We start from the raw sequence: 57,671 nt of genomic DNA, 5'->3' as shown, positions 1-57,671 counted from the left end.
GGCTTGAGCTGCGCGAGCGCGCCCGCATACAGATGGATCAGCAGGAGCTGGAACTGCTCCATCACCTGTTGCTGCTGCGCGGGCGTCGCCTGACGCCAGTGCGGCCCCATCGCGAGCTGCGTGGTGCGGCGGAAATCGACGTAAGGCAGGATGTCGCGATCGACGATGGCGCGAATGCGGGCGATATCGTCGGGCGCGATGGACTGCGCGCGCACTTCGTCGAGCACCTGCTGGGTCGCCGTCTTGATGAGCGCCTGCGGGTCCGACTGGTCGACCTCCTGCGCGGCGCGCGCGGCCGGGACGAAGCCCGTCACGAAGCTGGTGAACAGCGCGGCAAGCAAAAAGAGCCTCTTCATTCGATATCTCGTCCGTCTCGATCGTGGGGAAGCGGGCCGGCGCGCGACGCTGCGCGGGCGCGGGGCGGATGGGCGGCGCGAGGACCGCTGACGACCAGTCTAAAGCGTCGCCGCCAGCGCGGCCGCGATGCGGGCAGCGGGCCGGTGCGCGGCGGGTGCCGGGCGGACTGAAAACTGGCTGAAACTGGCTGAAATCGCGGCGGCGATCGCGCAGTGACTGCGGCCCGTGACGGAGTCCGCGTCGCGGTTCGACGTCGCCCGAAGTCGACCGGAAGTGCGCAAGCGTAACGCAACGCCGGGCTGCGCCCGAGGCGCGCTGTTACGTTACGTTACATATGAAGAAACCTGGTTACAGATGTTTCCCGGTGACGGCCAGCATCTGTCGGCGCATGACTTGAGGATGACTTCGGGATGACAGATGTGCCGCAAATGCGCCGCAGAGGCGTGGAAATTCAGATCGCTAAAATGTGACGGCCGGCACGGCTTGCGCCGCACCGGCCCTGATTGCGCGCTTATGAACAGCTCAATCGCGCTTCCTCCCTACACTACCCTGCCTGTTAGCCATCTGCCAGCCGGCCTGGGCCGTGGGCTCGGCGAAGAACGCCTCCAGCCCGAACAGCCAGGCGACGCACCACGACAAGCGTGACAGCACGTCGCCGCCTAAAACACTCCCTGCATCCTGCTCGTCCCCGGATTGCGCGTCCGGCAAGCCCGGCGACGCGGTGAACACGGCCCCTGCCGTTCCGCTCGCAAGACTGCCCGGCGTCGATTCCTGTCGTGAAACGGGATCGATCTTCATGTGGCACCCCTCTCCTCGTTTTTGTGTGTGGCGGGCTAACTGGAGCAAGCTCCGTACCAGCCGCGTTTTCGGCCTGCAAGCCGACTTCTTCCCCGCTGCGTGCGTTGCCGCACCAAGGCCGCGCGGTGCGTGCGCGCCCTGCTTCGCGCGCCCGCATCGCCTCGACTCTGTAAAAACTACAAGCACGCCATGAAAAGGCGAAAAGCCCCGTGATTACAGCAGGATTGGCGGGCCGCGAAGGTGCGCTCAGGCACGTATCGGCCGTCTTCATGTTCGCGAACCTTTTCCGTGTGAGTAATAGCTTCAATCGGGTGGATGGTGTAAGGTTCAGCGGTTCGTCTCGAAAAAGAGACCGCCGACACGGAGAGGAGGTCGCATGACTACACCCGACCGGGCCCGCCTCGCGGACGTCCTGAATCAGCACCGCGACGCCCTGCTGGCCGACTGGATCCGCCTGCATCTGCCGATCGCGCTGCGCCGCGGCCTGGCGATGGAAGCCGAAATCCGCGAACAGTTCTCCGCCTTTCTGAACACCTTTCTCGACACGCTCGCGCGCGCCGAGACCTTCGACGCCTTGCGTCCCGAATGGGAGCCGGTGCGCGCCTTCCTCGCCGACATGTCCGCGCACCGCGCGCGCCAGGGCTACACGCCGGTCGAGACGGCCACCTTCGTGTTCTCGCTCAAGCAGCCGCTCTACGCGCGCCTGCGCGAAGCGTTCGCGAGCGACGCCGCCCAACTCGCCGACCTGAGCTGGTCGGTCAATCTGCTGCTCGACGGCCTCGGCCTCTACACGACCGAAGCGTTCCAGAAAAGCCGCGAGGCGATCATCACGCGCCAGCAGGAAGAACTGCTCGAACTGTCCACGCCGGTCGTGCAGCTCTGGGAAGGCATCCTCGCGCTGCCGCTGATCGGCACGCTCGACTCGGCGCGCACCCAGGTCGTGATGGAAAGCCTGCTCCAGAAGATCGTCGATACCGGCGCGAGCCTCGCGATCATCGACATCACCGGCGTGCCGACCGTCGACACGCTGGTCGCCCAGCATCTGCTCAAGACCGTGGCCGCCGCGCGCCTGATGGGCGCGGACTGCATCATCAGCGGCATCCGTCCGCAGATCGCGCAGACCATCGTGCATCTGGGCGTCGATCTGACCAACGTCACCACCAAATCCACGCTCGCCGACGCCTTCACGGTCGCGCTGAAACGCACCGGCTCGACCATCGTCACGCCGAAGGCCGCGTCTTGAACGGCGCGAGCGACCGGGCGACGTGAACGACGGCGCACGGATACACGACGAAGGAGGACGCGCAATGGACCGCATTCCGATTCTGCGCATGGGCGACTGCCTGATCGTCACGATTCAGGTGGACATGCACGACCGTCTCGCGATGGCGCTACAGGACGACCTCACGGCGCGCATCGTCAAGGAGTCGGCCAAGGGCGTGCTGATCGACATATCCACGCTCGACGTGGTCGATTCCTTCATCGGCCGCATGATCAGCAACACCGCCGCGATGGCGATGGTGCTCGATGCGCAGACCGTGGTGGTCGGCATGCAGCCTTCGGTGGCGATCACGCTGGTCGAACTCGGGCTCACGCTCGACGGCGTGCGCACCGCCCTGAACGTCGACAAGGGCATGGCGCTGCTCAAGCAGCGTCGCGCCTAGCATGGCGTTTGCTTTCGACATGAACGGCACCGGCGCGAGCGCACAGACCGTGGCTGAGGTGAGCCTGCGCTCGGACGAGGAGATCGTCCGGCTGCGCCAGATCGTGCGCGACCAGGCCATCGCCCAGGGCTTTTCGCTGATCGAGCAGACCAAGTTCGTGACGGCGGCCAGCGAACTCGCGCGCAACACGCTCCAGCACGGCGGCGGCGGCGACGCGCGCGTCGAGGTGCTGACGTCCGGCGTGCGCGTGGGCTTGCGCCTGACGTTCATCGACGGCGGCCCCGGCATCGCCGATATCGAACGCGCGCTGCGGGACGGTTTCACGAGCGGCAACGGCCTCGGGCTCGGGCTCGGCGGTTCGCGCCGCCTGTGCGACGAATTCTCGATCGACTCGACGCCCGGCAACGGCACCACCGTGACCATCACGAAATGGAAAGTACGCTAGACGGCGCCTCCGGCATGGCCGGCGGCACGCATCGCTCCTTTGAGATCGGCGACGCGAGCGGCGTGGCATTCGCGCGGCGCGGCGCGGCGCAGGCCGCGCATCTGGCCGGTCTCGACGAGACGCGCGCCGGGCGGCTCGCGATCGTGCTCACGGAGGCGGCCACCAATATCCTCAAGCACGCGGGGCACGGCGAACTGCTGGTGCGCGCGCTCGACCATGGCGTGGAGCTGATCGCGCTCGACCGTGGCCCCGGCATGAGCGACGTGCACGCCGCGCTCGCCGACGGCCACTCGACCGCGGGCACGCCGGGCACCGGGCTCGGCGCGATCCGGCGGCTCTCGGACCAGTTCTCGCTGTGGTCGCAGCCGGGTCACGGCACGGTGCTGCGCGTGCTGGTCGCGCAAGGCGATGCCGCCACCGGCGCGCAGGCCGCGTCGCGCGCGGCGCTGTCCGGGCCCGAGATCGGCGGCGTCTGCGTGCCGTATCCGGGCGAGGAAGTCTGCGGCGACGGCTGGCGCGCGCAGGCCGACCAGAACGGCTTCACGGTCGCGGTCGCCGACGGCCTCGGCCACGGCGCCGAAGCGCACGTGGCCGCGACCGCCGCGCTCGACACCTTGCGCCGCCGCGCCGGACTCGCGCCCGCCGCGCTCATGACGCTCACCGACGCCGCCTTGCGCCCGACGCGCGGCGCCGCGCTCGCGCTCGCGCGCTTCGACCTCGCGCGCTCGACCGTGAGCTTTTGCGGCACCGGCAATATCGCGGCGGCGGCGTTCGGCACCGACAAGCCCGTGATGAGCGGACCGGGCGCGCCAGGCGGCATGAGCGCCTCAAGCAGCGGCCGCGCCTGGACGCGCGGCACGGAAACTGCTGTCACGGCCGCCGGCTCGGGATTGGCGAGCGCGGCGCGCGACAGTTATCAGCTCGTCTCGCGCAACGGCATCGTCGGCCATACGATGCGCGGCACCCAGGAATTCGAGTTCGCATGGCGCGCCAGCGGCATGCTGATCCTGCATTCGGACGGCGTGGGCACGCGCTGGGATCTCGCCGCCTGGCCGGGCCTCGCGCATCAGCCCGCCGTGGTGATCGCCGCCGTGCTGTATCGCGATTTCTCGCGACGACGCGACGACGCGACCGTCGTCGTCGTCAAGGCGCAGCCGGGAGTACAGTTGAATCATGAATACGCCACTGTTGCGCATCCGGCTTGAGGCCGCCCAGGACGTCGTCGCCGCGCGCCGGCGCGCGCGCGAACTGGCGGCGGGCTTCGGCTTTTCGCCGCTCGACCAGACGCGCATCGCGAGCGCCGTCTCGGAGATCGCGCGCAACGCCGTCGACTACGCGGGCGGCGGCGAGGCGCTGTTCGCCTTCGACAGCGCCTGCGCGCCGCAAGCCTTCGAGATCGTCGTGCGCGATCGCGGCCACGGCGTGCGCGAACTCGAGTCCGTGCTCGACGGCACATATCGATCGCCGGGCGGCATGGGGCTCGGCATCACGGGCAGCCGCCGCCTGATGGACCGCTTCGAGATCGACTCGACGCCGCAAGGCACGACCGTGACGATGGCGCGCCAGTTGCCGCCCGAGCGTCCCGCGCTGCGCGGCGACGAACTCGAACGCATCGTGCGCGGCGTGAGCGCGGGCGAGCCGCAGGCGCTGGAATCCGACTCGCTCGAAGAGATGCGCCAGCAGAACCGCGAACTCGTCGCCACGCTCGACGAACTGCGCGAGCGCCAGGACGAACTCGCGCGGCTCACGCAGGAACTGGAGGCGACCAATCGCGGCGTGGTCGCGCTCTACGCGGAACTCGACGAGCGCGCCGAGGAACTGCGCCGCGCCGACATGATGAAGACGCGTTTTCTGTCGAACATGAGCCACGAATTGCGCACGCCGCTCAGCTCGATCCGCGCGCTCGCCAACCTGCTGCTGAACCGGCTCGACGGCGATCTGAGCGACGAGCAGGACCGCCAGGTCCAGCTGATTCTTTCGTCGGCGGAAACGCTCGGCGAAACCGTCGACGACCTGCTCGATCTCGCCAAGATCGAGGCGGGCAAAACCGAGGTGTCGCCTGCGTGGTTCGATCCCGCCGATCTGTTCGGCGCGCTGCGCACCATGCTCATGCCGCTGCTCACCACGCCGCACGTCACGCTCGAATTCGCCTCGACCGCGCATCTGCCGCGCCTCTACACCGACGAGCCGAAGCTCACGCAGATCCTGCGCAACTTCGTCTCGAACGCGCTCAAGTACACCGAGCGCGGCCAGATCCGCGTGGGCGCACGCGTGGAGGCGGACGGCGCGCGCATCGCGTTCTTCGTCGCGGATACGGGCATCGGCATCGCGGCCGAACATCATCAGATCGTCTTCGAGGAATTCGGCCAGGTGCAGAACCGCCTGCAACAGCACGTCAAGGGCACGGGCCTCGGCTTGCCGCTGTGCCGCAAGCTCGCCGCGCTGCTGGGCGGCGAAGTGGGCGTGGAAAGCGAACCGGGCGTGGGCTCGACGTTTTACCTGAGCGTGCCGGTGCGGCTCGAAACCGGCGAGGCACACGACGCGATACACGACGCGACACTCGACGAGCCACGCGCATCCCACAACACCGCGCCCGCCGAGCGCGCCACATCTGGAGACGGCGCATCATGACGCCCGCCGCCACCCTGATCCTCAACGTCGACGACAACGAAGGCGCGCGTTACGTGAAATCGCGCGTGCTGCGCCACGTGGGTTTCGACGTGATCGAAGCCGCCACGGGCCAGGCCGCGCTCGACGCCGTGCGCGAGCACGCGCCCGCGCTCGTGCTGCTCGACGTGAAGCTGCCCGACATCAGCGGCATCGAAGTCTGCCGCCTGATCAAGAGCGATCCGCAGACGAACTCCACGCTCGTGCTGCAAACGTCCGCTGCGGCCGTGCAGGCGCGCGACAAGATCCGCGCGCTCGACGGCGGCGCGGACAGCTATCTGACCGAGCCGGTCGAGCCCGCCGAACTGGTCGCGAACGTGCGCGCGCTGCTGCGCCTGTACGCCGCCGAAAAAGCGCTGCGCGACGCCGACCGACGCAAGGACCGCTTCCTCGCCACGCTCGCGCACGAACTGCGCAACCCGCTCGCGCCGATCCGCAACGCGATCGAACTGCTCGATCCTCGTCACGGCGCGAGCGACGCCGGACGCGCCGATGCGCGTCTGATCGCGAGCCGCCAGGTCGAGCATCTGGGCCGTCTCGTCGACGATCTGCTCGACGTCTCGCGCATTTCGCACGGCAAGATCGCCTTGCAGATGAGCACGCTCGATCTGCGCCAGATCGTCGAAATAGCCGTGGAAACGAGCCGCCCGTTCCTCGACGCGAAACAGCAGCGCCTCAGTGTCGAGATGACGCCGGGGCCGATCCATATCGTCGGCGACGGCATCCGCGTCGCGCAGATCATCAGCAATCTGCTGTCGAATTCGGCGAAGTACACGGCCGAGGGCGGCGAGATCGGTCTGCGGCTCGATGTGAGCGCGCGCGACGTGGCGATCCGCGTGCGCGATAATGGCATCGGCATCGCGCCCGACGAACTCCCTTATGTCTTCGAACTTTTCATGCAATCACGCGAAGCCCTCAAACGCGCCGACGGCGGACTCGGCATCGGTCTCGCGCTCGTGCGCGAACTGGCGGAACTGCACGGCGGCTCGGTCGCCGCGCATTCGCAAGGCGTCGGCCATGGCTCCGAATTCGAAGTGCGCCTGCCGCTGAGTGTCGCGCCGGACGTGGACACGCCGCCCGCCAGCGCCATTCCTTCGGATATCGAAACATCGACGCCGAAACGCCGCGTGCTGATCGCCGACGACAACGTCGATTCCGCCACCTCGCTGCTGATGCTGCTCGAACTCGAAGGCCACGACGTGCGCGTGGCCCACGACGGCCCGACCGCACTCGCGATCGCGCAGAGCTTCCTGCCGCACGTGGCGATTCTCGATATCGGCCTGCCGGGCATGGACGGCCACGCGCTCGCCAAGGCGCTGCGCGCGCAGCCCGCGACGGCGCACGCGCAACTGATCGCGCTGACCGGCTACGGCCAGGAGCGCGACCGCCAGGCGACCAGCGAAGCGGGCTTCGACCGCCATCTGGTGAAGCCCGCGCCGTTCGACGAGATCCTGCGCGAAATCGAAGGCAGCAAGGCGCCATGACGGGACAGTCTGCGTTGCCCGCGCTGCCTGCGCTCGCCGTGCGTCCGCTCGACGCCAACGATCTCGAACACGTCTGCCGCCATCGCGAAGCGATGTTCCTGGAGGCCGGACGCGATCCCGCCACCTTGCAGACGATGACCGCGCACTTCCGCGCGTGGCTCGCGCCGCGTCTCGCCGACGGGCGTTACTTCGGCTTCATGCTCTGCGCGACCGACGGCGCAGTGGACGACACAGCGGACGGCGCGCCCGTGGCCGGCATCGGCCTGATGGAAATCGACTGGCCGCCCCACCCCGCGCATCCCGACCAGGACCGGCGCGGCTATGTGCTCAACGTCTACGTCGAGCCCGCAATGCGGCGGCGCGGCCTCGCGCGCGAACTGATGCGCCTCGCCGACGCCGAATTCGCGCGGCGCGGCATCCGCTACACGATCCTCCACGCGACCGAGCAGGGCCGCGATCTCTATCGCGACCTCGGCTGGAGCGCGACGACGGAAATGGCGAAGACGCTCGGCGCGTGAGGCGCGGCGGCTTCGTCATCCGCATCGGCATCGTCGCTTCATCGCTGCGCCTTCATCCAACGCGATCGCGCCCTCAAGACACCGCTCAAAGCTGCCGTTAACCGGATGAGCTTTCAACCATCCATCACGGAGCCACGCTTGAACGGGAAAACGCGCGCCCTCACTGCCTTCCCCCACCTCGGCCGCCTCGCCGCGCTCGCGCCCATCGTGCCGCTCGCGGGTGCGCTGCTGCTGAGCGGCTGCGTCGCCGACACGCGCGTGGCCGCGACGCCCGCCCGGCCCGTGGCCGTTGTCGCGCCGCCGCCCGCGCCCGTCGTGGTGGCCGCGCCGGTCTACGTGCCGGAACCGCACGACGCCTACGTCTCCATCGCGGCCGACCGCGACGTGGTGTACGCCAGCGGCGCGACCTATATCTGGTTCGTCGGCTCCGACGGCCATCGTCATCGTCACTATTACGGACGCGGCGATCTGCGCGGCGAGGTCATGCACCGCCGCGCCGAACTGCGCAACGTGATGGCGCATCACGACGGCCATCTGCCGATGCAAACCGCTTTCGTGCCGCCGCCGCCCACGCGTGGCGGGCCGCCCGTGCATCGCGTGCGCGTGGAGATGACGCCGCGCGCACGGCCGATGGCGCGTCAGGCTGCGTATCAGCCGCATCCGCCCGCGCATGGGCCGCAGCACGCCGAGCATCGCCCGAACGCACCGGCCCAGCCGAATCGCAACGCCTCGCATCACGCGCCCGCGCAGAACCGCCAGGCCGGCGATCATGGTCATCGTCCGCAGAACGGCCATCCGGGCAATCCGCCGCCGATGGCTTCGGCGCAGCGTCCCGCCGCCTGATCGTCCGCGCGGCGGCACGCACCGCCACACGCAAAAAACGCCGGCGCGCTCAGTGCGCGCCGGCGTTTTTTTATGGACTGATTCATTCGAATACCTAATTATTTCGCACGACTTCAAGCGACGTCCTTTCCTCTAACGAATCCCGATCCGCCTGTCCAGAGGGGAAAATTCGGGCGTCACCATATATATCACGTTGCGATATAATCGCCGACTTCCCAAAGCACGTGTCCGCCTGGACGCGCCGTTCCGCCCCTCGATCGCCATGACGACCGTGTTTCGCTACAGATTGCTCCGCTGGCTGGCGCGCTTCGCGCCCAACCCCGTCACGCTCCGCTGGCGCGAACGCCTGCGCTCGGGCGTCGGCGCGCTGATCGGCATCGCGTTCACGGGCGCGCTTTCGCATCATCTGCTCGGCAACGCGTCGAGCATTCCGTATCTGATCGCGCCGATGGGCGCGTCCGCCGTGCTGCTGTTCGGCGTGCCCGCCAGCCCGCTCGCGCAGCCGTGGTCGATCATCGGCGGCAATCTCGTCTCGGCCACCGTGGGCGTGACCGCCGCGCTGCTGATCTCCGATCCCGTGATCGCCGCCGCCGTCGCGGTGGGCGTGGCGATCTGCGCGATGTTCACGCTGCGCTGCGTGCACCCGCCTTCGGGCGCCGTCGCGCTTACGGCCGTGCTCGGCGGCCCCGCCGTGCATGCGCTCGGCTACGAATTCGTGTTCGAGCCGGTCGCGCTGCAATCCTTCATGCTGCTCGCGGCCGCGCTCGTTTATCACGCCGCCACGGGCCATCGCTATCCGCACGCCGCGCCTGCCGCTGCCGCCGCGAAAGCGGCGCAGCCCGCCGTCGCCGGCAACGTAGCGGGCAGCTTCGCGCGCGCCGATCTCGAAGCCGTGCTGCGCGAGCGTAACGAACTGCTCGACATCGACACCGACGATCTCGAAGCGCTGCTGCGCGAAACCGAAATCCGCGCCTATGCGCGCAGCTTCGGCGAACTCACCTGCGCCGACGTCATGTCGAGCAACGTGGTGAGCATCACGCCCGCGACGACCGTCGAAACCGCGCGCGCACTGCTCAAGCAGCACGACGTGAAAGCGCTGCCCGTGGTCGATGCGCAGCAGCACGTGAAGGGCATCGTCACGCGCGCCGACCTCGCCGACGACGGCGCCGAACTGCATCCGCTGCGCGTGCTGCTCTACGCGATCCTGCCCACGCTGCGCCCGCACGCGAACAGCCTCGAAGTCGTCATGCTGATGTCGACGCACGTGCGCACCGTGGCGGCCAGCACGCCGATCGTCGAACTGCTCGGCCTGTTCGCGGGGCGCGGACACCATCACGTTCCCGTGGTCGACGGCGAGCGGCGGCTCGTCGGCATCATCACGCAGGCCGACCTGATTTCCGGCCTGCATCGTCAGACCAGTCCGCTGCAACGGCAAAGCGCCTGACCCCGCGAGAAGAATCGCACCAGCAGATTCACGCGAGGCCTTGTTTCAGGGCCTCGTCCGGCCATAAATATCATGTTGTGATATATTCGCCTATCGAAACGTCATCACACGGATACCCGATGAAGCACCGTACCCGCGACCTCGCCAAAACCGATTTCGAGCAGCTTTCCGAATTCCGCTACCAGATGCGCCGCTTCGAGCGCTTCTCGGAGCAGGCCGCCCAGGGCGAGGGCATCACGCCGCTGCAATATCTGCTGCTGCTGCACATCAAGGGCTATCCCGGCCGCGAATGGGCGACCATCGGCGAGCTGGCCGAGCGTCTGCAGGCGCAGCATCACGGCGTGGTCGCGCTGGTTTCGCGCTGCGAGGCGATCGATCTGGTCGAGCGGCGCGTGAGCGAGCGCGACCGCCGCCAGGTGGAAGTGCATCTGCTGCCAGCAGGCGAAGCACTGCTCTTGCGCCTCGCCGAACTTCATCGCGCCGAACTGCGTACGCTCGACGGCCGATTCACCATCCCGCAAATCGATCTCTGACGACCATGCATTCCGACGACTCCCACAAGCGCGACTTTTCGACGAACGCGCGGCTGCCCGGCATCAGCGCGCTCGCCGCCGTGATCGGCGCGCTGGCCACGCTCGCGGCCTTCGTGCTGCTGAGCCTGATCCACGGGTTCACGAACCTGTTCTTCTTCGGCCAGCTTTCGTTCGCCGACCGCTCGCCCGCGCTCAACACGCTCGGCGCGTGGGTGATCGTCGTGCCGGTGGTGGGCGGGCTGATCGTCGGGATGATGGCGCGCTTCGGCTCGGAAAAGATTCGCGGCCACGGCATTCCCGAAGCCATCGAGGCGATCCTGTTCGGCAAGAGCCGCATGTCGCCGAAAGTGGCCGTGCTCAAGCCGCTGTCGTCGGGCATCGTGATCGGCAGCGGCGGCCCGTTCGGCGCGGAAGGCCCGATCATCATGACGGGCGGCGCGCTCGGCTCGCTCGTCGCGCAGTGCGTGCGCGTCACGTCCGCCGAACGCAAGACGCTGCTCGTAGCGGGCGCGGCGGCGGGCATGACGGCCGTGTTCGGCACGCCGGTCGCCGCTGTGCTGCTCGCGGTCGAACTGCTGCTGTTCGAATGGCGTCCGCGCAGCTTCCTGCCGGTCGCGCTCGCGTGCGCCGTGGCCGGCTTCACGCGCGCCGTGTTCTTCGGCACCGAACCTTTGTTCGCACTCCAGACGAGTCCGCCGCAGGCCGTCGCGCTGTTTTCGTGCGTGATCGCGGGCTTGCTGTCGGGCGCACTGGCTTCGGGGCTGTCCGCCGCGCTCTACAAGGTCGAGGATCTGTTCGGCCGCCTGCCGCTGCACTGGTCGTGGTGGCCCGCGATCGGCGGCCTCGTCGTCGGCATCGGCGGCTTTATCGAGCCGCGCGCGCTCGGCGTGGGTTACGACGTGATCGGCGACCTGCTGCATCAGCACATCGTCGTGCAGGTGGCCGTGGCGCTGCTGGCCGTCAAGGCCGTGATGTGGGTGGTCGCACTGGGCTCGGGCACCTCGGGCGGCGTGCTCGCGCCGCTGCTGATGCTCGGCGCGGGGCTGGGCACGGTGCTCGGCCACGTGCTGCCCGGCAACGACCCGGCGCTGTGGCCGCTCGTGTGCATGGCCGCGACGCTGGGCGCCACGCTCGGCGCACCGCTCACGGCCATCGTGTTCGCCTTCGGCCTCACGCACGACGCCAACGCGCTGCTGCCGCTGCTCGCGGCCACGCTGGTCGCGCACGGCTTCGCGACCGTGGTGATGAAGCGCTCGATCATGACGGAGAAGATCGCGCGGCGCGGGTATCACATCTATCGCGAGTACGGCGTCGATCCGCTCGAACGACATTACGCCGACGAAGTGATGACGCGCGACGTCGACACGATCGACGCGAGCCTCAGCGTGCGCGAGGCGCTCGCGCAGTATTTCGGCCCGACGCAGAAGCGCCGCGCGTGGCCCGTGGTGCGTGACGGCGCGGTGCTCGGCGTCGTGGATCGCGCGACGCTCGAAGCGGTGCGCGCCAGCGAGGCGGGCGAGGCGCTTGATCAGCCGCTCGATCAGCCGCTCGGCAAGCTGCTCGCGCAGCGGCGGCCCGATGTGGCGCTGCCCGAGGAAACCTGCCGCCAGATCGCGACGCGCCTGGCCGTGCATGGGCTCGAACGGATGGCCGTGGTGAGCGATCGCGAGTCGATGCGGCTTGTGGGCATCGTCTCGCGCAGCGATTTCGTGAAGCTCTCGCTTTCGCACTTCGAAGAGGAAACGAAGAAGGAGCGCTTCCGGCGAATCGCGATCCGCAACGGGAAGCGGCGGTTTCCGCCGGTGCGGAAGGCGGGTTGAAGGTGACGACGTGACGGACACGTTAGACGTGTTTGACGCGCGATCGCGCAGGTGAAGTGAACGCGAAGAAGCGGCGCCGAAGTTGGGCGCCGCTTTTTTATTGCGGTGAGAGAAAGCGCGCACGGACGGACGCGAATGCTGCTCGCAAATGCCATCGGTGCTGCAACTTTCATCGATGCCATTGATGCCATCGATACCGCGAATACCGCTGCCGCCCCACCACCGCTTTCGCTCGCCGACGCCGCCCCGGCTTGGCTGTTAGTTGCGATTGCGCGCCGCACCCGATGCCACACCCTGCGCCACATCAGTGCAGCCACGGCGCAGACGCACTGCTGCGGTGCACCACCCCATGCAGCGCGATGGCTCACGGGCCGCGCCGCACGCGTTACGCCCCCACCTTGTGCACCGCAGCGCAACTGGCACGCACCTTGCTGAAACAAAGGCGAATCCCCATGACGCGCGAAGCCGCCTCGAAGCGGCCAGCCAGACAAAAACCCACCAGCGTCGACCCCAACATGCCGACGACCCACGAAACACCATGCTGCGCGTCCTGCTCGTAACCGATACCGACAAGCCGATTGGCGATCTGCGCGACGCGCTCGCGCGGCTCGGCTACGACATGCTCGCCGAACCCGCGACGCCGCACGCGCTGCATCGCGTGGTCGAGCGCGAGCGGCCCGACGTCATCATCATCGACACGGAATCGCCCTCGCGCGACACGCTCGAACAGCTCGCCGTGATGAACGCCACCGCGCCGCGCCCCGTGCTGATGTTCAGCAACGACGCGAACCAGCAGTTGATCCGCTCGGCCGTGAACGCGGGCGTGACTGCCTATCTCGTCGAAGGTCTCGCGGGCGAGCGCATCGCGCCGATCCTCGAAGTCGCGCTCGCGCGATTCGCGCAGGAAGCGCAGCTGCGCGAACGTCTCACGCAGGCCGAAAACGAACTGGCCGAACGCAAGCTGATCGACCGCGCGAAACGCATCCTGATGGAACAACAGAAGCTGACCGAGCCCGCCGCGTATGCGTCGCTGCGCAAGCGGGCGATGAACCAGAGCCTGAAGCTCGCCGAGGTCGCGCGCCAGATCGTGGCCGCCGCCGAGTCGCACGATTGAAGCGCCGAACGTCATGAACGAATCCACCCGCCCGGCCGCGCCGCCCGAAAAAACCCATCTGAAGATCGGCTTCGTGCCGCTCGCCGACGCCGCGCCCGTCGTCGCCGCCAAGCTGCTCGAATTCGGCCACGCGCACGGGCTCACGCTCGAACTGTCGCGCCAGCCCTCGTGGGCCGCGCTGCGCGACAAGCTGCTCGCCGGCGAACTCGACGCCGCCCACTCGCTCTACGGCCTCGTCTACGGCGTGCAGCTCGGCATCGGCGGCCCGCAGACCGACATGGCCACGCTGATGGTGCTCAACCGCAACGGCCAGGCGATCTCGCTGTCGAACCGTCTCGCCGACGCGCTCGCCGAACACGGCACGCTGCCGCGCGCGCTCGCCACGCTCGGCCGCAAGCCGGTGTTCGCGCAGACCTTCCCGACCGGCACGCATGCGATGTGGCTGTATTACTGGCTCGCGTCGCAAGGCGTGCATCCGCTCCAGGACATCGAGAGCGTGGTGATTCCGCCGCCGCAAATGGTGGCGGCGCTCGCGGAGGAGCGCCTCGATGGTTTCTGCGCGGGCGAGCCGTGGCCTTCGCTCGCGCAGCGGCGCGGCATGGGACGCACGGTGATCGGCAGCGGCGAGATCTGGCCCGAGCATCCCGAGAAAGTGCTGGCTTGCCGGCGCGATTTCGTCACGCGTTATCCGAACACGGCGCGCGCGCTCGTCAGCACGATGCTCGAAGCCTGCCGATGGCTCGACGGCGCGGGACATCGCAAGGAAATCGCGCAATGGCTCGCGCGGCCCGAGATGCTGGGCGTGGATGCGGCGCTGATCGCGGAACGGCTCGAAGGCGAAGGCCTGCCGGAGTCGGTGCGCATGAAGTTCTTCGCCGACGGCACGGTGAACATTCCTTTGGAATCCGAAGGAATGTGGTTCTTCACACAATTCGAGCGCTGGGGCATGATGGCGCGGCGCGACGATTACCGTCAGCTTGCGGGCGCGATCAATCAGACGGCGTTATATCGGGAAGCGGCGGCCGCGATTGGCGTAGCCGTGCCTGAGACCTTCGACGCGCCGGTTTTCGTCGATGGACGCCAGTGGAATAGCGCCGATCCGGCGGGCTATGTGGACGGCTTCGACATCAAGGCCTGATGAAACATTGCAAGCGCGGCGAGCTTGACGCCGGCCGCGCGCGCACGCTCAGGCCTTACTTCACAACCACTTCCGTGTGGCCCACGACCGGCGGCTTTTCGAAGAACGGGCCAACCAGACGGCGCCATTCCTGGAAGTCGGCGGACTCGCGAAAGTGGACCATGTGGTCCTCGATGGTGTCCCACTGCACGACCAGCACATACTGGTTCGGTTCTTCCACGCCGCGCTGAAGCTCGACCGCACGGCAGCCACGCGCGCGATGAAAGAGCGGCAGCGCCTGCGCCACGCCTGCTTCGAATTCGGCGTTCTTGCCCGCCTGCACCGTGATGTGCGCCATTTCGTAGACCACGTTTCGCTCCTTACTGTTCTCTTGCTGTTATGAGGGCGCGCGCGCCGCGCATTCGCGCCTGAAGCCCGCTCGCGGCTCACGCGCCCGACACGTTATCACGCCTGCGCGCCGAGCCGCACGATCACTTCGTCGGCGATGGCGAGCGAGGCCGTCAGTCCCGGCGACTCGATGCCGTACAGATTGACGAGCCCGCGCACGCCATGCACGTCCGCGCCCTGAATCACGAAATCGCCACCGTGCGCCCCATCTGCGAGCTTCGGCCGGATGCCCGCATAACCGGGCTGCAGCGCGCCATCGGCGAGCGCGGGCCAGTAGGTGCGGATCGCCGCGTAGAAACTCGCCGAGCGGCGCGGATCGACGGTGTAATCGATGCTGTCGATCCATTCGACGTCCGGGCCGAAACGGGCCTGATGACCGAGGTCGATGGTCAGATGCACGCCGAGTCCGCCCGCTTCGGGAATCGGATAAATGAGCCGCGAAAACGGTGCCGCGCCCGCCAGCGAATAGTAATTGCCCTTCGCATAGCGGCCCGCCGGAATCGATTCGGGCGGCACGCCGTCAATCGCGGACGCGACGTGTTGCGCGTACAGCCCCGCGCAATTGATCACGCGTTTCGCGAGCAATTCCATCGGCTCGTCGCCGCCCACTTTCAGCAGGATGGGCTCGCCCGCCTTCGCCACGCCGCCCGCGAGCGGCGAGCAGAACGCGAGCATGCCGCCCGCAGCCTCGAAGTCGCCTTGCAGCGCGAGCATCAGCGCGTGGCTGTCGACGATGCCCGTCGACGGCGATTCGAGCGCCGCCACGCAGTTGAGCGCCGGTTCCTTCGCGAGCGCTTCGTCGCGTTCGAGCCAGCGCAGATCGTCCACGCCGTTGGCGGCCGCCGCCGCGCGGATCGCGCGCAAGGCATCGAGTTGCCCTTCGTGCGTGGCGACGATGAACTTGCCGCAGCGCTCGAACGGCACGCCCTTTTCCTCGCAATACGCGTAGAGCTGCTGCTTGCCGCGCACGCAGAGCCGTGCCTTCAGCGAGCCTTGCGGATAATAGATGCCCGCGTGAATCACCTCGCTGTTGCGCGAGCTGGTGCCGGTGCCGATGGCGTTTTCCGCCTCGACGAGGATGGTCTCCCAGCCCTGCTGCGCGCATGCGCGCGCGACCGCGAGGCCGACCACGCCCGCACCGATCACGACGCAATCGACCGTGTCAGTCATCGAACTTCCTTTCTCGTTACGCGAGTTGTCCCCGATGCCGGTATTGTGCCGCGTTCGCGCGCGGCGCGTGCTTCGTGGCGCCACGTAAGCCGTTTTCACCGACGTGGCACGCGCGCGCGCAACTGCCCGGCTATCGGTGGAATACGGTCGATATCGGTGAATATCGGTGAATATCGGTGGATATCGGTCGAAGGAAGAGAGGGTGAGCGCGCCGCAACGCGATGGCGTCAAACGGGCTGCACGTAGACGTTGAGTTGCAGATCGACGATACGGTAGCCCTCTTGCGCCACAAGCTCATCGAGCCGCGCGAGCAGCATCGGATCGCTAAGCTCGACGATCTCGCCGCCGTTCACATCGACGATATGAAAATGGCGGCCCGTATTCGCCAGCTCGAAGCGCGCCTTGCCGTTGCCGATCTGCACGCGCTTGATGATGCCGTGCGATTCGAGGTCCGCCAGCACGCGATACACCGTGGCGATGCCGATGGCGTTGCCGCTGCGCTGAAACTCCAGATATAGCTCGGCGGCGGTGACGTGCGCACGATTGTCCGCGCGAAACGCACGCAGGATTTCCATGCGCGGCAGCGTGGGTTTGAGGCCCGCGCTGCGCAACTGCTGTTCGAGCGTGCTCGCGTGCGTACTCGTATGCGTATGCGTGTTCGTATGCGTGCGGGTGTCTTTCATGCGTGGCGGGTTCTCCATCGGCGTGGGTGGTCGCTCAATCATCGAGCGTTTCGTGCACGCCGGTCGCGCCGCGCTTCCAGTAGCTCGAAGCGCGAATGCGCGACTTGTGGATCGCGCGATCTTCCGCGAGATGCTGGCGCACCGCGCGCATGACCGCCGATTCGCCCGCCGCCCACACATAGCCCTGGCCTTGCGGCAGACGCGTCGCGCGCACGGCGTCGAGCAGCGCGTTCGCGCCGTGCTCGCTCGCGTAGCACCAGTGCTCCTGCACGTCCGCGCGCGTGTCGAATGCCATGCGCGCCTGCGCGTCGCGGCCTTCGATCGTCACCACGACCTGCACGCCCGCAGGCAGTTCTTCGAGACGGCGCGCGATGGCGGGCAGCGCGCTTTCGTCGCCGATCAGCCAGTACCAGTCGAAACCGTCGGGAATCACGAACGAGCCGCGCGGACCGCCCACGGCCAGATACTGGCCCGGCTGCGCCTGGGCGGCCCATTCGGTGGCCGGCCCCGCTTCGTGAATCACGAAGTCGATCGCGAGTTCGCGCGCCTGCGTATCGAAACGGCGCGGCGTGTAATCGCGCATCGTCGGGCGCGGCTCGCCGGGTGCGGGCGGCGTGCCGGGACCGCCTTCGGACAGCACCGGACGATCCGCGCCGGGCTCGGGAAAGAACACCTTCACGTGATCGTCGAAACCGGCCGAGACGAAGTCGTGCAGATCGTCGCCCGTAAGCGTCACGCGCTTCAGATGCGGCGTGAGCATGTCGACGCGCGCCACCTGCAGCAGACGGCGCTTGAGCGCATGGCGCACGCGTTCGGGCGTGCGTTCGGCGGGGACGCTGTTGACGTTGTTGCTGTCGTTGCCGCTCGGATTGTTGTGATCGGTCATCGGAGTTTCTCCGGTTGGGCGGCGCGGCGCGCTCGTGGCGCCGCGCACGCGGGTTTCTGTTCGGTGTGCCGGGTGAACGCTTGCTTGCGCGTCGAACTCGCGCGCCCGCGATGGCCCACTGAGGTCCGCTAAAGGCGCATAAAGAGCGCCCGCTTCCGCGCGCGGCGCGCTTCGCTCACTGCGGACACCCGGCCGGATTCGGCGGCGGCGTTGCGGCTACCTCGCACGCCTTCGTTCGCGTTCTCGCCTTCCTCCGCGCTCGCGCTCGCCTGCGCGGTTTCTTCGAGATCCCTGCGCGCCGATACGCCTTTTCCGCCGCGACATGTATCGTAAGATATATATCTTACGATAATCAGTCAAGCGCTATCGTGAGGGTCGAATCGCGCCGATGCCGCGCCGCCCGGCTAAAAACCGGCGTAAAACGCCCGCGAAAAACGCGCGAGCGCAAGGCGGCGCGGGGCGACGGTCCGGCCGTGCGCCCGCGTTCGATTGGGGATGGGGGATGCGCTAGTTGTAGCCGGGAATGGCGACGCGGTCGGTCCCTGCGCCATCGGCCGCGAGGAGATCGCGACCTTGACCGCGACGCTTGCGCGATGCGTCGCGGATACGGGCGTCGCGCCGGCGTGCGCGCCAGCCTCGACATGAACCCCATGATTCATGAGAACGCTTCGATGCGGGGGAAAGACCCGTCTATCGGCAGGGGCTTAGCGCGCGATTCGATCAGGATGCCGAACAATATTCGGGTGATGAGCGTGCACATCCGGTTCGATGATGTGAAAACGGGAAGCACTCAAGCGGCGCTTCCCGTTTTTTATTCCAGCGTGATATCCATGCGCAATCGCGTCAGCGGGGCATATTCTTCCACTTTCCCTCGTGCGGATACCAGAAGGTGCGGAACATATCGATCCCATACGACTTGCCGTCGTATTTGAATATCCGCCGCACCGTTCGCGTTCCCAGGTCCGCGTCCTTTGCGTCCGTCATTCGACTCCGCGCGATGTGCGCCGTGAGCGCCAGATCGGCAAATCCGTGGCTCGCGGTTTTCTCGATGGCGACGGTCATATGCGCCGACTCGCTGCGCGAGCCTTCCATGCCGCTGCCGCACGAATCCTCGTCGATGCTGATCCAGCCGTCGAGGTTCGTGCCGAACACCGGACGCAACTCGCTTCCCTCGCGCACCCACAGCGTCAATTCATTCTCCGTAACGGCGTCGGGGCAACTGGGTCCGCGCGCGGCGCTGTCGAACACGGTGCCGAACGCACGCACGTCGGGCGCGAGCTGATAGCGCGCGGTATCGACATGGAAATAGCCCACTTGCGTGGCCGCATCCTCCTCGATCACCGAACGATGGGCCGCCACAACTTTATCGCCCTCAACCAGCGCGACGACCTGGTCGAGTTTCCCGTCGTCGCTGTTCTTCCCGACATGATGTGTGTCGAAGGCGACAATCGCGATCGTCGTGCCGGGCGCATCCGGCATGGCCTTGCAGGCGGTCGCGGCAATCAGGCCATTGTCCTCGCGCCACGACGCGAGCTTGCCCGTGATGCCCGCCCATTGCGCGAGCGCCGCGACGGTCGGCCCGCTGCATGGCTGTTCGTCGTCGGCATACGCCGGAGCACTCGACACCATAGCGGCGGCGATCGGCACGGCGGCCCACAGAAGCTTGCGCATGAATCCAGATCCTCTTTGCAGATGGCGATGGCGGGCACATCAGGGTCCGCCCGCGACGCGCGACTCTAGCACAGGCCCACCCGCCGCCACTCGTCACACGCCCATGAAAAAAGCCGCGCCTCCTTTCGGAAGACGCGGCCTTCAAGCGTGGCTGGATCGCTACGTTTAGAACTTCGTATGCAGACCCACGCGCGCGACAGCCTGGGTCTGGCCGCTCGATGCACCGTCCGAGCTATTCATGCCGTTGATCTGCGCGAAGCCGCCCGAGCTGGCGCGCTGATACACGCCGAGCACGTAGACGCTCGTGCGCTTCGAGAGCGCGTAGTCGACGATCGCGGCGACCTGATGCGCGTGGTTGTTGTCCACGACATCGTTGCCCTTCATGTACATATACGCCGCGCCCGCGCTCAGCGCCGGCGTGAAGTAGTAATGCGCGCCGACCGAGCCTTCGTAGACCGAGCCGCCGTTGTACGAGTTGTGGACCGTCGTGAACAGCGCGTTCGTGATCCAGTTGCCGAAGCGGTAGTGGCCGCCGACACCCCAGTTGCGCACGCTCACATCGCCTTCGCCCGACACCACGTACTTGAGGTTCGTGTACGCGGCATTCACGCCCCAGTTCTTCTGCGCGTAGTTCAGCGCGAAGCTCTGGCCGTTGCCCGTGCCGATCGAACCCGCCACGTTGCCGAAGCTGTACATCGCGCCCGCGCTGAAGCCGTTGAAGACCGGCGACGTGTACTTGACCGAGTTGTTGACCGTCTCGCCCGCCATGCGGTCCCAGTCGAACGCGCCGGTCGCGTTGTTCGGCAGCGCGAGCTTCGTGAACGGACCCGCGCGGAAGTCGTAGAAGTGGCCCGAGAGTTCGGCCGGATCGTCGCCCGAGAAGTAGAGCGCGTCCGTCATGAAGTCGTACTGGTTACCGAGCGAGAGCTTGCCGAAGCGCTCGTCGCTCAGACCCACGATCGACGTGCGGCTGAACAGGCTCTTGTTCGGCATGAAGCTGCCGTTGTCCACCTGGAACTGGTTGGTCAGCTGGAAGAACGCCTTCAGACCGCCGCCCAGGTCCTCGGTGCCTTGCAGGCCCCAGAGGTTCGGGCCGTTCACGCCGTCGTCCATCTTGAGGTTGTGATGGCCGCCCTGGTTGCTCACGTAGGTGATACCGGTGTCCATCATGCCGTACAGCGTGACGCTGCTCTGTGCGAGCGCCGATCCGGCGCACGCCAGCCCCGCCAGCGCGATCACGATTTTTTTGTACTGCTTATTGTTTGCCATTCTCCAAGCCTCCTGATTGAACGTCGTGTGTTGTTCAGCGTTTGTCGATGTTGTATCCGCCAGCCGCCCCGTTTGATGGCCGGTCGGTGGGTGCGGCCTTGCGGCCGCAATCTTTCTAATGTGTGCGAGAAGCGACGTCTTTGTTGTTATGTGCGGCGATGAGCAGTGCTCAGGCGTCCGCGACCGGCGTGCTGATGAAGCGCAGCGCGAGCCGGTTGAGCAGGATCGCAACGGCCGCGATCAGTGCGGGCACGGCGAGCACCGAGAACACCGCGGCGAAGCTGAAGCCGAGCGAGAGCAGCACGCCGCCCACGAACGAGCCCAGAATGCCGCCGAGCCGCCCGAAGCCCAGCATCCAGCTCACACCGGTGGCGCGGGCGCGGGTCGGATAGCACGACGGTGCGAGCGCGTTCAGACCGGTCTGCGCGCCGCTCATGAAGAAGCCCGCGCAGGTGACCAGCAGCGTGAGCATGCTCGATTGCAGGCTGCCCATGCCGAGCGCGAAGATGAACACGCCGCCCAGCAGATAAGCCGCGCCGATCACCACGTTGCGGTCCATGCGGTCCATCGCGAAGCCCACGACGATCGCGCCCACCGTGCCGCCGAGCTGGAACATGCCGGTGATCGCCGCTGCGCGCTCGACGGGCAGGCCCGCGTCCTTGATCAGCGTGGGCAGCCAGCCGGTCAGCAGATAGATGATCAGGAGTCCCATGAAGTAGGTGACCCACAGCATCAGCGTGCTCATGGCGTAGCCGTCCGAGAACAGCATGCGCACGGGCGCCTTGGCGATCACGGCCGGTTCGGGCGAGGTGAAGCGCGTGCCTTGTGCGAAGCGATGGCCGCAGACACGCGAGAGCGTGGCCGCGATACGTTCGGCTGCGACGCGGCGCACGAGCAGGAAGCGCGCCGATTCGGGCAGCAGCAGCATGAGCACCGGCACGAACAGGATCGGCAGCACGCCGCCGAACACGAACACGCCGCGCCAGCCGAAGTGCGGCATCAGCGCGGCCGCGATGAAGCCGCCGCCGCCCGAGCCGAAATTGAAGCCGGTGAACATGATGGTGAGCAGCAGCGAGCGGCTTTTCGACGGCACGTACTCGGAGAGCAGCGTGGTCGAGTTGGGCATCGCGGCGCCGAGGCCGAGACCCGTGAGAAAGCGCAGCGCGACGAGTTCAGTCGGCGTCTGGGCGAACGCGCAGAGCAGGCTGAAGAGGCCGAAGCAGCCGACCGAGCCGATCAGCACTTTCTTGCGGCCGATGCGGTCGGCGAACGGGCCCGCCACCAGCGCGCCGATTGCGAGGCCGACCATCGCGGCGCTCATCACCGGTCCGAAGGCGGCGCGCGAGATGCCCCACTCTTTCATGACCACGGGCGCGACGAAGCCCATCACGGCCGTATCGAGGCCGTCGAGCGTCACGATCAGGAAGCAGAGCGCGAGTACGAGCCATTGCCAGCCCGACATGCGCCGTCCGTCGATGAAGCCCTTGATATCCACTGCGTCGGCAGAATTCATGCGTGTCTCCGAGATAAACATTCCCCCGCTCGCGCACTTCGTCGGTACGTGAGTTGTGCTGCGAAGCAGATTCAGCGGCGCGCCGTGGGGGCGGCGCGCGCCGTGCGGAGATCAGACGGCGTCCGGCACCTGGCGCGTTTTCAGGAACGCTTCGAGCGTTTCGCCGCGCATGCATGCGTACATGCCCAGGTTCGTGATCTTCACCACGCGCGCGAACTTCTCCAGCACGAAGAAGCACACGCCGTATTGCACGAGTCCGAGCCAGTCGGTGTTGTCGACGAGCGTGCGTTCCTGTTCCGTGAGCGCCGCCGCGTCATACGCGGCCTGGCGGTCGTTCAGCCACAGTTCGCGCGCGGCGGGCGTGCGCATCATCCAGAAGAAGCGGTTCAGGCGCATCGCCTTCATGCTCTGGCGGATGTCGAACGGGTAGGTGCCCGTCAGTTCCTCGATGCCGATCAGTTGCGGATTCATTGCGCGGCTCCGCTTTTGTCTTCGCTGGTTTCCACGCTCGATTCCACGTTCTCGTAGATCGTCACGGCCATCGCCGTGCTGGTCGCCAGATAGTAGTTGCGATGCACCTCGCGGATCGTCGGCGCAAGCGCGCCGCGCATCGCGAGCCACATGATCGTCTCGACGCTTTCCGCGCCGCCGAGCCGCACGTAATCGACGTGCTTCATGCGCGCGAGCCGCTCGGGATCGTTGACGATCAGGTCGAGAAACTCCATGTCCCACTCGGTGTTATTGAAGCCGCTGCGCTCGCCGTGCACCTGATGCGAGAGGCCGCCCGTGCCGACCACCACCACGTCGAGATCCTGATCGAACGATTCGATCGCGCGGCGCAGCGCCTGGCCGAGCCGGTAGCAGCGGTTCGCCGTCGGCAGCGGATACTGCAGCACGTTGACTTCGAACGGCACCAGCGCCGTGGGCCAGCCGCCCGCGTGCGGCAGCATCAGCGAGAGCGGCGAATTGCAGCCGTGATCGAGCGGCTTGTCCTGGAACACCGTGAGGTCGAACTCGTCGTTGACCAACTGCTCGGCGATATGGATCGCGAGATCGGGATGCCCGGCGATATCGGGCAGCGGACGCTTGCCCGCGCCTTCGTCGGCAAATTCGTGCTGCGCCGACACGCCCAGCGCGAAGGTCGGATAGCTGTCGAAGAAGAAGCTGTTGGCGTGATCGTTATAGAACATCACCAGCGCGTCGGGCTTGCGCTGCGCAAGCCATTCGGCCACGGGTTCGTACCCCTTGAAGAGTGGCGCCCAGGCAGGCTCGTTCTGCTTGCCCTTGTCGTACGCCAAGCCGATCGTCGGCACGTGCGAAGTCCCGATGCCGCCCACAATCCTTGCCATGCTGTTGTTCCTCGATTACCGCAGTTCACGCTCTCGCCTTCGCGGGAGCCCATCAATTGGGATACGAAATTACAGAACGCGGGTTCCGGCGGTAAGTCAGGGTTATCCACTATTTTGATGTCATTACGCATGAAAAAAGGGGTTTTCTGCGTTTTCGCCCGCGTGGCGCCACGCCGAAACCCGCGCGCCATAACGCTTTTTGGTATCCTGAACCGACCTCGGGATACCGTGCCCGAGCGCCACGGCGCAAGCCCGCCATAAACGAAACAGATACCAAAAGAACAAACTCGCAAGGCCGCGCCCCATGCCGGGGCGCCCGGCCTCGCGCAAGATAGCGACATGAACGAGACAACCCAGCAAACCATCGTGCAGGCGCTGCGCACGCGCATTCTGTCCGGCGAACTCGCGCCGGGGCAGCGGCTCGTCGAGGCGCAGCTCGCCGAACGGCTCGGCATTTCCCGCACGCCGCTGCGCTACGCGCTGAGCGTGCTCGCCACCGAAGGCCTCGTCGAGCGCTCGGGCGCGCGCGGCTATACGGTGCGCCGCTTCAGCGTGGCCGACGTGCTCAACGCCATCGACGTGCGCGGCGTGCTCGAAGGACTCGCCGCGCGGCGCGTGGCCGAACGCGGCGTCGATCCGGCGCTCGCGCGCGCCTTGCAGGACTGCCTGCACGAAGGCGACGAGATCATCCGCCCCGGCGCGCTCGACAACACGACCGAAACCCGTTACGCCGAGATGAACGGCCGCTTTCACGCGCTGATCGTGGCCGCCGCCGAGAGTCACGCGATCAGCGCCGCGCTCGGCCTGAACGAGAAAATTCCGTTCGTCTCGCCCTGCACGGTGGTCTTCGACGACGCCGCGCGCCAGCAGCAATACATGATGCTCGCCTACGCGCACCGCCAGCATCACGCCATCGTCGGCGCCTTGCTGAACGGCGAGGGCGCGCGCGTGGAAGCGCTCATGAAGGAGCACACGCATATCTCGAAGGAGAGCCTCAATCTCTCGGTCGAACATCTGCATCTGATCGCGGGGGCCGCATGAACGCGCCCGAATTGCTCAATCTCGCGCATCTGCGCGCGTTCCGCCTGGTCGCCGACACCGGCAGCGCCACACGCGCGGCCGCCGCGCTCTATCGCGCGCAATCGGCGGTCACGCGCTCGGTGCAGGAACTCGAAACCGCGCTGGGCGAACCGCTGTTCGAGCGCAAGCCCTCGGGCATGCTGCCCACGGCCGTCGGGCGCGTCGTGCTCGACCGCTGCGCGCGGATCTTCGGCGAACTCGAAGAACTCGCGCACTGGTGCGCCGCGCGGCAGACGCGCCGCCGCGCGCTCGGCGAAGGCACGCTGCCCGCCTATCTGCTCAACACGCGCCGCCTGCAATTGTTCGTCGCGCTCGCGCGCCACCGGCATATGCCGAGCACGGCCAGCGCGTTCGGCATCAGCCAGCCCGCCGTGAGCAGCGCGATGCGCGTGCTCGAAAGCGGCTCGGGCGTCACGCTGTTTCACCGCAGCCCGCGCGGCGTGCAGCTCACGGCCGAAGGCGAAACCTTCCTGCTGCACGTGCGCCGCGCGCTCAACGAACTGCGCCACGTGCCCGACGACATCGCCGCCTTGCACGGCAGCATTCAGGGTTCGGTCACGGTGGGCGCGCTGCCGCTCGGGCGCACGCTGATCCTGCCCGCCGCGATTGCGCGCATGAGCGCCCAGCATCCGGGCGTGCGCGTGGTCACCGACGAAAGCGCGTACGAGTTGCTGGTGGCGGGCCTGCGCGCGGGCGACGTCGATTTCGTACTCGGCGCATTGCGCGAGAACGACGCCGCGAGCGGCCTCACGAACGAGCGCCTGATGGCCGAGGACATGGTCGTGCTCGCGCGGCACGGCCATCCGCTCGCGCAGCAGAGTGCGCTGAACGTCAGCGATCTGCGCAACGCGCAATGGATTCTGTCGCGCGTGCATTCGCCCGCGCGCGGGCTGTTCGAAGCGCAGTTCAAGCGCCTCAAACTGAAGCCCCCGATGCCGACTGTCGAGACCGCCGACCTCGCCGTGATTCGCGGCCTGCTGATGGGTACGGACATGATCGCCGCGCTTTCGGCGCAGCAGTTGCACTATGAAATCGAGTCGGGGCAACTCGTGGTGCTCGACGTGCCGCTGCACAACACGCGGCGCGAAATCGGCCTGACCTTGCGGGCGCAGAGCGCGCCCTCGCCGGCCGCGCGCGCGCTGATCGACGCGATCCGTCTGGCGGTCGCCGACGCCGCGCCGGCGGTGCGGGTGATCGAAGGGAGAATGGCGGGTCAGGCGCGTTAGCGCCTGCGCGAAAACGGCAGAGTGAACTACAGTCGATCGAACAAAGCGCGCCAGTCGAACGGCGCGTCGAGATCCTCATAGGCGATGCCGCGCGCCTGCATGGCGTCGACGAAACCGTCCTGCAAGCGCGCACACGCCTCGCTCATGAACGGCTCCACGCCCGCGTCGCGCAGCGTTTGCGCGACTTCACGCATCTCGCCCGCGCGACGGCGGCCATGCTCGGCCACGCGGCTGACGAGATAACCCGCGAGATCGTGATCGCGCTGCATCTTCGAAAATGTTTCGGATAGCGAAGCAAGCACCACGGCTTCCGCGTCGTAGCTGCGCGCCGCGCGCAGACATTCGACAGTCAGCGCCTCGATGCCCTTGATCATGACGCTGCGGCACATCTTCGCCGCCGAGGCCACGCCGATGCGTTCCGCCACCGCCTCGGTCCTGAAGCCGCTCGCGTTCAGCCGTGCGCACACCTCGCGCGCGAGCGCGCCGCCAAGCAGCATCGGCACCGCGAGACCGTAGGGCGGCACCGGCGCCATCACCGCGGCTTCGACGTAATGCGCGCCGCGCGCTTCGATGCACGCCTGCGCGTGCTGCTTCGTCTGCGGCGAGACCGAATTGATGTCGAGCACGATCTGGCCCGGTGCGAGATGCGCCGCGAGCGCCTGCGCGACCTCGACATCGGCCTGCGCCGTCACCGCCGATATCACGAGTTGCGCGCCGTCGATGGCCTCGCCGAGCGTGGCCGCAGCACGCACGTGCGCCGCCTGCGCCTTCTCGCGCAAGGCGTCGAGCCGCAGGTCGTACATCGAGACGCTCGCGCCGCGCGCGGCCAGCGCCGCGCCGAGCAAACCGCCCGCCTCGCCGAAACCGACAAAAGCGATGTGTTCGAAAGCGGCGGGCGTCTCGCTCATGGTCAGGCGCTCCAGACCGAGGACGGCACGCCCACCACGCCGTCGAACAGCCAGCGCGCCGTGCGCAGCAGCGCCGCGCCCGTCACGTCGGTCGCGCCGTTCTCGTGCGCGAGCGTCAGTTCGACCGTGAATTCGCCGGTCGGATGCTCGACCGCGAGGCGCTTCACGTCGCTCTCGTCGCCGAGTTCGGCGATGCCGTCGCAGACCGTGCCCGGCAGCACCGCCGCCGTCGCCACGCTCACCGCGCCGAGCACGCCGATCGACGCATGGCAGCGATGCGGAATGAAGCTGCGCGTGCTGATCGCGCCACCCGCGCGCGGCGGCGCGATCAGGCACATCTTCGGCACCGTGCGCGCGCTGACGTCGCCGAGATTCATGCGCGGACCCACGGCGAGGCGAATCGCTTCAACGCGCGCCTTGAGCGCTTCGTCGGCGTCGAGTTCGTCGCGCGTTTCGTAGCCGGTGCGATCGAGATCGCGCGCGCGGATCAGCACGAGCGGCATGCCGTTGTCGATGCAGGTGACTTCCACGCCTTCGACCGTGTCCGTGAGATTGCCCGTGGGCAGCAGCGCGCCGCAGGTCGAACCGGCCGTGTCGCGAAACGCGAGCGGAATCGCGGCCGCCGTGCCGGGCACGCCGTCGATGCGCGCGTCGCCGTCGTACTGCACCTCGCGCCCGGGCGTCTGCACGCTCGCCACGGCGATCTGCCCCGTGTTCAACATATGGATGGCGACGGCCGTGGTGCCGTCGCGCGCATCGACGAGTCCGCGCTCGATCGCGAACGGGCCCACGCCCGCGAGAATATTGCCGCAGTTCTGGCCGTAGTCGACGCGCGCTTCGTCCACCACGACCTGGGCGAACAGATAGTCGACGTCGGCGTCGGCGCGCGTGGAGGGCGAGACGATCGCCACCTTGCTCGTGAGCGGATCGGCGCCGCCGATGCCGTCGATCTGGCGCGGATCGGGCGAGCCCATCACGGCGAGCAGCACGCGGTCGCGCGCGGCCGGATCGGCGGGCAGATCGGAGGCGAGAAAGTACGCGCCCTTCGAGGTGCCGCCGCGCATCTGCATGCAGCGGATGCGCGTCTGGCCGACGCCCTTCGCGGCCTGCGTCCCGTGTTCCGTCCCGCTTGCCGTCCCGCTTGCCGTGCCCTGTTGCTGACTGCCTGCTGCGCTCGTTGCCACCGCCCCTCCTTGTCTCGTCGATGTCGTCTGCCGCCGCGCGATGCGCGGCGCGCTTCGTCCCATTTTAGGGAGCGCGGGCACGCGCGCACTAACGAAACTGGCGGCGAATGCCATCGAATCTGTTTATGGGTCGTGTTCGCGGCGGCAAGCGCGAGCTAACGCGGATGCCGCCGTTAGCGCGCAATCCGTGTCGGCGCACGGTGTCGAACGCGCCCGAAATCGCCCTTTTTGACCAACGCAGCGAAAGCCAGACAAGCGGATCGCGGCCGCCCACCCCACACCCAGCACGCGCCGCCGATTCGGCCCTTAAACGTTTCCAGACATTTTTGTTGCGCCTACAACCACTGAAATTCATTGTCAGTGTTGTGTAAACGCTGAATAAGCGGGTTGACAGTGTAATTTCAAATAACAATCGTTCTCATTCACATATACAATCCGCATACTTTTTGACGGCCACGCGTCCGGGCTTCCGCGCGGCGGCGTGCGCACGTCAAACCAAAGCACCGCACCGGATGCCGGCTCTCTCGACCGGCGTCACGGCGCGGCAATAACGAATACACCGTTTCGAACTTTCTTATGTCCGTACCCCGTTTGGCTTCGCCTCGCCTCGTTGCGCCCTCCCGTCCTTCCAGCCGTCACGCCATCCTCGCCGCCATCGCCGTGGCCTTCGCCCTGCCCGCCGCCGCCTTCGCGCAGACGAGCGGCAGCGCCGACGCCAGCGATGCAACCGGCACCGCCAGCGCCGCCAGCAAGAGCAACGCCACGCTGCCCACCGTCAAAGTGCAGGCCGCGAAAGAAGCGCTGCCCGGCGACCTCGCGCCCACCTACGGCGGCGGTCAGGTCGCGCGCGGCGGCAACTTCGGCATGCTCGGCCAGCAGAAGAACATCGACGTGCCGTTCAGCATGACGACGTACACGGCCAAGGCAATCCAGGACAAGCAGGCGCGCACCGTCGCCGACGTGCTCTCGAACGATCCGGCCGTGCGCACCGCCTACGGCTACGGCAACTTCCAGGAGGTCTACGTCATCCGTGGCTTCCAGCTCGACAGCGACGACGTCTCGCTCAACGGCCTCTACGGCATCACGCCGCGCCAGATGGTGGAGACGCCCGCCATCGAACGCGTGGACGTGTTCAAGGGCGCGAGCGCGTTCCTGAACGGCGCGTCGCCGAACGGCAGCTCGATCGGCGGCAGCGTGAACCTGCAACTCAAGCGCGCCGACGACAAGCCGATCACCGAAGTCACGCTCGACGGCAGCGCCTCGGGCGAGTTCGGCGCGCGCGTCGACGTCGGCCGCCGCTTCGGCGATCAGGACCAGTTCGGCATTCGCGTGAACCAGTCGGGCCGCGACGGCGAAACGAGCATCGACGGCGAGCATCGACGCAACAGCCAGACGGCCGTCGCGCTCGACTATCGCGGCGACAAGCTGCGTCTCGAAGGCGACCTGCTGTATCAGCGCCAGCACGTGTCGGACGGCCGTCCGGTCGTCTACGTGGCGGGCTCGGAAGTCCCGGCCGTGCCGTCGGCGACGCACAACTACGGTCAGACGTGGGCGTTCAGCTCGACCGAGGACACGGTCGGCATCCTGCGCGCCGAGTACGACTTCCAGCCGGGCTGGACCGCCTACGTCGCGGGCGGCCTGCGTCACACCGATGAGTACGGCCAGTACGCGTCGCCGCACTACACGGACCCCAGCACCACCACCGCCTCGCGCATGTACGTGCCGCGCAAGGAAGACGCGGCATCGGCGGAAGCGGGCGTGCGCGGCCACTTCAACACCGGTCCGGTGAGCCACTTCGTGACGGCCGGCGCGTCGATCGTGAGCGTGCACACGGAGTCGGCGTGGAATATGTCGGGCAGCTTCAACACCGATCTCTACAACACGCCGCAAGTGGCGTCGCCGCCCTCGAAGTACTACTCGCAGGGTCTCGACGGCAATCCGCCGCTCACGGCGACGAGCCTGATGCGCAGCATCGCGGCGTCGGACACGCTCGGCTTCTTCCACGACCGCGTGCTGTTCACGGTCGGCGTGCGTCATCAGGAAATTGTCTCGAACGCGTATTCGTCGTCGACGCTGCTGCAGACCGAGGCCTATAACGACTCGATCACCACGCCGCTGTTCGGCATCGTGTTCAAGCCGACCCAGAACTTCTCGATCTACGCGAACCGCAGCGAGTCGCTGTCGGCGGGCGAACAGGCGCCGTCCACGGCGATCAACAACGGCGCGCTGCTCGCGCCGGAGCGCACCAAGCAATATGAAGTGGGCGCGAAGTACGACTCGGGCAAGTTCGGCGCGCAACTGGCGCTCTATCAGCTTGAGAAGCCGCAGAGCTACACCAACTCGTCGGGCTATTTCGTCGCCGACGGCAACGAGCGTCATCGCGGCGTCGAAGCCTCGGTGTTCGGCGAGGTCTACAAGGGCGTGCGCCTGATGGCGGGCGCCACCTACATCAACGCGGTGCAGCTCGACACGGGCAGCAACGACGGCAATCGTCCGGTCGGCGTGCCGAGCTTCATGTTCAACCTGGGCGCGGAATACGATCTGCCGTGGGTGCAGGGTCTGACGTTCTCGGCGCGCTACACGCACACGGGGCCGCAGTATCTGAACGCCGCGAACACGCTGTCGATCAAGGCCTGGGACACCGTCGATCTGGGCGCGCGCTACAAGACCAGCGTGTTCGGCCGCCCGACCACGTTCCGCGCCGACGTCTACAACCTGACGAACAAGGCGTACTGGAGCTCGGCCACCGGCGGCTATCTGACGATGGGCGCGCCGCGCACCGTCCTGTTCTCGATGACGACGGACTTCTAGGACTCGCGTCGGGCGCTCTTCGCCTGTGCATGAAAAACGCCGGTGCTGCGTGCGCAGCCCGGCGTTTTTTTATGGCGCGACGGCTTCGTTACGCGCCGACGATCGTGATCGCGAATCCGTCCCAGCCCTTGCTGCCGACCGTTTGCACCGCCGTGGTGTCGAGCCGTTCGTCCGCGGCCGCTTTCTCGAAGTAGCGGCGCAGGCCCGCGACGTCGGCTTCGTGATCGGCGTCGTCGGCGATGCGGCCGCTGCGCACCACGTTGTCGGCGACGATCACCGTGCCCGGACGCGACAGCTTCAGCACGCGGTCGAGGTAATGCGCATTGTTGCTCTTGTCCGCGTCGATGAAAACGAAATCGAACGGCGGCGTGGGTTCCGCGAGCATCGCGTCGAGCAAATCGAGCGCGAGGCCCGTGACGATCGTCACGCGTTCGGCGAGACCCGCATGCGCGATGTTCGCGCGCGCGACCGCTGCGTTTTCCGGGCTGTATTCGAGCGACACGAGCTGGCCGTCGGGCGGCAGCGCGCGCGCAAGCCAGATCGCGCTATAGCCGCCGAGCGTGCCGATTTCGAGGATGCGTTTCGCGCCCTGGATACGCGCGAGCAGATGCAGGAACTTGCCCTGATTCGGCGCGACGTTGATGGACCGCAGCCCGGCTTTCGCGCTCGCGGCCAAAGCGTTGTCGAGGGCGTCGTCGGCGCCGATCAGGCGTTCGGTGAACCAGTCGTCGACGGCGTGCCAGGTCTGCTCGTTCATTGCTGCGCTCCTCGGATCGGATGAACGCGGCAAGCTTAGCGCAGTCGTTGCGAGGCACGCAGTTTCGCGAGCGGCGCGATCTCGTCGTCAGGGCTCGCGCGGCGCGCGGTTATCCCGGTAATTTTTCCATGCTCGCGTTCTATCTGAATGCTTTCCAGATTGCGCGCGAATCCGAGCCGCAATAATTGCCGATTTGTTACCGCTTTTTTGCCGGTTCGTCGCCGAATTCCGTTTTGATTCGCTGCGCTTTATCGCTAATCGACATTCGATTGAACACTCGCGCATGGCGTCATTCGCCGTCTGTGAATTCACGTCGTGCGCGCATTGCGCCTTACATTATCTTTCATAAAGAATTGCAAGACGTTTTCATCCGTTCAATGCGGCATCTTTGATAGTATTCACGCGTTCACTCTCCGCTGCCCTGTAACGCCGGCGCGCTGCGCATCGTCGTGGTGCATAGGCGTCGTTCGCTGCGCAGTACGAAGCGTGCGGAGAACCTCGTTCCATCATCAAGGTGCCCTTTGGATACGGATACCACTATGCCCGCCGAAGCTCCCCCCGTTGCACGCGGCAGGGGAAGGCCGGTAACGATCACGCGCGAGGCGCGCCGCGAGCAGATCCTCAAGGCGGCCGAGAGCCTGTTCAAGCAGTCGGGTTATGCCGCGACCAGCATGGCCGATATCGCGCGCGTCTGCGAGACCTCGAAGCGCACGATCTACGAACTCTTTCCCACCAAGGAAGAACTGTTTCGCGCGCTGGTCGCCGACGCGGAATCGTTCCCCGACGTGGAGCACGAGATCGACGACACGCTCTCGCCTCAAGCCGTGCTCGAAGCCACGCTCGCCGAAATGGCCCATTACGTGCTCAACGAACGGCACGTGACCGTGACCCGTCTCGTGATCGCGGAATCGAACGCCTTTCCCGAGATTCGCCGCCACTACTACGATCAGGGCATTCACCGCAGCAAGCAGTTGCTGGAGTCGCGGCTCACGCTGCTGATCGAACGCGGACGCATCGCGTCCGTGAACGTCGACCGCATGGCCGACATGCTGTTCGGCGCGGTGATCGGCACGCATCTGATCGCGGCCATCAGCTATCGGCAGACGCCGGATATGAACGACGTCGCCGCGCGCGCGCGCGAATCCATCGCGGGGCTGATCAAGCCGATCGATTGACGGCAGGCAGCGCAAAGTCGAACGCCAAGTTTCTTGCGAACCTTGGCGTTTTTTTATTGCGGTGCGAATGGGTGGCATTCGGCGGGAATCCGGTTGGCGCTGAAATCGGTGTGACTCAAACACGTTTCAGCTTTCCTTCTTCACCGATCAGGATCGCTAATTAATCAAAACAGAAACGCAAATTTCAAACTCGATTCGTTGGTCGAGCGAATGCGGCACGCGGCGCTGATCGAACGCACCGATGCGGCGCGCGACCCAATCGCGTTCGACGGACTCGCGGCATGAATCGAACCATGAATCAAACTGCGCGCCGCGAGTTCGCGCACGCTGAGGCCTGGCGCATCAGGCAAGCACCTCGGCGAAAAGCGGCGCATGGCCGCGCATACGCACCGATCGCGGATGACTTGCTTCGTTACAGGCAATCGTTTGCGGCAGGTCGACCCGCCCAGCATCGCTGCCGCGACGCATCCACATCAGGCTGACGCGCAATCGTTTGGCACGCCGCGTGCTACAGCGGCTTCGTGCTGCGGTGCACCGTATCGACATAAGTCGCCAGGCGCCACGACACCCGGGAAATATCGACAACGTTTTAAATCGCATTGGCCAATGTTCGTTGCGCAAAAACGACTCTTTTACCCGCCATGACGTTCTTTAACAATTCAAGTTGAATAAACGGTGCTCAATCCCATGTCGCTACTGAGCATAGTCAGATAAACTCCGACGAATCTCAGAATAAAGCGTTGGCGCTGATCCCGGATAAGGCGGGTATTGCGAGACCGCCAACATCACTAGACGGCTGGCTGAGCAAATTGGGGGCAGCCGTCGCGAATAAGACAAAGGGCCGTTTGCGATGCGAGTTTCCGTTCATGTCCGCCTGGGCGCGTTGATTGCCGGGCTGTTGGTGGGATCGAGTTTGCTCGCAGCCGACAAGCCGGCGGCCGTGGCGCCTGCGAGCAAAGGCGCAACCTCAAGCGCAGCGTCGGTTGCGTCCGCAAGTACGGCATCAGGCACGGCAAATGCTCAACCCCTCGCCGCCGCTTCCGCTGCGAGCGCAACGAACGCCGCAACGAACGCCGCCGCGTCGCAAAGCGCCGGTCCCGCCGTGATCCAGACCGAGCCCGGCACGCTCGCGATGCCGAACGACAACGCCAATCCGGCACCGCTCGGCCCGCCGCGCACGCATGAGTTTTCGCTGCGCGACATGGGCGTCTACGGCCCGATGGAATTGCGCGGCCTCGATCCGACCGGCTACATGAACGTCGACGTGCGCACCGACGAAGTCGTGACGAGCGCGAAGCTGCGTCTCATGTATACGTACTCGCCGTCGCTGATTTATCCGCTGTCGCATCTGAAAGTCTTCGTCAACGGCGAAGTGGTCGCGACGATTCCGCTCGTCAAGGAAACCGCCGGTCAGCTCGTGACGAGCGAGATCAATCTCGATCCGCGCCTGTTCACCGACTACAACCGCATCAGCGTGCAGATGATCGCGCACTACACGCTCGATCATTGCGAAGACCCGTATCACACCACGCTGTGGACGGACGTCGCGCCGCAGACCACGCTCACGCTGAACACGGCGGGCATCACGCTGCCGAACAGCCTCGGGCTGCTGCCGGTGCCGTTCTTCGACCGCCACGACAACCGCCTGCTGCGCGTGCCGTTCGTGCTCGCCGCCAACGCGGGCGTGCCGACGCTGCGCGCGGCCGGCGTGGTGTCGTCGTGGCTCGGCGCTCTCGCGAGCTATCGCGGCGCGCGCTTCCCGGTCACGCGCACGGCGCCCGCCGACGCCAACGCCGTCGTGCTCGCACTGCCTGGCCAGATGCCTGAAGGTCTGTCGCTGCCCGAGATCAAGGGGCCGACGATCAGCGTGATGACCAACCCGGCCGCCGATCCGCAGTCGGGCCGCAAGCTGCTGGTGCTCGCGGGCCGCACGCCCGAGGAACTGGAGAAGGCCGCCGACGCGCTGGTGCTCGGCCAGGCCGGCATGGCGGGCAGCAGCGTGATCGTGCAGTCGGTCGATCTCGGTCCGGCGCGCAAGCCCTACGACGCGCCGAACTGGGTGCCCACCGACCGCCCCGTGCTGATGCGCGAGCTCGTGAGCGATCCTCAGCAGTTGCAGGTCTCGGGCTACAACCCGCCCGCGATCCGCGTGAACATGCGCGTGCCCGCCGACCTCTACGCGTGGGCGCGCACCAACGTGCCGCTCGACATCCGCTATCGCTACACGGCGCCGTCGACGTGGAACGATTCGATTCTCAACGTCAGCATCAACGATCAGCTCGTGCGCTCGCAGCGCCTGAAGCCCGTCACGCGCGCCTCGGACGAGACGCGCATCAGCGTGCCGCTGCTTTCGGGCACCGACGCGCGCGCGGCCAGCAACATCGAAATCCCGGCCTTCCGCGTGGGCTCGAACAACCAGTTCCAGTTCCAGTTCCATATCGATTCGCAGAAGACCGGCCTGTGCACCTCGACGGCCGTCGATGTCGCGCGCGCCGCCATCGACCCCGATTCGGTGATCGACTTCAGCGGCTTCGCGCACTACACGGCGCTGCCGAATCTCGCCTTCTTCGCCAATAGCGGCTATCCGTTCACGCGCATGGCCGACCTCGCGCAGACGGCCATCGTGATTCCCGACGCGCCCAACGCGCAGGACCAGGAAGCCGTGCTGACGATGCTCGGCCACATGGGCCAGTGGACCGGCCTGCCCGCGCTGCGCGCGACGCTCGTGCCCGCCAGCCAGATCGACAGCGTGAGCGGCGACGACCTGCTCGTGATCGGCTCGGGTTCGGCCGCCGATCTGCTCGTGAAGTGGGGCAAGGATCTGCCGCTGCTGATCGAGCGCGGCAAGACCGAAGTGACGACGCGCGACCAGAAAAGCGGCTGGCCGGGCTGGCTCGGCGGCACCGAGGACGACGACGAGCCGAAGCCCGCGGGCCGCTCGATCGTCTCGCTCGGCGGACCGATGGCGGCGCTGATCGGCTTCGAGTCGCCGCTCGCCTCGGGACGCAGCGTGGTGGCGATCTCGAGCACCTCGTCGGCGCAGCTCGGCGACGTGCTCGACGCGCTCGAAGACAGCGGCAAGGTCGCGCAGATGCACGGCGACCTGAGCGTCGTGCGTCAGAAGGAAGTGGAAGGGCTGCGCGTGGGCGAACGGTATTTCGTCGGCGATCTGCCCTGGTATGCGCGCGCGTGGGTGCATATCTCGCACTATCCGTCGCTGATGGCGGTGGCCGGGATTCTCGCGGGCCTGATCGTCGCGCTCACGGTGTTCTGGGCGCTCGGACGCATGGCCGCCCGCCGCACCGGAGACTAAACGTGCCGACCGGGTTGAGGGCCAAGCCCTGCCTCACGCGCCGGCTCGCGGCCGGCGCCTGCGCGCTCGCGCCGCTGTTGCTGGGCGCGCCGTCGCCTGCGCTCGCGGCGAACGCGAATGCGCCTGCGAATGCAACGGCGAAGGCGGCTGCCGCGAAAACAGCGTCCGCGCCGCGAGCGCCCGCTTGCGCGTGGTCCGACTGGACCGCGTTCAAAGGCGCGCTGCTGTCCGCCGACGGACGCGTGATCGACGCCAGTTCGCCGCGCCAGGTGACCGTCTCCGAAGGCCAGTCGTATGCGCTCTTTTTCGCGCTCGTCGCGAACGACCGCGCGGCCTTCGACAAGATCCTCGCGTGGACCGAGAACAATCTCGCCCAGGGCGATCTCGCGGCGCATCTCCCCGCGTGGATCTGGGGGCGCACCGACATCGATGAAAACGGCGCGCCGGTGGCGGCTTCGGCGGCTTCAGGCGCTTCGAGTGCTTCCGCTGCCTCGGCGACGCAAACGCCGTCCGGCACGTGGGGCGTGATCGACGCCAACTCCGCCAGCGACGCCGATCTGTGGATCGCCTACACGCTGCTCGAAGCGGGCCGACTCTGGAACGTGCGCCGCTACACGGCGATCGGCACGGTGATGGCGCGCAACATCCTGCGCCGCGAGACGGCCTCGCTGCCCGGCCTCGGCCGCACGGTTCTGCCCGGTCCGACCGGCTTCAAGCTCGACAAGACGTCGTGGCGCCTGAACCCGAGCTACGTGCCGCTACAGGTCATGCGACGTTTCACGCTGGCGATGCCCGAGAAGGAACAGGCCGCGTGGAACTCGCTGCTCGGCAGTTCGGCGCAGCTCGTCAACGGCACCGCGCCCAAGGGCTTCTCGCCCGATTGGGTCGTGTATCGCGCGCAGGGCAACAAGGGCGATTTCGGCCCCGACGAACCGACGCACGCCGAAAGCGCCTATAACGCGATCCGCGTCTATCTGTGGGCGGGCATGCTCGCTCACGACGACCCGGCGCGCAGCGCCACGCTCGCGACCTTCGCGCCGCTCTCGGCCTTCGTGGCCGCGCACGGCTTTCCGCCCGAGCGCGTCAACACGCAGACCGGCGAGCCTGGCCCGAATGAGGGCAATGGCGGTTTTTCGGCGGCGGTCGCCCCGTATCTGTCGGCGCTCGGACGCACCGATCTGTCCGACGCCCAGGTCGAACGCAGCCGCGCGCGCGCGCAAAAGTCGCCGCCCGGCTACTACAGCAGCGTGCTGATGCTGTTCGGCCTCGGCTATCTGCAAGGTCTTTATCGCTTCGACGCGCAAGGCCGCGTGATCCCCGCATGGACGGCTCAATGCCCGGCAGCACGATGAACGCCTTCGCGAAAGCGCCGCGCCCGGGCGCCGGCTCGCGCGCGCGGCGTCTCGTTCCGGCGATCGCGGCGCGGCTCGGGTCGCGCGCCGAATCGCGGATGGATACGCGCGCCGAAGCTCGGCCAGAATCGCGGCCCGAACCGCGCCTTGATGCGCGGATCGCGCGCCGGCTCGCGCCGCGCCTGTCGCCGCGCATCGCGTCGATGCTCGCGCTGCTGATCGCCGCGTCGCCGCTGGCCGCGCGCGCACAAAACGCACAGAACACGCCGAACGCCCAGAACGCGCCGCAGCCCGCCGCGAACGCCGCCGCGCCCGCCGCCCAGGCCGCGCAACTGCTCTCGGCAGCGCGCATGTGGATGGCGAAGAACCGCCCCGACGTCGCGCGCGGTCTCGTCCAGAAGGCGCTGCTGTTCGATCCGCGGGAGCCCGAGGCGCTCGCGCTGATGGGCGAGATCGAACTGCGCTCGAATCGCACGGCCGAAGCCGCGAAGGTGCTCGCGCAACTGCAGAAAATCGCGCCGAACGCGCCCGCGACCCAGGAGCTGTCCGACACCTACCGCGTCGCCACCCGCGACAAGAACGAGCTCGCCGAGATCCGCCTGCTGGCCAACGCGGGCAAGACCGAAGAAGCCGCCCCGCGCATGAAGAAGCTGTTCCCGCGCGGCGCGCCGCGTGGGGCGCTCGCGCGCGACTATTACCGCATCGTCGCGGGCACCGACGCGGGCCGTGTGCAGGTGATCGACGAACTGCGCGCGCGTCTGAAGCGCAATCCCGACGACGCGAACGCCGCGCTGATTCTCGGCGACCTGCTGACCGACCGCACCAGCACGCGCATGGAAGGGCTGAACCTGCTCTACGGCGTCTATCAGCGCCAGGACGGCAACCGCGCCGACGCGCTCGAATTCTGGCGCCGCGCGCTCGCCAGCGCGGGTCGCGACGATCCGGCCTATTACATCTGGTATGTGCGCTATCTCCAGGAAGTCCCCGACGACACCGACGCGAAGCAGACCGTCGCCGACCTCGCGAAGAAGCTCGGGCCGCAGGCCGTCGCACAGGCCAACGCCGCGGCGGCGAGCGGCAAGCCCGTGATGGTCGCGTCGGGCGGCACGCGCGCGTCCGGCGGCGCGTCTTCCGGCTCGCGCACGCGTGTGGCCGGTCCCGGCGCGCGCGCCCGCAACCAGGGCCTCGCGCAACTGGCGCGCGGCGATCTCAAGGATGCCGAAGCGTCGCTGCAAACCGCCCAGCGCGCGAACCCGAACGACGGCGAGACGATCGGCGCGCTCGGCCTCGTGCGTCTGCGCGAGGGCCGTCAGGACGAGGCGCGCGCGCTGTTCGCGCGCGCCGTCAAGCTCGACCCGGACAACGCCGGCAAGTGGCGCAGCCTCGAAAAGACCGCAGCCATCTGGGGCACCATTGGCCGGGCGCGCGACGCCAACGCGCAAGGCAAGCCCGAGCAGGGCGAAGCGCTCGCGCGCGAGGCGCTCAAGCTCGATCCGGGCAACGCCACCGCCACGCGTCTGCTCGCCGACTCGCTGATGGCGCAGAAGAAGTGGAGCGAGGCCGAAGCCGTGCTGCGCCCGCTCGTGACAGCGAAGGAGCCCGATCTGGACGCGCTGCGCAGCCTCGTCACCGTGCTGCGCGAAACCCATCGCGACAACGAGATCGGCCCGCTGATCACCGCGACGGCGCCGCGTCTGTCCGGCTCGGAGGCGGAACTCAAGCGTCTGCACGCCGAACTGCTGGCGATCCAGGCCGATCAACTGCTCGCCGAAAACCGCAAGAGCCCGGCCATCGCCAAGCTCGAAGACGCCGTGCGCCTCACGCCCGACGACGCCTGGACGCGCTTCACGCTCGCGCGCCAGTATCGCGACCTGAATCTGCCCGCGCTCGGCCGTCAGGTGATGGAGGACGGCCTGAAGGCCTCGCAGGCGCCCGACATGCGTTACGCGACGGCGCTGTATCTGAATTCCGTCGACGACCTCGACGGCGCCGCCGTGCAGCTCGACGCCGTGCCGGCCGCCGAGCGCAGCGACGGCATGCGCACGCTGATGGGCAACCTCGCCGCGCAGAAGAAGCTCGCGCAGGCGCGCCAACTGATCGCGCAAGGCAAGGACGACGAGGCGCGCGCGCTGCTCGACGCCGCCGCCGCGGACGCCAACGCGGCCAACGATCCGCAGATGCTCGCCTCGGTCGGCCGCGAATGGATCGCGCTCGGCGAGCCCGACAAGGGGCTCAAGCTCGTGCAGGACTGGCTCGCCGCGCATCCGGGCGACGACGGCGCGAACGGCGCGCGCGTGCGCTACGGCGAACTGCTGGGCGCCGCCAACCGCGACGACGACTGGTCGAAGTGGATCGACGCCACGCGCGCGCAGCCGGGCCTGACCGACGAGCAGCGCGCCGATCTCGACGACCAGGAGTTGCGTCTGGCCGTGCGCGCGACCGACCGCCAGATCGACAACGGCGACCTGCGCAGCGCGCAGCGCACGCTCGACGCGGTGCCGTCGCACCTGAAGTCGAACCGCCGCTGGCTGCTCGAAGAGGCCGATCTGCTCGAAGCCAAGGGCGACTACAAGGGCGCGCTGGCGGCCGCGCAGAAGGTGCTCGCGGCCAACCCGAACGACGCCGACGCGCGTCTCACCGTGGCGCGCCTGTACGAGCGCATGGGCCGCGACCGCGAGGCCACGCAGCTGGTACGCGACGTGCTCGCCGACACCGACGAGGACGACATCGACACGCGTCTCGCGATCGCGCGGCGCTTCACGGCGCAAGGCCGCAACCAGGAGGCGCAGGACGTGATCGACCCGCTGCGCGAACGCTACCCGGACCGCTCGGACGTGACGATCCAGGCGGGCCGCGTGGCGCAGTCGCGCGGCGACTACAACGACGCCGCCAGCCTCTATCGCAGTTCGCTCGCGCAGGAGCAGGCCGAGGGCGAGCAGCCGGGCCCCGACGGCCTGACCTCGGGCGCGCGCGCGCTGCAAGGTCTCGACGACCGCCGCCAGCCGCAGATCGCGACCGAGTGGTATCAGTCGAATCTGGCGGGCGATCCGGGCATCTCGGAGCTGCACGCGACGGAAATCCCGCTCTACGTGCGGATTCCGAACGGCTATTCGGGCCATTACTTCTTCCACGCCGACACGGTCTATCTGAACGCCGGCACGCTGCCCTCGGGCAGCGACGGCGTGTACGACTACGGCAAGTCGCCCGCGCTCAGCAACGCGAACGTGCCCGCCATGAACCAGACCGCCACCGGCGTGGCGCTCGCGGCGGGCTACGAGTTCAGCGGCGCGAACACGAGCTGGCGCGCCGACATCGGCAGCACGCCGATCGGCTTCCCGATTTCGAGCGTGCTCGGCGGCCTGCTGTACCGCTACGACTTCCAGCACGCGTCGGTGTCGGTCGACATCTCGCGGCGCGCCCAGACGAGCAGCCTCGTGTCCTACGCGGGCGGACGCGATCCGATCACCGGCGAAACCTGGGGCGGCGTGGTGCGCAACGGCCTGACCGTGCGCGGCGCGCACGATTTCGGGCCGGGCACGCTGTTTACGAGCCTCGGCTTCGGCCTGCTGACCGGCACCAACGTGCCGACCAACCAGGAATTCAAGCTGCGCAGCGGCTACGACTGGTCGGTCTGGCGGCGTCCCGACCAGTCGGTGTCGAGCGGCCTGACGATCAACTACTGGAAGTATTCGAAGAACGAGCACTTCTACACGTTCGGCAACGGCGGCTACTACAGCCCGCAGAGCTATCTGTCGTTCAGCCTGCCGCTCGACTGGACCGGCCGCTGGGGCAAGCTGTCGTGGGAACTCGACGGCTCGGTGGGCGTGTCGTTCACGAACGAGGACCGCTCGCCCTATTTCCCGACGCGCCCCGATCTGCAGGCGCTCGCGGGCGACCCGTACTTCGGCGGCGGCTCGGGCGGCGGCTTCAGCTACACGGCGGAAGCGGCGCTCGAATACCGCGTGACACCGCATTTCGTGGTCGGCGGACGCTTCCGTCTGGACCGCTCGCGCGACTACGCGCCGAACGTGGGCCTCGTGTACCTGCGCTATTTCTTCTCGCCGCAGCATGGCCCGGTGCCGTACCCGCCGACGTCTGTCAGGCCATACTCGGAATATTGAGGCATCGTATGAAGACTTCGACTCGAACCGTCATCGCATCCGCGGACCGGGCGACCCGATGAACGAGCCCGTCCGCGCCCCCCAGGCACCGGCCGCCGCCGACGCGCGCGCGCCGCGCCATTCGCTGCTCGCGCGCCTGTCGCAGCGCGAGCCGCTGGCGATCGACGGCCTGCCGCCCGCGCTCGCCGCGCTCGGCTCGGGCCAGGTGCACATCGTCTATGCGAACGCCTCGCCCGCGCGCGACGCGCTGTTCTGGGAAACCGCCGCCGCCGCGCTCGAAGGCCCGGCCACGGTGCTGTCCACGCGCGACGGCGCGAGCATCGCGGCCACGCTGCGCGATCACGGCATCGACATCGACCGGCCCGGCTCGACGCATCACTGGGCCAACGTCTGCTCGCTCGTGCCGCTCGAAGGCCGCGACGGCGCGCAGGTGCTGATCGAGGCGCTCGACGCGCTCGCCAACCAGTGCGCCGCGCCCGCGAGCCAGTTCTATCTCGAAGGCGCCGAAGCCTTTTTCGACTGGCACGACGCCGCCGCGCTCGCGCGCCAGGGCGCGCAGCTCGCGAGCTGGTGCGCGCAGCATCGCTACGGCGTGCTGCTGCTGGCCGAACCGCCGGGTCTCGGCGACGACCACGCGCATCCCGAGCTGGCCGCCTTCCAGGCGCGCTTCGCGGGCGCGGCGCAGTTGTTGCAGACGCAAGGCCAGTTCCATTGGGAAGTGGCGTTCTGGCGCTCGGACGACGCCGTGCTCGGCAGCCAGTCGCTGCCGCTGCGTTTTTCGGCGCTCGATCATCGTCTGACCGTCGACGGCGGCACCTTCGCGCAGACCGCGAGCGAAGTGGGCCTGCTCGCGCCCGACGAAGGCCGCGTGATCATCTCGCGCGACGCCGTGCTCAACGAGCGCGTGCTGCCGCCCGCCTGGCAGGTCGTCGACGACAACGAAGCGGCGCTCGGCGCCGCGCGCACCGCCGTGGCCGCCACGGTGATCCTCGACTTCGGCACGAGCCGCCAGCTCGAATCGCTCGCGGAGCAGGTCCACACGCTGCGGCTGCAATGCGGCAACGCGCTCAAGATCATCGTGCGCGAGGAAGCGGTGGCGATGCGCTACGAGTCGCTGATGCTCAATCTGGGCGCGAACCGCGTGATTGCGCGCCACACCACGCTCTCGCAGGTGGAGGCGATCGTCGACAGCCTGCAAGGCCAGGTGTATTCGCGGCCGGTTCCGGCGGATTATCGCCAGGCGCTCGCGGGCGTCATGCACGGCGAGGAAAGCGGCTATGTGGGCGCGGCGCATTTCGTCGAACTCGTGCGCGCGGCCGTGGAACGCAGCCGCGTGATCCAGTTGCCGAGCGTGCTGATCCGGCTCGCGCTGATGCCCGAAGTGGCGCACGTCGACGCGCTCAAGGCCTGCCAGCTGCGCCGCGCGGGCGATATCGCGACCGCTGCCGGCGACAGCCTGTACGTGTTTTTCTTCGCCTGCCGTCTCGGTGACGCCGACGCGGTGCTGCAACGCGTGTTCCAGAATCCGCTCGCCGAGCTGTTCCAGGGCGAGCAGCGTTGCGGCGATCCAAATTCGATCGGCGTGCTGCTCGAAACGCTCGAAGACGAAATCGACGCGCAGACGCCGCCCGATTATTCCGGCTGGCTCGCGATCCACGCGCCGCAGACGCCGCGCGGCGCGGCTCAGGCCGCTTCGGTGACGCCCACCGCTTCGGTCACGCCCGCCGCCGCCCAGGGCGTCACGCCGTACGCCCGTAGCGAAACCGCCGCAGCGAACGCACCCGCGCCCGACCCCGATCAGCTGCCCGCGCTGCCCGTCCTCGACGACGCGCCGCCGCCCGCGACCGCCCCGGCGGGCGCGCCGTCCGCCCAGGCAACACGCGCCGCGCGCGCCGAACCGCGCCGCGCCGCGCTGCCGCTCAAAGCCCAGGACCGCTAACGACATGGATATCTTCTTCGGTTACTTCGTCTGGGGGCTGATCCTCGCCGCGCCGCTCTGGTGGCTCGCGTGGCGTCTGCGCCTCGGACGCTACGTGCCCGACTGGGCCAGGCCCGCGCGTCAGCGGCCGCTCGAACTGCCGCCGCAGCTGGGCGCGCTCGTGATCCGCGGCAAACGCCGCAAGGAAGTCGCGATGCGCCGTCCGTCGGCAGTGCCGCCCGCTGCCACGCTCGCCACGTCTGCCGCGACCGCCAGCGCGGGTTCGGCCAGCCCGTCGGCCACGCTCGCGGAGCCGCGCTCATGAAGACCGTCGCCATCGTTTCCTCGGTCGGCGGCGTGGGCCGCACGACTTTCGCCGCCGCGCTCGCGAGCCTGCTCGCGGCGCGCTCGCATCCCGTGCTCGCCGTCGAATGCGATCCGCGCAACGTGCTGGGCCTGCACTTCGGCCTGCGCGAGAACGCGCGCGAAGGGCTCGTCACGCATCTGCACGACGCGAACCCGTCCGGCGACGCATGGGCGCGCGCCGCGCTGCAAAGCGACGACCAGGTGCTCGTGCTGCCGTGGGGCAGCGCGCCCTATCCAGGCGGCGTCGATGACGTCGACGAAAGCGCCGTCGACGGCTCGTCGCGCCTCGACGCCGACCCGCACTGGCTGCGCAAGCTGCTCGCGCGCGTCGATCTGCCCGCCAACGCGATCGCGCTGATCGACTGCGCGCCGTGGCCCTCGGCGCACGCGCGCCAGGCGATCGCCGCCGCCGACCTCGTGCTCGGCGTGGTCGCGCCCGACGCCACCGCCTGCGCGACGCTGCCTCGCCTGAGCGCCGCGCTGGTGCGCGCGGGCAAGCGCGCCGCCTTCGTCGCCAACGCCGTGGTGCCCGCGCGGCCGCTGCATACCGATCTCGTCGCCTTGCTGCGCGCGCGTCTGGGTGCGGCGATGCTGCCGTACATCGTCCACGCCGATAGCGGCATCCCCGCCGCGCTCGCGAGCGGCACGAACTTCTGCCTCGGCGCGCCGGGCTCGCAGGCGGCGCACGACCTGAACGGCATCGCCTCGTGGCTCTCGCACTGGGCGGCCAACGCGCGCCCCGACGCGCACAGCGGCCTGCCCGAAGGCGCGACGGGAGCGGCGCGATGATACGCGCGCGCATCGCCGCGATCTGGCACGCCCAGTGGGCCATGTTCTGGGCCGCCGTGCGCCGCGTGGGCGCGCCGCAGCTCGACCTCGCCGCCGACGCCTCGCGCGGCCAGTGGCTGCTGCGCCTGTTCTTCCGTCCGCCGCGCCCCGGCCGGCGCGACTGGCCCGCGCTCGTCTTCTCGACGCTCGGCGACGACATCGTCGAAAGCCTGAACATGGGCCGCGACCGCAGCACGAGCGCGTGGCTCTGGCGGCTGTTCCTGCGCCCGCGCCGCGCGCGCCGCCGTCTCGCCGCCGATCTGCGCAAGCTGCACAAGCAGCCGCATCCGCACCGCATCGCCTTGCGCGTCTGGCTCGACAAGCGCCTCGAACCGGTCTACCGGCGCGCCGCGCACGCGAGCGGCGCCGTGGCCGCGCGCCTGCCCGCCGTCGACTGGGACGGCATCCGCGCGCGCCTCGAAAATCTCTCCGAATCGCTCGACCGCGTGCCCTTCCTGCGCCAGGGCCTGCTCATCGTCGCCTTCATCACCGCCGTGGCGATCTGGACCACGCCGCTGCCGCTCGGCTCGCAGGTGCTGCTGTTCTTCCTCGTGTGGCTCATGGTGATGTTCGCGCGCCGCGTGCCGGGCCGCCTCGCGACCATGCTGATGGTGATGCTCTCGATCCTCATGACGGGCCGCTACGTCTGGTGGCGCAGCACGCAGACGCTGCACCTGACGTCGCCCGCCGAAGCCATCGTCGGCTATGTGCTGTTCGCCGCCGAGGTCTACACGTGGGTCGTGCTGATGTTCGGCTATGTGCAGACCGCGTGGCCGCTGCGCCGCAAGCCGGGCGCGCTGCCCGACGATCCCGCCGACTGGCCGACCGTCGACCTGTACATTCCGACCTATAACGAGCCGCTTTCGGTGGTGCGCCCGACCGTGTTCGCGGCGAGCACGATCGACTGGCCGCGCGACAAGCTGCGCATCTATATCCTCGACGACGGCGACCGCGACGAATTCCGCGATTTCGCCGCCGAAGTGGGCGTGGGCTATATCCGCCGCAAGGAGCACAAGCACGCGAAGGCGGGCAACATCAATCACGCGCTCACGCTCACCGACGGCGAGCTGATCGCGATTTTCGACTGCGACCACATTCCCACGCGCTCCTTCCTGCAGACGACCGTGGGCGTGTTCCTCGCCGATCCGAAATGCGCGATGGTGCAGACGCCGCACCACTTCTTCTCGCCCGATCCGTTCGAGCGCAACTTCGACACGTTCCATCGCGTGCCGAACGAAGGCAGCCTGTTCTACGGCCTGATCCAGGACGGCAACGACTTCTGGGACGCGACCTTCTTCTGCGGCTCGTGCGCGGTCATCAAGCGCGGCCCGCTCGAATCGATCGGCGGCCTCGCGGTGGAAACCGTGACCGAGGACGCGCACACCTCGCTGCGTCTGCATCGGCACGGCTTCACGTCGGCGTATCTGCGCACCGTGCAGGCCGCGGGCCTCGCGACCGAAAGCCTCGCGGGCCACATCGGCCAGCGCATCCGCTGGGCGCGCGGCATGACGCAGATTTTCCGCATCGACAATCCGTGGCTCGGCAAAGGTCTCTCGTTCTTCCAGCGCATGTGCTACAGCAACGCCATGCTGCACTTCTTCTACGGGATTCCGCGCCTGATCTTCCTCGTGATGCCGTGCGCGTACCTGTATTTCGGACTGCACGTGATCAACACGCCGGCGCCCGTGATCCTCGCCTACGTGCTGCCCTATCTCGTGATTTCGGCGACCGCGAACTCGCGCATCCAGGGACGCTATCGCCATTCGTTCTGGGCCGAAGCCTACGAGAGCGTGCTCGCGTGGTACATCGTGCTGCCGACCACCATCGCGTTCTTCAATCCGAAGCTCGGCAAGTTCAACGTGACGTCCAAGGGCGGCCACATCGAGAACGACTATCTCGACTGGACCATTTCGACGCCGTATCTGGTGCTGCTCGGCATCAACGTGTGCGCCGTGCTGGCCGGCATCGCGCGGCTGACGATCTGGCAGAGCGAGGAGCCGGCGACCGTGTTCATGAACCTCTTCTGGGCGGGCGTGAATCTCACGGTGCTCGGGCTCGCGGTGGGCGTGGCGAAAGAGGCGCGCCAGGTGCGCGTGGCGCACCGCATTCCGCTGCGCGTGCCCGCGATGCTGACGCTGCCCGACGGCCGCACGCTCGCCTGCAAGACCGAGAACTATTCGATGGGCGGGCTCGGCCTCGTGCTGCCGCCCGACTCGGGCCTCGACAAGCTCGAAGCGGGCGAGCGCGTGAGCGTGTGTCTCGCGCGCGGCGTGGTGGAGCACGACTTCCCGGCAGTGGTCGCGCGGCTGGCGGACCGGCGCCTGGGCGTGCGTTTCGAGGACATGAGCATCGAGCGCGAACGGCGTCTGGTCGAATGCACGTTCGGGCGCGCCGACGCGTGGCTCGAGTGGGACGACGCGACGCCCGAGGACGCGCCGCTTCATGGTCTCGTCGAGCTGATCATGCTGAGCTGGCAGGGCTATCTGCGTCTGGCCGATGCCTTCTTCGACGCGCTCGAAAACATCTTCACGCGGCGGCGAGTCGGACGGGGCGACCCGGCCGGCCAGCCCTGATACGACCACGTCGGCCACGCCTCAACGACCGACCTGACGAACGACATTAAGCCGCGCAACGCGGGAACGCGACACACCATGGGCCTCTGGAATCTCTACTTTGCCGCCAAGCTGTATCTGTTTTCGCTGGGCAAGATCAGCCCGGTCTGGCTGCTCAACATCCTGTTCGCGGCCGCGCTGCTGGTGCCGCTGCGGGTGCGCTGGCTGCGCATCGCGCGCAACGTGCTCGCCGTGCTGGCGGGCATCGCGCTGTTCTATCACGAGTCGGGCTGGCCGCCAATCAGCCGCGCGATCTCGCAGATCCCCGTGCTGCTGACCTTCACGCCGTCGTACATGCTCGAACTGCTCGGGCGTCTCATCTCGCTGAAGATGATCGTGAGCACGGTGCTGGCCATCCTGCTCTACTTCCTGATCAACCGCTGGATCCGCGTGACCACGCTGGTGCTGATCGCACTCGTCGCGGTGCCGCTGTGGCAGGGCGCGGGCACGCTGGTCGCGAACGCCAGCAGCGCGCTCGCGCAAAGCGCCTCGGGCGACGGCCCCGACGGCGACAGCCGCAACGCCAACGAGCCGCGCAACGAGCAGGCCGGCACCTACGACCAGCAGCTCGCGGCCTTCCGCGCCAACGAAGCGGGCCGCCACGTGAACTTCACGCCGCTCACGCAGGACGCCAACGCGCAGTTCGACATCATCGTCGTGCATATCTGCTCGCTCTCGTGGGACGACATGGACGTCGTGAAGGCGCGCAACAATCCGCTGTTCTCGCGCTTCGACTACATCTTCCAGAACTTCAGCTCGGGCGCGAGCTACAGCGGCCCGGCCGCGATCCGCGTGCTGCGCGCGACCTGCGGACAGGAAGCGCACAAGGCGCTCTACGATCCGGCGCCGGCCGAATGCCATCTGTTCGCGCAGCTCGCGCAGGCCGGTTACACGCCGCAGGCGCTGCTCAATCACAACGGCCGTTTCGACGACTTCCGCGGCACCGTGCTCAAGGAAATCGGCGTGCCGGGCGTGACGATTCCGTCGAACGACGGCCTGCCCGTGTTCATGAAGGAGTTCGACAACTCGCCGCTGGTCGACGACTACGACGTGCTCGCGCGCTGGTACAAGCAGCGTCTCGCGGCGGGCGGCGGTCCGGTCGCGCTCTACTACAACACGGTGTCGATGCACGACGGCAACCGTCTGCCCAACAGCAAGCTCACGAGCCTGCAGTCGTATCCGATCCGTCTGCAGACGCTGCTCGGCGACGTCGACAAGCTGATCGACCTGGTCGCGCAATCGGGCCGCAAGGCGGTGATCGTGTTCGTGCCCGAGCACGGCGCGGCGCTGCGCGGCGAGGAGAACCAGATCGCGGGCATGCGCGAGATTCCGACGCCGCGCATCGTGCACGTGCCGGTGGGCGTGAAGATCGTCGGCTTGCCGGCGGGCACGGAGCACGCGGGCGGCCCGGTCACGATCGACACGCCGACGAGCTATCTCGCGCTCGCGCAGCTGCTCGCGAATCTGGTGGCGAAAAGCCCGTTCGCGCCGGGCGCGGAACCGCTCGCGCAATACGCGAACGGCCTGCCGCAGACGCGCATGGTGGGCGAGAACGAAGGCACCGTGTCGATGACCACGCCGACCGGCTATGTGATCCACACGCCGGACGGCGTCTGGGTGGAGGGCAAGTAAATGGCGCTGAAACGCTGGCTGAACGGGCAGCGCGCGCGCAGCAATCCGCTGCTGCCGAGCGATATCGACGCGCTCGCGCGGCTCGTCGAAGGCGTGGACGCCGACCGCTATTACGACGTGCAGGCGCAGGACGCGTGGCAGGACGCGGCGGCGCGCTGGCCGCTGGTGGCGGCGGTGCTGGAGCTGGAGACCGGGCCGTTGCCCGAGGGTTTGCCTGAGTCTTTGCCGGAGTCTTTGCCCGACGAAACGAAGGAGTAAAACTAGCGCCGGATGCGTTTGAGACGCTACACGCGTTCGGCGAGCACCACGCGCTCCATCGGCATGCAGTCCAGCAGGCGGCCGGTGGACGCGATATAACGGCGCGCGAGCGCCTCGGGCTCCGGCTGCGCGATCACGCGCCAGCCGTAACCGGCGAGCAAGGCGCGCACCGCCTCGGGATCGATCCCGAATCGCCAGATCGCCCCCCGCGCAACGAAACGCCGATACAGCGCTTCTTGTCCCTGCGGCACCTTCCCTTCCAGAAAATCGCGGCTCACGTAGGTGAACGCCAGGCGGCTGCCCGCCGCCGCGCGCCCGAGCATCTCGAACGTGGCGTGCACAGTCGCGCTGTCGAGATATTGCGTGACGCCTTCCCAGACGAAAAACGTGCGCCGGCTGCGCGTATAGCCTTGCGCGGCCAGCACCGCGTCGAGCGCGAGATGCTCGAAATCGACGGCGACGAGCGTGACGTTCGCGGGCAGCTTGCCGAAGCGCCGCAGGAGGCGCTGGCGTTTGGCGTCGATGTTGGCGGGCTGATCGAGTTCCCAGGCGGGCACACCGGTGTCGCGCAGCAGGCGGAACGCACGCGTGTCGAAGCCCGCGCCGAGGTTCACGAACGCATCGATGTGCGGCAGCGCCTCGGTCAAGGCGTCGTCGATAAAGCGCTTGCGGCACAGCATGCCGCCCCATAGGCCCGGATAACGCCGTTCAGCCAGCGTGACGAGCCGAAGCGCCGTGCGCGTGCCCATCAGCGAAATGAGCCAGCGTGCGGGTGTCGGCAGCAGCGCGGCGGCCAGATCGTCGACGACGATGCGGCGCTCGACAGGCAAGCGCTGCTCGACGGCCACGAGCGCCATCGGACCGATGCCGGTTTGCGCGGCTTCGCGGGTCATTGAGTCATCGGGCTGGATTCACGGATGCTGTGCGCCGATCGCGCGATCACGCATCCAGCGCCGCCTGCGTGCGCCGCCGTCCCTGCACGCGCGTGACGGAATCGAACAGCGCCTCGGCGCGCGCGAGTTCATCGAGCGCGAGGTCCAGACGCGACTGCGCCGCGCCATGCGAGCGCGCAGGATCGAGGTCGCCGAACGCGGCCTGCTGCGCGGCGCGAAACGCCTGATCGACGTTGCGGCTCGCTTCAAGAAAGCGTCGGGCGGCCTCGGCCTCGCGCGAATGGGTGGGTATCGCCATGGAACAGTTCCATCGTGGATTGCGCCGGGTCGGCGCCGAACAGCAGATCGCCCTGCGCGATGTCGCGCAGCAGATCGCCTTGCGCGGGACCGTGCGAGACCGTGCGCGTGCGCACGCCGCGCAGCAGATCGTTCTGCGCGCGCCCCGGACGCGCGGGCGCGCAGTCGGCGGGCAGCAGGTCGAAGAGATCGCGCGCGAACAGCTCGCGCGTGACGCCGCGCGTGAGCGGCTGCGCGGCTTCGACGCGGCAGCGCGACGTTTCCGCGCCGAGCGTGAATTCGGCTTCGCGCAGCGCGGCGGTTTCGCGCGCCTTCGCGCCGAGATCGAACAGGTCGCTCGTCACGCCGCGCGCGGGCTGCGCGGGCGCGCTGCGCAGACGCCGCGTGAGTTCCACCCAGGCGTCGAAGTCCGCGTTGCGCGCGGCGTCGTGCAGCGCGGCCATGTCGCGCGCCTTCACGCGCGTGGGCTGCGCGAGGCGCACGAAGTACGGCGCTTCGAGTTCCACGCCGAAGGCGACCGCGTAGGTTTTGGCGGCCTTTGAGTCACTCGTCCCCTTCGCGTCCTTCGCGCCGGACCGCTCCGCGCGGTCCACCACCACCGTGCCCTGCGACGGCGACGGCGCCTTGCCCGTGCTCACGCTGCGCAGACGCTCGGGCTGCACGCGCAGGCTGCTGCCGAGCGTGAGTTCGGTGGGCGACGCGCACACGAGCGCGTAGTGATGATCGCGCGGCTTGCCCGACGGAAAGCGCAGGCGGCTCGTGACGAACACGTGCGGCGGCAGCGGGCGCACCTGGCCGCTCGCATCCACCCACACATTCCAGACCAGCGCGCCTTCACGGCGCAGCTCGGCCATGCGCGGACGGCTGGCCGCCGCCGAAAACAGCGCGAGCAGCGAGCCGGTGCGCAGCGCCGCGATCTGCGCGCTGTTGCCGAGCGGCTGATTGATGCCCCACAGGAACCGACCGCCGCCCAGCCTGCGCTCCCACTCCTTGCGCAGGACGATCGTCGGGAGATCTTCTCCCGTCTCCGATCCGATCCTGGACCAGCAAAACGTGGGGGGTAGGTGTTTGAGCGCCATCGACATCCTCAGAAATGCAGCGAGCCCGCCAGTTTCGGCGAGCAATTCAATAAGCGTTACTGTATAGGTATAATGCATGACATGGAAGCCCCAGACACTCATTTTCCCGTGCAGGAACTGCTGCGCCGGCTGACGGCGGACAGCCGCTCATCCAGCGAGATAGCAAGGCTTTCCGGCGTCAGTCAGCCTACGGTTTCGCGGCTGCGCGCCTCGAATGGGCGCAGGCTGCGCCGTAGCGCGTCATTCAATAAGCTATGCAGTTTCTATGGTGTGAAGGCCGCCGCGCGCCAGGCGGGCGCCTATAACGACCTGCTGCGCAACGCCATCGTCGAGGCGTGGGACGGCTCGGAGGAGCACGGCCGCGCCTTGCTGGTCGTCATCAACGGCTTGAAGGAGCTGCGGGAACGGCCCGGGTGAACGCGCTGAGCGCGTCGGGCGCTTGAGGTAACCGGATTTGGGAGGCGGCGCGTATCGATGGTCCCCATCGGCGCCAAAATCTGACGGAAAGTACGGTTTTTTGGGGGCCAACAGGGCTCCCAAGGCCTTGTGGCGCCTGCGATGCACGTCGCAGGGCGGATTTCGGCGCCGGAAGTCCCATAAGCGGTAACCTTTGGCCCATGGCATGTGACCGAGAAACGCGATATGGGTACCTCGCACGCGCCATCTCGTAACGTTTCGCCGGGTTTTCCAGCCTGGCCCGCTGCCAGGCCCTCTCCATGGACACAAACGCCACCCAATCGCCCCACGCCTCGCTGCGCGGGCAATGCCTGTGCGGCGCGGTGCGCTACCGCGTCAACGACGCATTCGGCTACGCGTTCAATTGCCACTGCTCGCAGTGCCGGCGCGCGACCGGCGCGGCGTTCAAGCCGTTCGCGGGCATCGAGCGCGCGCAGCTGTGCCTCGAAGCCGATCAGGCCGACGTGCTCGTCTACGGCGACGCTCAGGCCGCGCACGACATCCGCTGCCGCCATTGCGGCTCGCTGCTCTATTCGGTGGTGCGCGAAGGCGCGTATGTCCACGTGACGATGGGCACGCTCGTCGATGCGCCCACGATCCGGCCGCAAGGTCACCTGTTCGTCGGGTCGAAGGCACCCTGGCACGAGATCGCCGACGCGCTGCCGCAGTACGACGCATTTCCGCCGTAATGCATGGGTGCCCGACGGCGGTCAACGGTAATCAGGACAGCACGTTCTATATAGTGTGGATTGCGAGCGCCGCGGCGGGCTTCACGGGGACCGATAGCGGCGGCTGGCGATTGTGATGCGACGTGCAACTATCCGTTTCGGTGAACGATAGAAAAAGAGCGAACCAGGAACCTGGATACGTGTCTAATCCACACGCGCAGAGAAACGTCAAACAGGAATGTCAACGTAGACAAGCGATGCGGCAACGAAGTCTCCCACGCGGCTTTCATCCATTTGGAATACGCTCCGACCCTCAAAGGGCGGTGCGAACCATGGCGCGCGGCGCCAACACCACGTTCGGGTTGCTTCGCATGGCGTAACGCACTACCATACGCGATCTTTCTGCATTGCACGAAAATCCAGGACGCCACGCCGTCGTGTGTTGGCGCTCGCTCGGCGGGACCTCGCGCCCCCGCCCATTCCCCTGCAATTTCGTCATCGCCAGGACGCCACGCCGCTGGCGCGTGACCCTTTTTGCCCTCGTGGGGCAATTCCTTTCGAGGAGAATGTATTGACAAGCCATGACCGGGAAGACGCGCCCACGTCTACCCGCACCGCCCGCCGCGGTTCCAAGGACAAGACCGGCGATGCGACTCCGTTGGACGGCGCCTCGCAACTGGAAAAGCGCCAGCATCAGATGCGCGCGCTGATCAAGCTCGGTCGCGAGCGCGGCTATCTGACGCACGCTGACATCAACGACCACCTGCCCGATAACTTCGCGCAGACGGCCGCGCTGGAAACCATCGTCGCGACGTTTAACGACATGGGCGTGCAGGTCTACGAGCAGGCGCCCGACGCCGACACGCTGCTGCTGAACGAAGATTCGCGCGCCGACCGCCAGGCCGACGACGAAGCCGACGAAGAAGTCGAAGTCGCGCTGTCGACGGTCGACTCGGAATTCGGCCGCACGACCGACCCCGTGCGCATGTACATGCGCGAAATGGGTTCGAGCGAGCTGCTCACGCGTGCCGGTGAAATCGAAGTCGCCAAGCGCATCGAAGACGGCCTCCAGGAAATGATCCAGGCGATCGCGGCATGCCCGTCGATCGTCGCGACCATTCTGGCGGACGCCGATCGCGTCGCGGCAGACGAAATGCGCATCGACGAGCTCGTCGACGGTATCGGCAGCGACGAAGCCGCTGCGGAACCGGCGGCCGCCGCCGAAGCCGACTCGAGCGACGACGTCGAAGCCCAATCGAGCGACGACGACGAATCGGACGACTCGGACAGCGAAGAAGACGCAGAAGCCGACAACGCCAAGGCGAACGAAGCCCTGCTCGCGCAGCTCAAGGCAGACAGCCTGGCGATCTTCGCGCGCGTACGCACGCTGTTCGACGCCATGACCTGCACCGGCGACGCCAACGCACGCGCAACGGCCGCCGAAATGCAGATCTGCGCCGACATCCAGAGCGAACTCGCACCGATCCGCTTCACGGCTCGCACGATCGACCGCCTGTGCACGATGCTGCACGAGCAGGTCGCGGCGATCCGCGCGATCGAGCGCAACGTGCTGGCCATCGTCGTCGACCGCTGCGGCATGCCGCGTGAAGCGTTCATCGAACAGTTCCCGGGCAAGGAAACCGACCTCGACTGGGGCGTGCGCGCTGCCGCCGCTTCGACGAAGTACGGTCCCGCGCTCGAGCGCAGCCTGCCGGCCGTCCAGGCCGAACAGCGCAAGCTCGCCGAAATCGAAGCCGCGGCTTCGCTGTCGCTGCAGCAGATCAAGGCGATCAACCGTCGCATGACGGCCGCCGAAGCGAAGATGCGCCAGGCGAAGGGCGAGATGGTCAAGGCCAACCTGCGTCTCGTGATCTCGATCGCGAAGAAGTACGTGAACCGTGGCATGCAGTTCCTCGACCTGATCCAGGAAGGCAACATCGGCCTGATGAAGGCGGTGGACAAGTTCGAATACCGCCGCGGCTGGAAGTTCTCGACCTACGCCACGTGGTGGGTGCGTCAGGCCGTGACGCGTGCGCTCGCCGACCAGGCGCGCACGATCCGCGTGCCGGTGCACATGATCGAAACGATCAACAAGCTGAACCGCATCTCGCGCGAGATCCTGCAGCAGACCGGCATGGAAGCGCATCCGGCCGATCTGGCCGCGCGCATGGGCATGACCGAAGAGAAGGTGCGCGGCATCCTCAAGATCGCCAAGCAGCCGGTTTCGCTCGAAAGCCCGGTGGGCGACGACGGCGACGCCACGCTCGGCGACATGATCGAGGACGCCGGTTCGGCATCGCCGGCCGACGCCGCGATCCACGCGAACATGCGTGCTGCGATCGACGAGGCGCTCAAGGCGCTCTCGCCGCGCGAAGCGAAGGTGCTGCGCATGCGCTACGGCATCGACACGACCTCGGACCACACGCTCGAGGAAGTGGGCAAGCAGTTCGACGTCACGCGCGAGCGTATCCGCCAGATCGAAAGCAAGGCGATGCGCAAGCTCATGCACCCGAGCCGCGCCGACAAGCTGCGTCCGTTCCTGGAGCGCTAAGCGCTTTTCCGCGCGTCAGTGCAGTGTCGACTGAACCGCGCTGGAATGAAAAAGGCCCGTCACTTCGGTGACGGGCCTTTTTATTTGCGGCAGCTTTTTTACTACTCGCGACTTCAGTCCGTGCCGAACTTCGGCGAATGCGGACCGTAGAGCAGACCGGTCGGCGGACCCGCGTGCAGCAGGCGATAGCTCGTCACGCCGGCAATATCGTGGCTCTTGTCGGTCAGCGAGTTCGCGATCTGCTTGATCGCCGCCGTCACCAGCATGCCGATCAGGCCGCCGCCGCTACTGTTGTTGCCTTCGCTGCTGCTCGCGCTCGCGCGGCCTTGCCAGAGCACGTCGCCGCTGCTCAGATCGACGAGTTTCGCCGATGCCGTCACGATCGTCGCGCTGTCGAGCACGCGATACTGCGTGCCGTATTGCGTGATCGTCGTGTAGACGGCCGCATCGGCGCCGAAGATCTCACGCAGCTTCGCGGCCGAGGTCTGCTGGATATCGGCAGGCGTCGTGAGACCGTTCTGCTTGAACGTCTCTTCCATGACCGCGACCGGAATCACGTAGTAACCGGCTTCGGCGAGCGGATACGTCATCTGCGAAAGCATGCTGTTCGATGCGCTCACGTCGGTCGTCGAGTTCTCGGGCGGCAGCACGAGAATCGTGCGCGGACGGGCGTTCTTGAACGCCGAGTAGTCCACGTGCTTGACGGGCTGCGCACAGGCGGACAGCAGGGCGAGCACGGACAGCGCCAGCCAGAGCTTGAGGGAAAGGATTCGGGACATGTCGGTGCGCTCGCTTATTGTTGCTTCGTTTTCTTCTTCATCAGGAAGTCCATATAGGTCGTCGACTCCGGGAAGAGATGCTTCTCGGCGTCGAATTCCTGCATGGCCTGCGCGTCGTTGCCGACGTTCGCGTACAGCATGCCCAGTTGCGCATGGAAGCCCGGCGGCGTCTTGTTGCCCTTCGCGCGAATCTCCTGCAGCGACTTTTCGAGCGCGTCGATCTGCTGCTGCGGCGACTTTTCGCCCTTCAGGTAGTCATAGACGCCCGGCTGATAGCCGTTCCACTGATACAGCGACGGCGTGGCGGGCGCGCAGCCCGCGAGCAGCAGCGTTGCTGCCGTGACAGGCAGGCAAATTCCCCGAAGCGTGCCGATGTATTTCATTTAAAACCCCGTATGCGTAGTTATTTTGGTCAGCGATGACGCAGGTTCAGTGGGCGGTGCGCAGCGCGCCCGCGTCGACCTGATCGGCCAGGTGATTGACCGCTTCCTGGATCGCCAGCTCGAGCACCTTGCCGTTGAGCGTCGAGTCGTAGCTCGCGGTACCGCCGAAGCCGATGATTTCGCGATTCGACAGGCTGTATTCGCCCGCGCCTTGCGCCGAGGCGATCACTTCCGACGTCGTGGTATCGACGACGTTGATGTTCACCTTCGCGTACGCGATCTGGTTCTTGCCGCTGCCGAGAATGCCGAACAGCTGGTGGTCGCCGACTTCCTTGCGGCCGAATTCGGTGACGTCGCCGGTGATGACGTAATTGGCGCCCTTGATCGCCTGGGCTTGCTTCGCGAAGCCGGCTTCCTGGCGGATCTCGTCGAGGTTGTCGCGATCGAGCACGCTGAAGCGGCCGCTCTGTTGCAGCGACGTGATCAGAATGGTCTTCGCCTGGCCGCCGAGACGGTCGATGCCATCGGAGAAAATGCCGCGCATATAGGCCGAGCGGTTATCGAACTTGCCGACGGCGATCTTCACCGGCTGGCCGACGGCGGGACGCTGCGCGCTCGCGACAGGAGGAACCGGCAACGTACGCGACGACTCCGTTGCGCAACCGCTCAACGCCGCGATGGCGGCGGCGGCCAGCACGGCGCCACAGGTGATGGACAACTTCATGGAGACTCCTTGGTGGTGGAACTAAAACGACGACAAACATGCGCCAGGCGGCGCGTATGAATTGAAGCGACAGGAGATCGGAGAGTTGTCGCGAGGTGCGGCGCGGGATGGCGTGTTGTGCGGCACGGGCGCGTGTGAACGCGCCGCGCGGAGTGGCGCAGAAGTGTGTATGGCGCAGCACGGCGCTGCGCGCGTGGTCATTCCATCGGCATTGCATGTTTCGCGCTTCCTGCACGCGAGCGCGTGCACGGAAGTCCCCGGATTCTTGTCGGTGTAGCGTGTTATTTTATGTTCGTAGCAAAAAGCTACCCACGACTATATATCGTCGGAATTCTTCGAAACTTCAGTAATTTCGCGATTTAATGCTGTTTAAATATTCTGATTTTGAGCATTTAAATCTCTTTAAAGTCGTCTTGATATAGCGCTTTAAAGTGATGGGGGAACTTCGGAGGGGAATTGGTGAGGAGGTGTGCGTTTGGATTTCACGCACGTAAACGCCAGAACCCCGGCTCTCATGTTGAGAAACCGGGGTTCTGGACGTACTGCA

At 67.3% G+C, this 57,671-nt stretch carries 49 protein-coding genes and 1 pseudogene (1 of these 50 running past the window's edge); 30 read left to right on the top strand and 20 right to left on the bottom strand.

Going from position 1 to position 57,671, the window contains the following annotated elements; all coding sequences use genetic code 11:
* Positions 1–356, bottom strand: the 5' portion of a protein-coding gene (locus U4Y88_RS00250; RefSeq protein ID WP_224011706.1) for a phospholipid-binding protein MlaC. 280 nt of this gene lie to the left of the window's left edge; 356 of the gene's 636 nt are visible here — the first part of the coding sequence; the start codon lies at positions 354–356; its stop codon lies beyond the left edge, outside the window.
* A 523-nt stretch (positions 357–879) separates the two neighbouring features.
* Complete coding sequence (locus U4Y88_RS00245) at positions 880–1,155, bottom strand: hypothetical protein (RefSeq protein ID WP_321781526.1); 276 nt, start codon at positions 1,153–1,155, stop codon at positions 880–882.
* A 376-nt stretch (positions 1,156–1,531) separates the two neighbouring features.
* Between U4Y88_RS00245 and U4Y88_RS00240 the strand changes: the two genes are divergently transcribed.
* From U4Y88_RS00240 to U4Y88_RS00180, 13 genes are all read left to right on the top strand, one after another.
* Positions 1,532–2,398, top strand: coding sequence for an STAS domain-containing protein (locus U4Y88_RS00240; protein WP_321781525.1), 867 nt, complete (start codon positions 1,532–1,534; stop codon positions 2,396–2,398).
* A 64-nt stretch (positions 2,399–2,462) separates the two neighbouring features.
* Positions 2,463–2,819 (top strand): STAS domain-containing protein, encoded by a 357-nt coding sequence (locus U4Y88_RS00235; protein WP_224011703.1) that lies wholly within the window; start codon positions 2,463–2,465, stop codon positions 2,817–2,819.
* Positions 2,820–2,838: 19 nt separating this feature from the next.
* On the top strand, positions 2,839–3,264 hold the full coding sequence (locus U4Y88_RS00230; RefSeq protein WP_321782223.1) for an ATP-binding protein: 426 nt from the start codon (positions 2,839–2,841) through the stop codon (positions 3,262–3,264).
* A complete protein-coding gene (locus tag U4Y88_RS00225; RefSeq protein WP_321781524.1) occupies positions 3,249–4,469 on the top strand; it encodes an ATP-binding SpoIIE family protein phosphatase in 1,221 nt (406 codons plus the stop codon). The genes U4Y88_RS00230 and U4Y88_RS00225 overlap by 16 nt, the downstream gene beginning before the upstream one ends.
* Positions 4,438–5,895 carry an ATP-binding protein gene (locus tag U4Y88_RS00220; RefSeq protein WP_321781523.1) on the top strand — a complete coding sequence of 486 codons (1,458 nt, stop codon included), beginning with the start codon at positions 4,438–4,440 and terminating at the stop codon, positions 5,893–5,895. Before U4Y88_RS00225 ends, U4Y88_RS00220 begins: the two co-directional genes overlap by 32 nt.
* Positions 5,892–7,415 carry a response regulator gene (locus U4Y88_RS00215; protein ID WP_321781522.1) on the top strand — a complete coding sequence of 508 codons (1,524 nt, stop codon included), beginning with the start codon at positions 5,892–5,894 and terminating at the stop codon, positions 7,413–7,415. Before U4Y88_RS00220 ends, U4Y88_RS00215 begins: the two co-directional genes overlap by 4 nt.
* Positions 7,412–7,933 (top strand): GNAT family N-acetyltransferase, encoded by a 522-nt coding sequence (locus tag U4Y88_RS00210; RefSeq protein WP_321781521.1) that lies wholly within the window; start codon positions 7,412–7,414, stop codon positions 7,931–7,933. The genes U4Y88_RS00215 and U4Y88_RS00210 overlap by 4 nt, the downstream gene beginning before the upstream one ends.
* A 138-nt stretch (positions 7,934–8,071) precedes the next feature.
* The gene (locus U4Y88_RS00205; RefSeq protein WP_321781520.1) at positions 8,072–8,776 is read left to right on the top strand and encodes a hypothetical protein; all 705 of its coding nucleotides are present in this window, start codon (positions 8,072–8,074) and stop codon (positions 8,774–8,776) included.
* A gap of 271 nt (positions 8,777–9,047) precedes the next feature.
* Complete coding sequence (locus U4Y88_RS00200; RefSeq protein ID WP_321782220.1) at positions 9,048–10,220, top strand: HPP family protein; 1,173 nt, start codon at positions 9,048–9,050, stop codon at positions 10,218–10,220.
* 119 nt (positions 10,221–10,339) lie between these two features.
* The gene (locus U4Y88_RS00195; RefSeq protein WP_321781519.1) at positions 10,340–10,753 is read left to right on the top strand and encodes a helix-turn-helix domain-containing protein; all 414 of its coding nucleotides are present in this window, start codon (positions 10,340–10,342) and stop codon (positions 10,751–10,753) included.
* A gap of 5 nt (positions 10,754–10,758) precedes the next feature.
* Positions 10,759–12,573 (top strand): chloride channel protein, encoded by a 1,815-nt coding sequence (locus tag U4Y88_RS00190; RefSeq protein WP_321781518.1) that lies wholly within the window; start codon positions 10,759–10,761, stop codon positions 12,571–12,573.
* Between the two features lie 538 nt (positions 12,574–13,111).
* The gene (locus tag U4Y88_RS00185) at positions 13,112–13,687 is read left to right on the top strand and encodes an ANTAR domain-containing response regulator (RefSeq protein WP_224015609.1); all 576 of its coding nucleotides are present in this window, start codon (positions 13,112–13,114) and stop codon (positions 13,685–13,687) included.
* A 13-nt stretch (positions 13,688–13,700) separates the two neighbouring features.
* Complete coding sequence (locus tag U4Y88_RS00180) at positions 13,701–14,825, top strand: CmpA/NrtA family ABC transporter substrate-binding protein (RefSeq protein ID WP_321781517.1); 1,125 nt, start codon at positions 13,701–13,703, stop codon at positions 14,823–14,825.
* A gap of 55 nt (positions 14,826–14,880) precedes the next feature.
* On the opposite strand, the gene U4Y88_RS00175 is transcribed toward U4Y88_RS00180, so the two are convergent.
* From U4Y88_RS00175 to U4Y88_RS00135, 9 genes are all read right to left on the bottom strand, one after another.
* Entirely contained in the window at positions 14,881–15,174 is a 294-nt protein-coding gene (locus tag U4Y88_RS00175) for an antibiotic biosynthesis monooxygenase family protein (RefSeq protein WP_224015605.1), read from the bottom strand.
* A gap of 95 nt (positions 15,175–15,269) precedes the next feature.
* Positions 15,270–16,382 carry an NAD(P)/FAD-dependent oxidoreductase gene (locus U4Y88_RS00170; RefSeq protein ID WP_321781516.1) on the bottom strand — a complete coding sequence of 371 codons (1,113 nt, stop codon included), beginning with the start codon at positions 16,380–16,382 and terminating at the stop codon, positions 15,270–15,272.
* A 227-nt stretch (positions 16,383–16,609) separates the two neighbouring features.
* Positions 16,610–17,065 carry a Fur family transcriptional regulator gene (locus tag U4Y88_RS00165; RefSeq protein WP_321781515.1) on the bottom strand — a complete coding sequence of 152 codons (456 nt, stop codon included), beginning with the start codon at positions 17,063–17,065 and terminating at the stop codon, positions 16,610–16,612.
* 34 nt (positions 17,066–17,099) lie between these two features.
* Positions 17,100–17,951 (bottom strand): siderophore-interacting protein, encoded by an 852-nt coding sequence (locus tag U4Y88_RS00160; RefSeq protein ID WP_321781514.1) that lies wholly within the window; start codon positions 17,949–17,951, stop codon positions 17,100–17,102.
* 843 nt (positions 17,952–18,794) lie between these two features.
* Positions 18,795–19,598: a multidrug ABC transporter ATPase gene (locus tag U4Y88_RS00155; RefSeq protein WP_321781513.1), complete on the bottom strand. Its 804-nt coding sequence runs from the start codon at positions 19,596–19,598 to the stop codon at positions 18,795–18,797.
* A 189-nt stretch (positions 19,599–19,787) separates the two neighbouring features.
* Positions 19,788–20,891, bottom strand: a complete 1,104-nt coding sequence (locus U4Y88_RS00150) for a porin (RefSeq protein WP_224015595.1) — start codon at positions 20,889–20,891, stop codon at positions 19,788–19,790.
* A gap of 169 nt (positions 20,892–21,060) precedes the next feature.
* The gene (locus tag U4Y88_RS00145; RefSeq protein ID WP_321781512.1) at positions 21,061–22,404 is read right to left on the bottom strand and encodes an aromatic acid/H+ symport family MFS transporter; all 1,344 of its coding nucleotides are present in this window, start codon (positions 22,402–22,404) and stop codon (positions 21,061–21,063) included.
* Between the two features lie 111 nt (positions 22,405–22,515).
* A complete protein-coding gene (locus U4Y88_RS00140) occupies positions 22,516–22,875 on the bottom strand; it encodes a protocatechuate 3,4-dioxygenase (RefSeq protein WP_224015591.1) in 360 nt (119 codons plus the stop codon).
* Positions 22,872–23,753 carry a gallate dioxygenase gene (locus U4Y88_RS00135; protein ID WP_321781511.1) on the bottom strand — a complete coding sequence of 294 codons (882 nt, stop codon included), beginning with the start codon at positions 23,751–23,753 and terminating at the stop codon, positions 22,872–22,874. The genes U4Y88_RS00140 and U4Y88_RS00135 overlap by 4 nt, the downstream gene beginning before the upstream one ends.
* Before the next feature lie 339 nt (positions 23,754–24,092).
* On the opposite strand from U4Y88_RS00135, the gene U4Y88_RS00130 reads away from it, so the two are divergent.
* Together U4Y88_RS00130 and U4Y88_RS00125 are read left to right on the top strand one after the other, a co-directional pair.
* Positions 24,093–24,794: a GntR family transcriptional regulator gene (locus U4Y88_RS00130; RefSeq protein WP_224015587.1), complete on the top strand. Its 702-nt coding sequence runs from the start codon at positions 24,093–24,095 to the stop codon at positions 24,792–24,794.
* Positions 24,791–26,059 (top strand): LysR family transcriptional regulator, encoded by a 1,269-nt coding sequence (locus tag U4Y88_RS00125; protein WP_224015585.1) that lies wholly within the window; start codon positions 24,791–24,793, stop codon positions 26,057–26,059. Before U4Y88_RS00130 ends, U4Y88_RS00125 begins: the two co-directional genes overlap by 4 nt.
* Before the next feature lie 26 nt (positions 26,060–26,085).
* Here U4Y88_RS00125 and U4Y88_RS00120 read toward each other — a convergent pair whose 3' ends face one another.
* Positions 26,086–26,967, bottom strand: coding sequence for an NAD(P)-dependent oxidoreductase (locus tag U4Y88_RS00120; protein ID WP_321781510.1), 882 nt, complete (start codon positions 26,965–26,967; stop codon positions 26,086–26,088).
* A 2-nt stretch (positions 26,968–26,969) separates the two neighbouring features.
* Positions 26,970–28,046: a 4-oxalomesaconate tautomerase gene (locus U4Y88_RS00115; RefSeq protein ID WP_321782218.1), complete on the bottom strand. Its 1,077-nt coding sequence runs from the start codon at positions 28,044–28,046 to the stop codon at positions 26,970–26,972.
* A gap of 212 nt (positions 28,047–28,258) precedes the next feature.
* On the opposite strand from U4Y88_RS00115, the gene U4Y88_RS00110 reads away from it, so the two are divergent.
* Positions 28,259–28,522, top strand: a complete 264-nt coding sequence (locus U4Y88_RS00110; protein ID WP_321781509.1) for a hypothetical protein — start codon at positions 28,259–28,261, stop codon at positions 28,520–28,522.
* A 205-nt stretch (positions 28,523–28,727) separates the two neighbouring features.
* Positions 28,728–30,962: a TonB-dependent siderophore receptor gene (locus tag U4Y88_RS00105; protein ID WP_321781508.1), complete on the top strand. Its 2,235-nt coding sequence runs from the start codon at positions 28,728–28,730 to the stop codon at positions 30,960–30,962.
* 88 nt (positions 30,963–31,050) lie between these two features.
* On the opposite strand, the gene U4Y88_RS00100 is transcribed toward U4Y88_RS00105, so the two are convergent.
* Entirely contained in the window at positions 31,051–31,719 is a 669-nt protein-coding gene (locus U4Y88_RS00100) for an O-methyltransferase (RefSeq protein WP_321781507.1), read from the bottom strand.
* A 539-nt stretch (positions 31,720–32,258) separates the two neighbouring features.
* Between U4Y88_RS00100 and U4Y88_RS00095 the strand changes: the two genes are divergently transcribed.
* The 10 genes from U4Y88_RS00095 (at position 32,259) to bcsR (ending at position 49,294) form a co-directional block, all read left to right on the top strand.
* Entirely contained in the window at positions 32,259–32,894 is a 636-nt protein-coding gene (locus U4Y88_RS00095; RefSeq protein WP_310631835.1) for a TetR/AcrR family transcriptional regulator, read from the top strand.
* 850 nt (positions 32,895–33,744) lie between these two features.
* Entirely contained in the window at positions 33,745–36,207 is a 2,463-nt protein-coding gene (gene bcsB / locus U4Y88_RS00090) for a cellulose biosynthesis cyclic di-GMP-binding regulatory protein BcsB (RefSeq protein WP_321781506.1), read from the top strand.
* Positions 36,208–36,281: 74 nt separating this feature from the next.
* Positions 36,282–37,559 carry a cellulose synthase complex periplasmic endoglucanase BcsZ gene (gene bcsZ / locus U4Y88_RS00085; RefSeq protein ID WP_415774385.1) on the top strand — a complete coding sequence of 426 codons (1,278 nt, stop codon included), beginning with the start codon at positions 36,282–36,284 and terminating at the stop codon, positions 37,557–37,559.
* Positions 37,541–41,680: a cellulose synthase subunit BcsC-related outer membrane protein gene (locus tag U4Y88_RS00080; protein WP_321781504.1), complete on the top strand. Its 4,140-nt coding sequence runs from the start codon at positions 37,541–37,543 to the stop codon at positions 41,678–41,680. Before bcsZ ends, U4Y88_RS00080 begins: the two co-directional genes overlap by 19 nt.
* Before the next feature lie 58 nt (positions 41,681–41,738).
* On the top strand, positions 41,739–43,619 hold the full coding sequence (gene bcsE, locus U4Y88_RS00075; protein WP_321781503.1) for a cellulose biosynthesis protein BcsE: 1,881 nt from the start codon (positions 41,739–41,741) through the stop codon (positions 43,617–43,619).
* Between the two features lie 4 nt (positions 43,620–43,623).
* Positions 43,624–43,923 (top strand): hypothetical protein, encoded by a 300-nt coding sequence (locus U4Y88_RS00070; RefSeq protein WP_224015566.1) that lies wholly within the window; start codon positions 43,624–43,626, stop codon positions 43,921–43,923.
* Positions 43,920–44,753, top strand: coding sequence for a cellulose biosynthesis protein BcsQ (gene bcsQ / locus U4Y88_RS00065; protein WP_321781502.1), 834 nt, complete (start codon positions 43,920–43,922; stop codon positions 44,751–44,753). Before U4Y88_RS00070 ends, bcsQ begins: the two co-directional genes overlap by 4 nt.
* Entirely contained in the window at positions 44,750–47,365 is a 2,616-nt protein-coding gene (gene bcsA, locus U4Y88_RS00060) for a UDP-forming cellulose synthase catalytic subunit (protein ID WP_321781501.1), read from the top strand. Before bcsQ ends, bcsA begins: the two co-directional genes overlap by 4 nt.
* Before the next feature lie 78 nt (positions 47,366–47,443).
* Positions 47,444–49,036: a cellulose biosynthesis protein BcsG gene (gene bcsG, locus U4Y88_RS00055; RefSeq protein ID WP_224015556.1), complete on the top strand. Its 1,593-nt coding sequence runs from the start codon at positions 47,444–47,446 to the stop codon at positions 49,034–49,036.
* Positions 49,037–49,294: a BcsR/BcsP family cellulose biosynthesis protein gene (gene bcsR / locus U4Y88_RS00050; protein ID WP_321781500.1), complete on the top strand. Its 258-nt coding sequence runs from the start codon at positions 49,037–49,039 to the stop codon at positions 49,292–49,294.
* A gap of 26 nt (positions 49,295–49,320) precedes the next feature.
* Here the strand turns inward: bcsR and U4Y88_RS00045 are convergent, their stop codons facing one another.
* The 3 genes and pseudogenes from U4Y88_RS00045 to U4Y88_RS00035 all read right to left on the bottom strand — a co-directional run.
* Entirely contained in the window at positions 49,321–50,187 is an 867-nt protein-coding gene (locus U4Y88_RS00045; RefSeq protein WP_321781499.1) for an SAM-dependent methyltransferase, read from the bottom strand.
* Between the two features lie 46 nt (positions 50,188–50,233).
* Positions 50,234–50,485 (bottom strand): hypothetical protein, encoded by a 252-nt coding sequence (locus tag U4Y88_RS00040; protein ID WP_310630342.1) that lies wholly within the window; start codon positions 50,483–50,485, stop codon positions 50,234–50,236.
* Between the two features lie 157 nt (positions 50,486–50,642).
* A pseudogene (locus tag U4Y88_RS00035) lies at positions 50,643–51,563 on the bottom strand (hypothetical protein); the annotation flags it as partial.
* A gap of 81 nt (positions 51,564–51,644) precedes the next feature.
* Here U4Y88_RS00035 and U4Y88_RS00030 point away from each other — a divergent pair.
* The 3 genes from U4Y88_RS00030 (at position 51,645) to rpoD (ending at position 55,238) form a co-directional block, all read left to right on the top strand.
* Positions 51,645–51,980 carry a helix-turn-helix domain-containing protein gene (locus U4Y88_RS00030; RefSeq protein ID WP_065064907.1) on the top strand — a complete coding sequence of 112 codons (336 nt, stop codon included), beginning with the start codon at positions 51,645–51,647 and terminating at the stop codon, positions 51,978–51,980.
* 299 nt (positions 51,981–52,279) lie between these two features.
* Positions 52,280–52,708, top strand: a complete 429-nt coding sequence (locus U4Y88_RS00025) for a GFA family protein (RefSeq protein ID WP_321781498.1) — start codon at positions 52,280–52,282, stop codon at positions 52,706–52,708.
* A gap of 550 nt (positions 52,709–53,258) precedes the next feature.
* A complete protein-coding gene (rpoD, locus tag U4Y88_RS00020) occupies positions 53,259–55,238 on the top strand; it encodes an RNA polymerase sigma factor RpoD (RefSeq protein ID WP_224015547.1) in 1,980 nt (659 codons plus the stop codon).
* 113 nt (positions 55,239–55,351) lie between these two features.
* On the opposite strand, the gene U4Y88_RS00015 is transcribed toward rpoD, so the two are convergent.
* From U4Y88_RS00015 to U4Y88_RS00005, 3 genes are read right to left on the bottom strand one after another with little or no spacing between them, the layout of a single operon-like run.
* Positions 55,352–56,017: a DUF799 domain-containing protein gene (locus U4Y88_RS00015; RefSeq protein WP_224015545.1), complete on the bottom strand. Its 666-nt coding sequence runs from the start codon at positions 56,015–56,017 to the stop codon at positions 55,352–55,354.
* A gap of 14 nt (positions 56,018–56,031) precedes the next feature.
* Positions 56,032–56,400, bottom strand: a complete 369-nt coding sequence (locus U4Y88_RS00010) for a DUF4810 domain-containing protein (RefSeq protein ID WP_310631701.1) — start codon at positions 56,398–56,400, stop codon at positions 56,032–56,034.
* Positions 56,401–56,446: 46 nt separating this feature from the next.
* The gene (locus tag U4Y88_RS00005; RefSeq protein ID WP_224015542.1) at positions 56,447–57,124 is read right to left on the bottom strand and encodes a CsgG/HfaB family protein; all 678 of its coding nucleotides are present in this window, start codon (positions 57,122–57,124) and stop codon (positions 56,447–56,449) included.
* Between the last annotated feature and the right edge of the window lie 547 nt (positions 57,125–57,671).

The organism is Paraburkholderia sp. J94, assembly GCF_905220285.1.
Classification (GTDB): Bacteria; Pseudomonadota; Gammaproteobacteria; order Burkholderiales; family Burkholderiaceae; genus Paraburkholderia; species Paraburkholderia tropica_A.
Note: the sequence above shows the minus strand (reverse complement) of the source record. Positions and strands in the feature narration are given on the sequence as shown.

Bases quoted from the DNA above. Each gene is read 5' to 3' on its own strand.
- U4Y88_RS00245 (WP_321781526.1), bottom strand. From the start codon at position 1,155: ATGAAGATCGATCCCGTTTCACGACAGGAATCGACGCCGGGCAGTCTT.
- U4Y88_RS00240 (WP_321781525.1), top strand. From the start codon at position 1,532: ATGACTACACCCGACCGGGCCCGCCTCGCGGACGTCCTGAATCAGCAC.
- U4Y88_RS00235 (WP_224011703.1), top strand. From the start codon at position 2,463: ATGGACCGCATTCCGATTCTGCGCATGGGCGACTGCCTGATCGTCACG.
- U4Y88_RS00230 (WP_321782223.1), top strand. From the start codon at position 2,839: ATGAACGGCACCGGCGCGAGCGCACAGACCGTGGCTGAGGTGAGCCTG.
- U4Y88_RS00225 (WP_321781524.1), top strand. From the start codon at position 3,249: ATGGAAAGTACGCTAGACGGCGCCTCCGGCATGGCCGGCGGCACGCAT.
- U4Y88_RS00220 (WP_321781523.1), top strand. From the start codon at position 4,438: ATGAATACGCCACTGTTGCGCATCCGGCTTGAGGCCGCCCAGGACGTC.
- U4Y88_RS00215 (WP_321781522.1), top strand. From the start codon at position 5,892: ATGACGCCCGCCGCCACCCTGATCCTCAACGTCGACGACAACGAAGGC.
- U4Y88_RS00210 (WP_321781521.1), top strand. From the start codon at position 7,412: ATGACGGGACAGTCTGCGTTGCCCGCGCTGCCTGCGCTCGCCGTGCGT.
- U4Y88_RS00195 (WP_321781519.1), top strand. From the start codon at position 10,340: ATGAAGCACCGTACCCGCGACCTCGCCAAAACCGATTTCGAGCAGCTT.
- U4Y88_RS00190 (WP_321781518.1), top strand. From the start codon at position 10,759: ATGCATTCCGACGACTCCCACAAGCGCGACTTTTCGACGAACGCGCGG.
- U4Y88_RS00185 (WP_224015609.1), top strand. From the start codon at position 13,112: ATGCTGCGCGTCCTGCTCGTAACCGATACCGACAAGCCGATTGGCGAT.
- U4Y88_RS00180 (WP_321781517.1), top strand. From the start codon at position 13,701: ATGAACGAATCCACCCGCCCGGCCGCGCCGCCCGAAAAAACCCATCTG.
- U4Y88_RS00170 (WP_321781516.1), bottom strand. From the start codon at position 16,382: ATGACTGACACGGTCGATTGCGTCGTGATCGGTGCGGGCGTGGTCGGC.
- U4Y88_RS00165 (WP_321781515.1), bottom strand. From the start codon at position 17,065: ATGAAAGACACCCGCACGCATACGAACACGCATACGCATACGAGTACG.
- U4Y88_RS00160 (WP_321781514.1), bottom strand. From the start codon at position 17,951: ATGACCGATCACAACAATCCGAGCGGCAACGACAGCAACAACGTCAAC.
- U4Y88_RS00150 (WP_224015595.1), bottom strand. From the start codon at position 20,891: ATGGCAAACAATAAGCAGTACAAAAAAATCGTGATCGCGCTGGCGGGG.
- U4Y88_RS00145 (WP_321781512.1), bottom strand. From the start codon at position 22,404: ATGAATTCTGCCGACGCAGTGGATATCAAGGGCTTCATCGACGGACGG.
- U4Y88_RS00140 (WP_224015591.1), bottom strand. From the start codon at position 22,875: ATGAATCCGCAACTGATCGGCATCGAGGAACTGACGGGCACCTACCCG.
- U4Y88_RS00135 (WP_321781511.1), bottom strand. From the start codon at position 23,753: ATGGCAAGGATTGTGGGCGGCATCGGGACTTCGCACGTGCCGACGATC.
- U4Y88_RS00130 (WP_224015587.1), top strand. From the start codon at position 24,093: ATGAACGAGACAACCCAGCAAACCATCGTGCAGGCGCTGCGCACGCGC.
- U4Y88_RS00125 (WP_224015585.1), top strand. From the start codon at position 24,791: ATGAACGCGCCCGAATTGCTCAATCTCGCGCATCTGCGCGCGTTCCGC.
- U4Y88_RS00120 (WP_321781510.1), bottom strand. From the start codon at position 26,967: ATGAGCGAGACGCCCGCCGCTTTCGAACACATCGCTTTTGTCGGTTTC.
- U4Y88_RS00110 (WP_321781509.1), top strand. From the start codon at position 28,259: ATGCCATCGAATCTGTTTATGGGTCGTGTTCGCGGCGGCAAGCGCGAG.
- U4Y88_RS00105 (WP_321781508.1), top strand. From the start codon at position 28,728: ATGTCCGTACCCCGTTTGGCTTCGCCTCGCCTCGTTGCGCCCTCCCGT.
- U4Y88_RS00100 (WP_321781507.1), bottom strand. From the start codon at position 31,719: ATGAACGAGCAGACCTGGCACGCCGTCGACGACTGGTTCACCGAACGC.
- U4Y88_RS00095 (WP_310631835.1), top strand. From the start codon at position 32,259: ATGCCCGCCGAAGCTCCCCCCGTTGCACGCGGCAGGGGAAGGCCGGTA.
- bcsB (WP_321781506.1), top strand. From the start codon at position 33,745: ATGCGAGTTTCCGTTCATGTCCGCCTGGGCGCGTTGATTGCCGGGCTG.
- U4Y88_RS00080 (WP_321781504.1), top strand. From the start codon at position 37,541: ATGCCCGGCAGCACGATGAACGCCTTCGCGAAAGCGCCGCGCCCGGGC.
- bcsE (WP_321781503.1), top strand. From the start codon at position 41,739: ATGAACGAGCCCGTCCGCGCCCCCCAGGCACCGGCCGCCGCCGACGCG.
- U4Y88_RS00070 (WP_224015566.1), top strand. From the start codon at position 43,624: ATGGATATCTTCTTCGGTTACTTCGTCTGGGGGCTGATCCTCGCCGCG.
- bcsQ (WP_321781502.1), top strand. From the start codon at position 43,920: ATGAAGACCGTCGCCATCGTTTCCTCGGTCGGCGGCGTGGGCCGCACG.
- bcsA (WP_321781501.1), top strand. From the start codon at position 44,750: ATGATACGCGCGCGCATCGCCGCGATCTGGCACGCCCAGTGGGCCATG.
- bcsG (WP_224015556.1), top strand. From the start codon at position 47,444: ATGGGCCTCTGGAATCTCTACTTTGCCGCCAAGCTGTATCTGTTTTCG.
- bcsR (WP_321781500.1), top strand. From the start codon at position 49,037: ATGGCGCTGAAACGCTGGCTGAACGGGCAGCGCGCGCGCAGCAATCCG.
- U4Y88_RS00045 (WP_321781499.1), bottom strand. From the start codon at position 50,187: ATGACCCGCGAAGCCGCGCAAACCGGCATCGGTCCGATGGCGCTCGTG.
- U4Y88_RS00040 (WP_310630342.1), bottom strand. From the start codon at position 50,485: ATGGCGATACCCACCCATTCGCGCGAGGCCGAGGCCGCCCGACGCTTT.
- U4Y88_RS00030 (WP_065064907.1), top strand. From the start codon at position 51,645: ATGGAAGCCCCAGACACTCATTTTCCCGTGCAGGAACTGCTGCGCCGG.
- U4Y88_RS00025 (WP_321781498.1), top strand. From the start codon at position 52,280: ATGGACACAAACGCCACCCAATCGCCCCACGCCTCGCTGCGCGGGCAA.
- U4Y88_RS00015 (WP_224015545.1), bottom strand. From the start codon at position 56,017: ATGTCCCGAATCCTTTCCCTCAAGCTCTGGCTGGCGCTGTCCGTGCTC.
- U4Y88_RS00010 (WP_310631701.1), bottom strand. From the start codon at position 56,400: ATGAAATACATCGGCACGCTTCGGGGAATTTGCCTGCCTGTCACGGCA.
- U4Y88_RS00005 (WP_224015542.1), bottom strand. From the start codon at position 57,124: ATGAAGTTGTCCATCACCTGTGGCGCCGTGCTGGCCGCCGCCGCCATC.